The organism is Candidatus Thiodiazotropha sp. AKAK2, assembly GCF_058244685.1.
Map to the genome: position 1 here is coordinate 1 of NZ_JBSYOP010000007.1, position 57,671 is coordinate 57,671.

At 51.0% G+C, this 57,671-nt stretch carries 41 protein-coding genes, 2 pseudogenes and 1 riboswitch (1 of these 44 running past the window's edge); of the genes and pseudogenes, 29 read left to right on the forward strand and 14 right to left on the reverse strand.

Annotated elements, in window-relative coordinates; genetic code table 11:
* Nucleotides 1-2: 2 nt before the first annotated feature.
* Entirely contained in the window at nucleotides 3-110 is a 108-nt protein-coding gene (locus AC4IE8_RS01870; protein ID WP_490790165.1) for an integrase core domain-containing protein, read from the forward strand.
* A gap of 188 nt (nucleotides 111-298) precedes the next feature.
* Here the strand turns inward: AC4IE8_RS01870 and sthA are convergent, their stop codons facing one another.
* The 3 genes from sthA to AC4IE8_RS01885 form a co-directional block, all read right to left on the reverse strand.
* Complete coding sequence (sthA, locus tag AC4IE8_RS01875; RefSeq protein ID WP_490790169.1) at nucleotides 299-1,696, reverse strand: Si-specific NAD(P)(+) transhydrogenase; 1,398 nt, start codon at nucleotides 1,694-1,696, stop codon at nucleotides 299-301.
* Nucleotides 1,697-1,801: 105 nt separating this feature from the next.
* On the reverse strand, nucleotides 1,802-3,778 hold the full coding sequence (locus tag AC4IE8_RS01880; protein ID WP_490790170.1) for a putative bifunctional diguanylate cyclase/phosphodiesterase: 1,977 nt from the start codon (nucleotides 3,776-3,778) through the stop codon (nucleotides 1,802-1,804).
* Nucleotides 3,779-4,148: 370 nt separating this feature from the next.
* Nucleotides 4,149-5,114: a zinc metalloprotease HtpX gene (locus tag AC4IE8_RS01885; protein WP_083226082.1), complete on the reverse strand. Its 966-nt coding sequence runs from the start codon at nucleotides 5,112-5,114 to the stop codon at nucleotides 4,149-4,151.
* An 809-nt stretch (nucleotides 5,115-5,923) separates the two neighbouring features.
* Nucleotides 5,924-6,059: riboswitch (guanidine-I (ykkC/yxkD leader) on the forward strand.
* A gap of 59 nt (nucleotides 6,060-6,118) precedes the next feature.
* Between AC4IE8_RS01885 and AC4IE8_RS01890 the strand changes: the two genes are divergently transcribed.
* From AC4IE8_RS01890 to atzF, 7 genes are all read left to right on the forward strand, one after another.
* The gene (locus AC4IE8_RS01890; protein WP_068992027.1) at nucleotides 6,119-7,159 is read left to right on the forward strand and encodes a putative urea ABC transporter substrate-binding protein; all 1,041 of its coding nucleotides are present in this window, start codon (nucleotides 6,119-6,121) and stop codon (nucleotides 7,157-7,159) included.
* Nucleotides 7,160-7,378: 219 nt separating this feature from the next.
* Nucleotides 7,379-8,200 (forward strand): ABC transporter permease, encoded by an 822-nt coding sequence (locus tag AC4IE8_RS01895; RefSeq protein ID WP_490790171.1) that lies wholly within the window; start codon nucleotides 7,379-7,381, stop codon nucleotides 8,198-8,200.
* Complete coding sequence (locus AC4IE8_RS01900; RefSeq protein WP_490790172.1) at nucleotides 8,197-9,003, forward strand: ABC transporter ATP-binding protein; 807 nt, start codon at nucleotides 8,197-8,199, stop codon at nucleotides 9,001-9,003. The genes AC4IE8_RS01895 and AC4IE8_RS01900 overlap by 4 nt, the downstream gene beginning before the upstream one ends.
* A gap of 13 nt (nucleotides 9,004-9,016) precedes the next feature.
* Nucleotides 9,017-9,751 (forward strand): urea amidolyase associated protein UAAP1, encoded by a 735-nt coding sequence (locus tag AC4IE8_RS01905; protein WP_069006758.1) that lies wholly within the window; start codon nucleotides 9,017-9,019, stop codon nucleotides 9,749-9,751.
* Entirely contained in the window at nucleotides 9,752-10,399 is a 648-nt protein-coding gene (locus tag AC4IE8_RS01910; RefSeq protein ID WP_490790173.1) for an urea amidolyase associated protein UAAP2, read from the forward strand.
* A gap of 86 nt (nucleotides 10,400-10,485) precedes the next feature.
* On the forward strand, nucleotides 10,486-14,082 hold the full coding sequence (gene uca / locus AC4IE8_RS01915) for an urea carboxylase (RefSeq protein WP_490790174.1): 3,597 nt from the start codon (nucleotides 10,486-10,488) through the stop codon (nucleotides 14,080-14,082).
* Nucleotides 14,083-14,085: 3 nt separating this feature from the next.
* Entirely contained in the window at nucleotides 14,086-15,897 is a 1,812-nt protein-coding gene (gene atzF, locus AC4IE8_RS01920) for an allophanate hydrolase (protein ID WP_490790175.1), read from the forward strand.
* 32 nt (nucleotides 15,898-15,929) lie between these two features.
* On the opposite strand, the gene AC4IE8_RS01925 is transcribed toward atzF, so the two are convergent.
* Complete coding sequence (locus AC4IE8_RS01925) at nucleotides 15,930-16,811, reverse strand: LysR family transcriptional regulator (protein WP_490790176.1); 882 nt, start codon at nucleotides 16,809-16,811, stop codon at nucleotides 15,930-15,932.
* A 281-nt stretch (nucleotides 16,812-17,092) separates the two neighbouring features.
* Between AC4IE8_RS01925 and acnB the strand changes: the two genes are divergently transcribed.
* Nucleotides 17,093-19,696 carry a bifunctional aconitate hydratase 2/2-methylisocitrate dehydratase gene (acnB, locus tag AC4IE8_RS01930; protein WP_490790177.1) on the forward strand — a complete coding sequence of 868 codons (2,604 nt, stop codon included), beginning with the start codon at nucleotides 17,093-17,095 and terminating at the stop codon, nucleotides 19,694-19,696.
* Between the two features lie 139 nt (nucleotides 19,697-19,835).
* Nucleotides 19,836-20,682, forward strand: a pseudogene (locus AC4IE8_RS01935) (transposase zinc-binding domain-containing protein); the annotation flags it as partial.
* Nucleotides 20,683-20,699: 17 nt separating this feature from the next.
* Here AC4IE8_RS01935 and AC4IE8_RS01940 read toward each other — a convergent pair.
* Both AC4IE8_RS01940 and AC4IE8_RS01945 read right to left on the reverse strand, forming a co-directional pair.
* A complete protein-coding gene (locus AC4IE8_RS01940) occupies nucleotides 20,700-21,620 on the reverse strand; it encodes a GGDEF domain-containing protein (RefSeq protein WP_490790178.1) in 921 nt (306 codons plus the stop codon).
* 260 nt (nucleotides 21,621-21,880) lie between these two features.
* Nucleotides 21,881-22,090, reverse strand: a complete 210-nt coding sequence (locus AC4IE8_RS01945) for an EAL domain-containing protein (RefSeq protein WP_071891849.1) — start codon at nucleotides 22,088-22,090, stop codon at nucleotides 21,881-21,883.
* Nucleotides 22,091-22,093: 3 nt separating this feature from the next.
* Between AC4IE8_RS01945 and AC4IE8_RS01950 the strand changes: the two are divergent.
* From AC4IE8_RS01950 to AC4IE8_RS01960, 3 genes and pseudogenes are all read left to right on the forward strand, one after another.
* Nucleotides 22,094-22,555: pseudogene (locus AC4IE8_RS01950) on the forward strand (hypothetical protein); the annotation flags it as partial.
* A gap of 271 nt (nucleotides 22,556-22,826) precedes the next feature.
* Nucleotides 22,827-24,719: a sensor domain-containing diguanylate cyclase gene (locus AC4IE8_RS01955; protein ID WP_490790179.1), complete on the forward strand. Its 1,893-nt coding sequence runs from the start codon at nucleotides 22,827-22,829 to the stop codon at nucleotides 24,717-24,719.
* Between the two features lie 215 nt (nucleotides 24,720-24,934).
* Nucleotides 24,935-29,389: a PAS domain S-box protein gene (locus tag AC4IE8_RS01960; RefSeq protein WP_490790180.1), complete on the forward strand. Its 4,455-nt coding sequence runs from the start codon at nucleotides 24,935-24,937 to the stop codon at nucleotides 29,387-29,389.
* 56 nt (nucleotides 29,390-29,445) lie between these two features.
* Here the strand turns inward: AC4IE8_RS01960 and AC4IE8_RS01965 are convergent, their stop codons facing one another.
* Nucleotides 29,446-29,628 carry a thioredoxin domain-containing protein gene (locus AC4IE8_RS01965; RefSeq protein WP_490790181.1) on the reverse strand — a complete coding sequence of 61 codons (183 nt, stop codon included), beginning with the start codon at nucleotides 29,626-29,628 and terminating at the stop codon, nucleotides 29,446-29,448.
* 50 nt (nucleotides 29,629-29,678) lie between these two features.
* Between AC4IE8_RS01965 and AC4IE8_RS01970 the strand changes: the two genes are divergently transcribed.
* The 5 genes from AC4IE8_RS01970 to AC4IE8_RS01990 all read left to right on the forward strand — a co-directional run bounded on the left by AC4IE8_RS01970 (nucleotide 29,679) and on the right by AC4IE8_RS01990 (nucleotide 34,884).
* A complete protein-coding gene (locus AC4IE8_RS01970) occupies nucleotides 29,679-30,011 on the forward strand; it encodes a hypothetical protein (protein WP_490790182.1) in 333 nt (110 codons plus the stop codon).
* 329 nt (nucleotides 30,012-30,340) lie between these two features.
* On the forward strand, nucleotides 30,341-31,135 hold the full coding sequence (locus AC4IE8_RS01975) for a helicase-related protein (protein ID WP_490790183.1): 795 nt from the start codon (nucleotides 30,341-30,343) through the stop codon (nucleotides 31,133-31,135).
* A gap of 360 nt (nucleotides 31,136-31,495) precedes the next feature.
* Nucleotides 31,496-32,320, forward strand: coding sequence for a GGDEF domain-containing protein (locus AC4IE8_RS01980; RefSeq protein WP_490790184.1), 825 nt, complete (start codon nucleotides 31,496-31,498; stop codon nucleotides 32,318-32,320).
* Complete coding sequence (locus AC4IE8_RS01985; protein ID WP_490790185.1) at nucleotides 32,304-32,531, forward strand: diguanylate cyclase; 228 nt, start codon at nucleotides 32,304-32,306, stop codon at nucleotides 32,529-32,531. The genes AC4IE8_RS01980 and AC4IE8_RS01985 overlap by 17 nt, the downstream gene beginning before the upstream one ends.
* Before the next feature lie 58 nt (nucleotides 32,532-32,589).
* Nucleotides 32,590-34,884, forward strand: a complete 2,295-nt coding sequence (locus AC4IE8_RS01990) for a putative bifunctional diguanylate cyclase/phosphodiesterase (RefSeq protein WP_490790186.1) — start codon at nucleotides 32,590-32,592, stop codon at nucleotides 34,882-34,884.
* 552 nt (nucleotides 34,885-35,436) lie between these two features.
* On the opposite strand, the gene AC4IE8_RS01995 is transcribed toward AC4IE8_RS01990, so the two are convergent.
* Nucleotides 35,437-35,736 carry a transposase gene (locus AC4IE8_RS01995; protein WP_083226080.1) on the reverse strand — a complete coding sequence of 100 codons (300 nt, stop codon included), beginning with the start codon at nucleotides 35,734-35,736 and terminating at the stop codon, nucleotides 35,437-35,439.
* A 401-nt stretch (nucleotides 35,737-36,137) separates the two neighbouring features.
* Here AC4IE8_RS01995 and AC4IE8_RS02000 point away from each other — a divergent pair, with 401 nt between their 5' ends.
* On the forward strand, nucleotides 36,138-36,890 hold the full coding sequence (locus AC4IE8_RS02000; protein WP_068991983.1) for a hypothetical protein: 753 nt from the start codon (nucleotides 36,138-36,140) through the stop codon (nucleotides 36,888-36,890).
* Between the two features lie 1,166 nt (nucleotides 36,891-38,056).
* On the forward strand, nucleotides 38,057-38,527 hold the full coding sequence (locus AC4IE8_RS02005; RefSeq protein WP_490790187.1) for an aminoacyl-tRNA deacylase: 471 nt from the start codon (nucleotides 38,057-38,059) through the stop codon (nucleotides 38,525-38,527).
* A gap of 393 nt (nucleotides 38,528-38,920) precedes the next feature.
* Here AC4IE8_RS02005 and AC4IE8_RS02010 read toward each other — a convergent pair whose 3' ends face one another.
* The 4 genes from AC4IE8_RS02010 to bufA2 all read right to left on the reverse strand — a co-directional run bounded on the left by AC4IE8_RS02010 (nucleotide 38,921) and on the right by bufA2 (nucleotide 42,008).
* Nucleotides 38,921-39,256, reverse strand: a complete 336-nt coding sequence (locus AC4IE8_RS02010) for an EF-hand domain-containing protein (protein WP_068991972.1) — start codon at nucleotides 39,254-39,256, stop codon at nucleotides 38,921-38,923.
* A gap of 845 nt (nucleotides 39,257-40,101) precedes the next feature.
* Nucleotides 40,102-40,872, reverse strand: coding sequence for an HvfC/BufC family peptide modification chaperone (locus tag AC4IE8_RS02015; RefSeq protein WP_490790188.1), 771 nt, complete (start codon nucleotides 40,870-40,872; stop codon nucleotides 40,102-40,104).
* Nucleotides 40,869-41,696, reverse strand: coding sequence for an MNIO family bufferin maturase (gene bufB, locus AC4IE8_RS02020; protein WP_490790189.1), 828 nt, complete (start codon nucleotides 41,694-41,696; stop codon nucleotides 40,869-40,871). The genes AC4IE8_RS02015 and bufB overlap by 4 nt, the downstream gene beginning before the upstream one ends.
* Before the next feature lie 27 nt (nucleotides 41,697-41,723).
* The gene (bufA2, locus tag AC4IE8_RS02025) at nucleotides 41,724-42,008 is read right to left on the reverse strand and encodes a BufA2 family periplasmic bufferin-type metallophore (protein ID WP_490790190.1); all 285 of its coding nucleotides are present in this window, start codon (nucleotides 42,006-42,008) and stop codon (nucleotides 41,724-41,726) included.
* Nucleotides 42,009-42,233: 225 nt separating this feature from the next.
* Here bufA2 and AC4IE8_RS02030 point away from each other — a divergent pair, with 225 nt between their 5' ends.
* Nucleotides 42,234-42,542 (forward strand): hypothetical protein, encoded by a 309-nt coding sequence (locus tag AC4IE8_RS02030; protein ID WP_490790191.1) that lies wholly within the window; start codon nucleotides 42,234-42,236, stop codon nucleotides 42,540-42,542.
* 26 nt (nucleotides 42,543-42,568) lie between these two features.
* Nucleotides 42,569-45,490, forward strand: a complete 2,922-nt coding sequence (locus tag AC4IE8_RS02035; RefSeq protein WP_490790192.1) for a transporter substrate-binding domain-containing protein — start codon at nucleotides 42,569-42,571, stop codon at nucleotides 45,488-45,490.
* Nucleotides 45,491-46,435: 945 nt separating this feature from the next.
* Here AC4IE8_RS02035 and AC4IE8_RS02040 read toward each other — a convergent pair.
* Nucleotides 46,436-48,274, reverse strand: coding sequence for a putative bifunctional diguanylate cyclase/phosphodiesterase (locus AC4IE8_RS02040; RefSeq protein ID WP_490790193.1), 1,839 nt, complete (start codon nucleotides 48,272-48,274; stop codon nucleotides 46,436-46,438).
* A complete protein-coding gene (locus AC4IE8_RS02045; protein ID WP_068991943.1) occupies nucleotides 48,274-49,419 on the reverse strand; it encodes an FIST C-terminal domain-containing protein in 1,146 nt (381 codons plus the stop codon). Before AC4IE8_RS02045 ends, AC4IE8_RS02040 begins: the two co-directional genes overlap by 1 nt.
* A 448-nt stretch (nucleotides 49,420-49,867) precedes the next feature.
* Between AC4IE8_RS02045 and AC4IE8_RS02050 the strand changes: the two genes are divergently transcribed.
* The 7 genes from AC4IE8_RS02050 to AC4IE8_RS02080 all read left to right on the forward strand — a co-directional run.
* Nucleotides 49,868-50,776, forward strand: coding sequence for a diguanylate cyclase (locus AC4IE8_RS02050; RefSeq protein WP_068991940.1), 909 nt, complete (start codon nucleotides 49,868-49,870; stop codon nucleotides 50,774-50,776).
* 972 nt (nucleotides 50,777-51,748) lie between these two features.
* The gene (locus AC4IE8_RS02055) at nucleotides 51,749-52,657 is read left to right on the forward strand and encodes a multiheme c-type cytochrome (protein ID WP_071891845.1); all 909 of its coding nucleotides are present in this window, start codon (nucleotides 51,749-51,751) and stop codon (nucleotides 52,655-52,657) included.
* Nucleotides 52,641-53,576, forward strand: a complete 936-nt coding sequence (gene phnD, locus AC4IE8_RS02060; protein WP_490790194.1) for a phosphate/phosphite/phosphonate ABC transporter substrate-binding protein — start codon at nucleotides 52,641-52,643, stop codon at nucleotides 53,574-53,576. Before AC4IE8_RS02055 ends, phnD begins: the two co-directional genes overlap by 17 nt.
* Nucleotides 53,570-54,973 carry a sensor histidine kinase gene (locus AC4IE8_RS02065; protein WP_490790195.1) on the forward strand — a complete coding sequence of 468 codons (1,404 nt, stop codon included), beginning with the start codon at nucleotides 53,570-53,572 and terminating at the stop codon, nucleotides 54,971-54,973. Before phnD ends, AC4IE8_RS02065 begins: the two co-directional genes overlap by 7 nt.
* Nucleotides 54,970-56,328, forward strand: a complete 1,359-nt coding sequence (locus tag AC4IE8_RS02070; protein ID WP_068991926.1) for a sigma-54-dependent transcriptional regulator — start codon at nucleotides 54,970-54,972, stop codon at nucleotides 56,326-56,328. Before AC4IE8_RS02065 ends, AC4IE8_RS02070 begins: the two co-directional genes overlap by 4 nt.
* Nucleotides 56,329-56,512: 184 nt before the next feature.
* Nucleotides 56,513-57,502: a sulfurtransferase gene (locus tag AC4IE8_RS02075; protein ID WP_068991923.1), complete on the forward strand. Its 990-nt coding sequence runs from the start codon at nucleotides 56,513-56,515 to the stop codon at nucleotides 57,500-57,502.
* A gap of 81 nt (nucleotides 57,503-57,583) precedes the next feature.
* On the forward strand, nucleotides 57,584-57,671 hold the beginning of the coding sequence (locus AC4IE8_RS02080) for a YeeE/YedE thiosulfate transporter family protein (protein WP_490790196.1). It continues 1,280 nt past the right edge of the window; the window shows 88 of its 1,368 coding nt (coding positions 1-88); it begins with the start codon at nucleotides 57,584-57,586; the stop codon falls past the right edge of the window.

Consider the following 57,671-nt stretch of genomic DNA (forward strand, 5'->3'; position numbering starts at 1 on the left):
GGATCAGAAAATACAACGAAGAGCGGCCGCATCAGTCACTCGGTAAATTAACACCTGTCGAATACCGAAAGAAATATGAGCAGGAGAACTCTAATTTAGGCTGGCACTAAAATAGGTGGGTTTACAATAGGATTGAAGCTGGCCTGAATCCTGTTGCTTGTTGGTCAGGATTTGTAGGGTAGGGCAAGCACATCTTCAACAAACCATCGATTTGAAGTGCGGTTCCCGCCTTATAACTAAATTCCCAGAATAGGCTTGAACTTCTATGAATCTGTCACTTCAGAGAGATGGATAAAGCTCAGAAGATGCGATTGAGGCCGTTCAATGCCGCAACACGATAGGCTTCAGCCATCGTTGGATAGTTGAAGGTGGTCTCTGCGAAATAGAGCAGGCTGTTGGCCTCGCCCTGTTGGGCCATGATGGCCTGGCCAATGTGGACGATCTCGGAGGCCTGCTCGCCGAAACAGTGGATACCGAGGATCTCCAGGGTCTCCCGGTGAAACAACAGTTTCAGCATGCCGACTTCATGGTCGGTTATCTGGGCACGGGCGATGGTTCTGAAGCTTGCCTGCCCCACTTCGTAGGGGACTTTGCTGGCGGTCAGCTCCCGTTCAGTGCGACCGATCGAGCTGATTTCAGGCAGCGTGTAGATGCCGGTGGGAAAGTCATCGATCAACTGCCAGTCCGCACTGCCGGTGGCGATCTGGGCACCGACAAAGCGTCCCTGGTCGTAACTGGCACTGGCCAGGGCAGGTGGGCCGACCACATCGCCGACCGCATAGATGTGGGGCAGTGAGGTGGCATAGGTTTTGTCGATCTCGATCTGACCCCGGTGATTGACCGCTACCCCGATCTCATCCAGTCCCATGTTTTCCGTATTACCGCTGCGCCCATTGGCCCACAGCAGGTAGTCTGTCTTGAATTTCTTGCCAGACTTGCAGTGAAGCACCACACCGTCATCGACGGCCTCCACCTGTTCATAAACCTCATCATGGCGGATTAGAGTACCCTGATTGCGCAGGTGATAACTGAGCGCATCGGTGATCTCATCATCAAGAAATGAGAGCAGGCGGTCCCGGGTGTTGACCAGGTTCACTTTGACATCAAGATTGCAAAAGATCGAGGCATACTCACAGCCGATAACGCCTGCACCATAGATGGTAATCGAGTCCGGTGTGGTATCGAGACGCAGTACTGAGTCACTATCGAGAATCCTGGGGTGGTTGAAGTCGATATCTGCTGGTTGGTATGGACGGGATCCTGTAGCGATCACAAAGTGTTCCGCCGTAATCTCTTCGCTGACGCCACTCGGCTGAACAATTTCGATCCGGTGCGTATCGATGAATCCGGCCCGGCCATGGATCACGTCAATCCGATTTCTGGCATAGTGGCGCAGACGACTGCGCACCTGCTGGTTGATCACCTTGCCCGCGGCCTTCAGCAGATCGGAATACTCAACCTGAACCTGGTCGTGGGTGTGTTGAAAGAGGGGGTTGCGCCGATAATCCCTTAACAGCTGAATATTGTGTCTGAGTGCTTTGGATGGAATGGTTCCCCAGTGGGTGCACCCCCCGCCTACCATATCGTGCGCTTCAATCACGGCAACCCGTTTACCGCTCTTGACCAGCTTCATGGCAGCCCCTTCACCACCGGGGCCACTACCAATTACAACCACATCAAAATGCTTTGCACTCATCGTTTCTCCGCTTCGCTACCGTGCTGACCGGCCACAGTCTAACACTTTTTCGCAGTGCAATATGGCTGATTACTGGATTTTAACTCTCCGTCTCTGCCTGCAGTCTCAGCTTGGGGTATCAGCAACGTTTATGTCTGGTTGCTGGCAAAAGTCGATAAATCTGTCGAGATCCATCGGTTTGGCAATCATATCGCCTTGTACGATATTGCAGGCATAGCGCTTCAGCAGCTCAAAGGTCGACTGCTCTTCAACACCCTCTGCAACCACTTTCAGGCCGAGTTTTCTAGCCATATCGATGGTGCCTTCAACAATCACGGCATCGGTCTTTTCCCGGGTGATGTCCTTGACCAGTATCCGATCGATCTTGATCAGATCGATCGGCAGTTTTTTGATATAGGCGAGTGAGGATTGACCGCTGCCGAAATCATCGATTGCCAGGGTGAAATTCGCCTCGCGCAGTTGTTGCAGTTTACTGATTGTCTCTCCCCAGTCAGGCAGCAACGCGTTTTCTGTGATTTCAAGTAACAGATGTTTCGCTTCAATACCGTAACGGCGTATGGTGGCCTGGATATCCGTGACAAAACTATGATCGGCAAACTGCAGTGGACTGACATTGATTGAGATTTTAAATTGGTCCGTCAACAGGCCTGAATCGGCCAGTCTGTTGAGGTGTTGGCAGACCTGTTCCAGCACCTGTCTGCCCAGTTCGATGATCAGGCCGCTCTGCTCGGCATGCTCGATAAAGTTGTCAGGTGCCACCAGGCCATCCTGCGGGTGGTGCCAGCGGACCAGGGCTTCAGCGCCGATCACCTCTCCATCGATACTGATCAAAGGCTGATAATGGATAACCAGATCATCGTTTTTCAGGGCATTGCGTAGACCCTGCTCCAGGGTCATCAGCAGATGTGCCTGCTCCTGCATTTCGGGATTGTAGAGGCTCATTGTATTGCGGCCGATGGCTTTGGCCCGGTACATGGCGAAATCCGCCCGTTTCAGCAGGTCATCGGCGTTATCCCCATGCAGTGGAAACAGAGCAATCCCGATACTTACCGACATGTGGATCTCCCTGTCGCCAAGCATAAAAGGGCGTGCGAGGGTGACCTGAACCTTCTTGATCGTCAGTTTGGCCAGCCTGAGAGCTTCACTCTCCTGGTCTGCCAGTTCCGGCATCAGCAACACGAATTCATCTCCGCCAAGACGGGTGGCTGTAATCTCATCACTCAGACAGCCGTTCAATCGGAGTGCCAACTGCTTGAGCAGTTCATCGCCTTGCTGGTGACCCATGGAATCATTGAGGGTTTTGAAATTATCCAGATCCAGATAGATCAAAGCGCCGATATGGGAATGGTGGATCGAGCGTGCAATATCCTTGCTCAGGCGTTCGGTAAGCAGACGTCGATTGGGCAGATTGGTGAGCTCATCATGGTAGGCGAGGTGTTCGATGATCTTGCGGGAATGGCGTTGCCTGATGTTCATCGCCAGGGATTCGGATAAATTCCGATTGATACTGATCGCACCTGAAGCCATCACGATCACATAGATACAAAGCATGAAGCCCAGGCCGATATTGGCCGGTCCACCAAGCGTGAAGAGTCTGATGATCAATGGGATGATGACCAGTAACATGTAACCCAGAGAGGCGGGTAACAGGGCCGCTTGAGTTATCACCCCGCCTGCGGCCATACCGATCAGGCTGGCTATGATTATGGTCTGATGGAAAGACTGTTCTCCCAGTGGCACCAGTAGAAATGCAGCGGACCCCCAGATGGCGCCTGAAGCCAGCGTGCCGGCAACAGCCCGTTTTCGCCAGATCTTCAGGGAGCCCTCTGTGGATTTTCGGGCTTGATAGACACGGTAGGTGTAATATCGGTAGAGGCTTAAACCGAGCATACCGGAGAACCAGCCAACTAGAATCTGCCACTGAATCACAGACCACTGGGCAACCACGATTACGCTGGTGTTGATCATGATCGCACTCAGCGAGGCGGGCAATCCGGTAAAAGACAGCTCTACCTGGTTCTCCCTGAGACGGGCTGCAAAATCGGGTGGTTCGCTGAGTGACGGGTCGGTGTATTCGGTCATCTTTAGAGTTGCTTTGTTTTTATACTCAGTAACTGTTCGCTGAGTGTTGGCGATTTGTTTCCTACCGGGCAGATGAACCGCTCACTTCTGGTCTACCACCCCAATGGATTCTGTACCATAAAGATTTCCAGCTTGCTGAGTAGCTGGATGGTACCCAATCTGTGGCATGGTGAAACAGTGCCCTGATCCTGTATCAATTAATAATCCCTGTTCCGGACCTTGTCTGGCTCAAACAGCCGGTTCGTCCATTTTCAGCAGTAATCCAAGCTTCTTGATGCGATCGGTCTAGTGCCTGATAACAGGGCATATGGACCGAACTGCCAAGATAATGTCAGAAATTTCACGATGATGATAGGGTGGCTGGCCGATTTTAGCGCCAGATACGGAATATGGTTCGGTGTCTTGGCGAAAGCCTGGTTGTGTAGCCGGTCGGCAGGTCCACAGACTGATCTGGGAGATCTTTCATTGGGCTGGTGTAGCGGTCTGATCTGTCTCCTAAATCGAGCAGTCGATCGATGCGTTCTTCAGGCTCAGGGTGTGTGCGCAATAGAGAAGGCTCCGGCCTCCGATATCCCGGAATGAGCAGCTTTTGCCAGAACCTGCCATGGGGGTAGGCAATTTTGTTCAAGGCATTGGCCAATCCTGCCGGGTCACCTGTCAATTCAGCGGCCAACAGGTCGGCATTGAATTCCCTAATTCTGGAGAGACCGAGTTGCATCACGGCACTCAGAGAGGGGGAGACAATCAGCAGCAGTATGCCCCACAGGGAGAAGGGGGTGTAACCAAGGAACAGCAACGGGAATGTGATCAATAGTAAGATGATTCCCAAGCTGGACATCAGATGAGTCAGCCGGCTGATCAGATCGGCGATACTCATCAGTCGGATGTCATCGTTTGCAAGGTGGGCGGTTTCATGGGCCAGTACCGCAGCTAGCTCGCGCATTGAGAGCAGTTCCAAAATCCCATCAGTCAGCGCAATCGCTGTATCATTTGTACGACCCACGCTGAAAGCATTGGTGGTTTTACTGGGTATCCAGTAAAGGGCCGGGATCGATTTGAGTCTGGCACGACGGCTTAACTCTTCAATCATCATCCAGAGTTGTGGCGCCTGATCAGGACTGATCGGTTTGGCCTGATAGAGATGCAACAACCAACGTGGAGACATATCCGGCAGGACAAAGATGATCACAGTAGTGCCGATGAATACCCACAGCCATAACTCCTGCCCAAACAGCAGTTCCACACAGAGCGCCAACAACAGAGACATGCCGCCAAGCAACAGTAATGTCTGCAGGAAGTTTCTAAATTTATGCTGTGAGATTCGAGTAAAATTCATGATGGGTGATCAATTACCACAGGTTTGGTAGTTTGATAAGGCGTAAACCCTGTTGTTCCCACATTCGGCCAGACCTGTCTGACAGATATTTCTCCTCTCGCTATAGTGGCGCGAAAGTCGTGGTGATTCGTGTTTATATGCGGCAAATCACTGCTTGATCCACTAAATTTCGATCTCCTTATTGAACAACAATCGCCCGGCAACTTTGAGGGCTACGATTTTAGGACCTGCTAATACGAATCTAATGCGCCTTGCTGGATCTGTTTCTGTGCCCAGCAAAAAAGCGGTATGGATGATCATTGATCAAACTGAACCAGGCAGGGTCTGCAATACTATCCGGCCTCCAGACTCTCGATTGTCGCTCACCGCTGCCGGGGTAGACCGATTCGTCATCGCCAAAGGCAAGATCTTAATGGTTACCAGGATAGTGCTCGATCAGGTAACGGATAGAGTCAGCCTGATCGTGAGTGGACCTATTTGAATTGACGGGGTGACATAAGGTTACAGATATCCTCATGAGCCGTCATTGCTCCTTGGATGTCCGGTAACAGATTCCGATGTCTGCCATCTGTCATTTTAACGTAAATCAATGAGAACGCTGTGACGCTCGACTGTTTCGGCTGCGTGTTTTTGGTGCGAAGCGGTTGCCAGCGTGCACCATTCTGCTTCGTGTTCCAAGGATGAAGCGATCGGGGATTAGATGTTGTTTTGGTTAAAGTATTGAATATTGGTCAATTAATTTCATTGGCCTGGGTTTTGCAAAGTAGTTTGCGTCCGTGCCCTTGTTATCAGGACAATACAATTTAACCGAAATAGAAAGCTAGGGTTCCGATCCGGCTCAATACCAGACAAGGTGGTGAGCTGCGATGACTGGTCCAAGAGCGTTCGACCTCTCCCTCTCAGTGCAGGGTATGGGTTACACGGCGGGATAAAAGCCCGGGAGACTTGCTTGGTCTGACTGCCAAGGGTGCTCCGTGTAGACAGATGTAACTGAGAGGTTCTTCATGAAACGTTTTGCCGCATTAATTCTCGCACTTTCTCTTAGCTCTGTGGCTCAGGCCGCCGACAGTTTCAAAATATGCTGGTCGATCTATGTCGGTTGGATGCCCTGGGCCTATGGGGCAGAGCAGGGCATTGTCAATAAATGGGCTGATAAATACGGTATCGATATCGAAGTGGTGCAGATCAACGACTATATCGAATCGATCAATCAATACACAGCGGGTGAGTTCGACGCCTGTACCATGACCAACATGGATGCCCTGACCATTCCAGCTGCCGGTGGTGTGGACAGTACCGCACTGGTGGTGGGTGACTTCTCCAACGGTAACGACGGGGTGGTGCTGAAAGGCAAGGACAAGCTGGCCGATATCAAAGGGCAGCAGGTTAACCTGGTGGAGTTGAGTGTCTCGCACTATCTGCTGGCCCGTGGTCTGGAGAGTGTTGGTTTGAGTGAAAAGGATCTCACTGTGGTGAATACCTCCGATGCGGATATGGTTGCCGTCTACGGCACCGATGATGTCACTGCCGTTGCTACCTGGAATCCTCTGCTGAGTGAGATCACATCCATGCCAAAGAGCACCAAGGTGTTCGATTCCTCGATGATTCCGGGCGAAATTATCGATCTGCTGGTAATCAATACCGAAACACTCAAGGCCAACCCGAAACTGGGTAAGGCGCTGGTGGGTGCCTGGTATGAAATCATGTCTGTCATGAGTGGCTCCGATAAGGCTGGCGTCGATGCGAAAACCCATATGGCAACCGCATCCGGTACCGACCTGGCAGGCTATGAAGCACAACTGGCCAGTACCGAGATGTTCTATACTCCGGCGGCGGCTCTGGAGCTCACCAACAGTAAAGAACTGCTGGCCACCATGGAGCATGTCGCCAACTTCTCCTTCGATCATGGCCTGTTGGGTGACGGTGCGCCGGATGCGGGTTTTATCGGTATCGAGATGCCTGCCGGCACCTTCGGTGATAAAGGCAATATCAAGTTCCGCTTTGACCCCAGCTACATGACCATGGCTGCGGAAGGCAAGCTCTAACTGGATATTGTTAGATTTAGCAAACCATCAGTTGACTCGGGCAATGCAATTTTGATTCGACATCCCGGCAAAGGCCGGGATGTCGATGAGTGAATTAATCATTGCGGCCTGAAGCTGATCGATTGTTGCGGAGATTTCATCCTCCTTAATTACCATTGGATGCTCAATGCCATAGCTTTGCATGCAGGCTGGCCGGTGGAGTTTGTTTCGAGAAACCCTATGAAGAAATTCATCAATCAACACCCGGGCAGGGCATTCAAGCTGTTATTGGGTATCGCACCCTTTGTGCTTTTGATCCTGCTCTATGTGATGGGTTCGGATGCCCGTCTGGAAGTGAATCCGAATGACAAACTGTTACCCAGCATGAGTCAGATTGCCGATGGTCTGGAACGGATGGCCTTCGAGCCCAGCAAACGATCCGGCGAGTATCTGTTCTGGCAGGATACCGCCAGCAGTCTGACCCGTCTCGGTTTGGGAATCCTGATTGCGGCAATGCTTGGGTTGCTGATCGGTCTGGTGACCGGCGCACTGCCGATGATCGCTGCTTCCCTTTCGCCATTGCTGACTGTGGTCTCGCTGATACCACCGCTGGCGATTCTGCCGATTCTGTTCATTGTTTTCGGTCTCGGCGAACTCTCTAAAGTGGTTTTGATCGCCCTCGGCATCACACCCTTCATCGCCCGGGACATTCAACGACGCACTCAGGAGATTCCCTTCGAGCAGTTGGTAAAAGCCCAGTCACTGGGCGCCAATACCTCGCAGATCATGATTCGGGTGCTGCTGCCCCAGATCATGCCAAAACTGTTCGATGCGGTGCGCTTGTCGCTCGGTGCAGGCTGGCTGTTTCTGATCGCGGCGGAAGCGGTCGCTGCAACAGACGGTCTGGGGTATCGGATCTTCCTGGTAAGGCGTTACATGGCGATGGATGTGATTCTTCCCTATGTGGCCTGGATAACCATCCTCGCATTTCTCATTGATGTGACTCTGCGGAAGCTGACGAAAAAACTCTTTCCTTGGTATGTGCAGGGAGGTAAGTCATGAGTGAAACCGATCAAGATTCCACACCGATGATTCAGGTGAACCAGGTATGGAAGCAGTATGACGACAACATCGTATTGGAACGTCTCAACAAAACTGTCGATGAGGGAGAATTCGTCACCCTGGTTGGCGCCTCGGGTTGCGGTAAGAGTACCTTCTTGAACATGTTGCTGGGCACCGAACAGCCCTCCAAAGGCGAGATACTGCTCGACGGTAAACCGATCCCGAATGAAGCGGGATCGGATCGGGGTATTGTGTTTCAGCAATACTCGGTATTTCCCCATATGACCGTGTTGGAGAATGTGATGGCGACCTGTGGCTTTCAACGTCCAGGCATTACCGGTTATCTGTTCGGTTCGGGGCGAAGTGCAGCCCGTGAGGCGGCTGAGTCGATACTCGAACAGGTCGGTCTCAGTCAGGCGTTGAAGAAGTATCCCCATGAACTCTCCGGTGGTATGAGGCAGCGTCTGGCGCTTGCCCAGGCCCTGCTGGGTAAGCCTCGGATACTGTTGCTGGATGAGTCTTTCGGTGCCCTCGATCCAGGTATCCGATCGGATATGCACGACCTGGTGTTAAACCTCTGGAGTGAACACAAACTGACCGTCTTCATGGTCACCCATGACCTGAAAGAGGGTTTCTATCTGGGCACCCGGTTGTGGGTGTTCGACAAGCTGAGACATGATCCCCAGGCGCCACAAAGGTACGGTGCCGTGATTACCTATGATCTGCCGGTAGGGCATATGGATCAAACAACCTATCAACAGATCGACGACCACTTGAGACCGATACCGGCTCAAGCAGGTTAGTGGAGAGATCAATATGAGCGATATGATCAAGTCGATTGACTATACAACGGAACTACCTGGCGGGGCCCATTGGTCGCTACGTGTACGCCGAGGCAGCATCATGCGGCTGACCGATATAAAAGGCGCAGCCAATCTGGGAATGCTCTTCTACAATCCGGAGAATCTTCTGGAGCGATACAACGCACCGGACACCCTGAAATGCCAACATACCTTTAAGTTGACCAGAGGCAACTGTCTCTATTCGGATATGGGGAGAATCTTTGCTTCTATCGTGGAAGACAGCCTGGGTTGGCATGAGACAGTTGCCGGAAACTCCCATGCCTCACATGTTGAGAGCCTGTGGGGTACAAGGGATTATCAACACGACCGCAACGATTGGAAACAGAACGGCCATGATGCCTTTCTGGTGGAGCTGGCCAAGTATGGCCTCAGTGCGGCAGACCTTGCCGCCAACATCAACTGGTTCAGCAAAGTAATGGTCAACGATGAGGGTAATCTGCAACTGGCCGCTGATCACAGCCAGGCGGGTGATCAGGTGACTCTGCGCTTCGAGATGGACACACTTGTCATGATGCACACCTGTCCACACCCGATGAACCGTTCGACAGACTATCCGCAAAGCAGGGTGCAGATCGAACTGGGGGTTGCCGAAGCAGTGCAACCGGATGACTACTGCATGCACTTCAGGGCGGAAAATACCCGGGGATTTCAGAATAACGCCCTCTATCATATCGGCATTGGAGAGTAGATGATGATCAAAGAGTCAGAGCTGTTGGCGCAGCAGGCAAGCCGAAGAACCCGGGTTGATGCAGGTGACTATTTCATCGGCATCGTCAAAGCGGGTGAGACGATTCGCATCCTCGATCTGGAAGGTAACCAGGCGGCGGATACCCTGTTCTATTCAGCCGATAATCCGGCAGAGCGCTACAGTGCGATGGATACCATCAGGGAGCAGGGTAACGTCTATCTGACTGCCGGTTCGAAACTCCGCTCGAATGAGAATAACGTGATGCTGGAAGTGGTGGCCGATACCTGTGGCCGTCACGACACCCTTGGTGGTGCCTGTGCCACGGAAAGCAATACTGTGCGCTACGATCTGGAGAAGCGTTGCATGCACGCTTGTCGTGACAGCTGGATGCTGGCAGTGGCGGAACACCCCGAGTATGGCATCAGCAAACGAGATATCACTCATAACATCAATTTCTTTATGAATGTGCCGGTCACCGCAGTGGGGGGATTGACCTTTGAAGACGGTATTTCCGCTCCGGGAAAGTATGTGGAGCTCAGGGCCGAGATGGATGTGATTGTGTTGCTTTCAAATTGTCCTCAATTGAACAACCCCTGTAACGGTTACAACCCGACCCCGATCGAGTGTCTGATCTGGGGTAGTGCCTGAACAGATTGCCGCATTGATTAACGAAGGATCAGTGGACGACCACTGATGACGCTTTTTTTAACCGGGACGACCCGGTCAAGGTAAGCATGTTTTCCAAAGTAATGATCGCCAACCGTGGTGCCATCGCAACACGGATCATCCGCACCCTGCAAAGACTCCATATCCCATCCCTGGCCGTTTACGCAGAGAGTGATGCGGATAGTCTGCATGTTCGCCATGCAGACCAGGCTTACTCCCTCGGAGATGGGGTGGCCGCCGAAACCTATCTGGATATGGATAAGATCATTGCCATTGCCAAAGCGAATGGTGTCGATGCGATACACCCCGGTTACGGCTTTCTCAGTGAGAATGCCTATTTTGTCAGACGCTGCGAAGCAGAAGGTATCGTCTTCATCGGACCGACTCCGGAGCAGATGGAGCTGTTCGGTTTGAAACACAAAGCCAGGGAGCTGGCACAACAGGCGGATGTACCACTGACTCTGGGCACCGAACTGCTGCAGGATCTCCAGTCCGCGCTGGCATCAGCGGAGAGTATCGGCTATCCGGTGATGCTGAAGAGTACCGCCGGGGGTGGTGGCATCGGTATGCAGTTGTGTCACTCATCTGCAGAGGTGACTGGGGCCTTCGATTCGGTCAAGCGCCTTGGGGCCAACAATTTCGCCAATGACGGGGTATTCATAGAAAAGTTTATCGCCAGGGCCAGACATATCGAAGTTCAGGTTTTTGGTGATGGTGAAGGTGGCGCATTGGCGATCGGCGAACGGGACTGTTCCAGTCAGCGACGTAATCAGAAAGTCGTTGAGGAGTGTCCGGCGCCCAATCTCACCGATGAGATACGCCAACAACTCTATCGCACCGCCGAATCCCTGCTCTCCAGTGTCCACTATCGGAATGCAGGCACGGTTGAGTTTATCTATGATGCGGATACGGATGCGTTCTACTTTCTTGAGGTCAACACCCGTCTGCAGGTGGAACACGGGGTGACGGAGGAGGTCTACGGGGTCGATCTGGTGGCGTGGATGATCAGACAGGCTGCAGGCGATCGTGTCGATCTGCAGCGTGAGCGTTCCACCCTGTCACCACAAGGCCATGCGGTCCAGGTCAGACTCTATGCGGAAGATCCCTATCGGGGTTTTCAACCCTCACCTGGACTGTTGACCGAGGTAGTGTTTCCCGATGACAAGGATGTGAGGATAGACCACTGGATCGAGTCGGGTGTCGAAGTGCCCGCCTATTTTGACCCCATGCTGGCGAAGGTGATTGTCCATGCTGCTGAGCGGAAGGCAGCATTTGCAAAACTCCAGGCCACACTCGCGGCAATCCGACTCTATGGCAGTGAGACCAATCTGGACTACCTGTCGGTGTTGAGTCGGGATCCTTTGCTGCTGGCGGGCGAAGTGACGACCCGCTATCTCAATGATTTTGTCTATACCCCGAGCCGTATCGATGTGATGCAGGGAGGAACCCAGACCACCATTCAGGACTATCCCGCAAGAACGGGTTACTGGGATGTGGGTGTGCCTCCATCGGGTCCTTTCGACAACTACTCCTTTCAGCTGGCCAACCGGCTGCTGGGCAATCCAGCCGGGGCGGCCGGCATGGAGATCACCATCCAGGGGCCTAGCCTGAAGTTCAGCTGTGATAGCCGGATTGCACTCACCGGTGCGGAGATCGAAGCGCGCCTCGATGGTGAACCTTTGGCGATGTGGAGCGCGGTGGAGATTCATGCCGGGCAGACACTCACCCTGGGCAGAATCAAACAGCAGGGGGCGAGAAGTTATCTGGCGGTTAGCGGCGGCATTCACTGCCCGGACTATCTGGGTTCCAAATCGACCTTCACCCTGGGACAGTTCGGCGGCCACAACGGCCGGGCTCTGCGAGCTGGTGATGTGTTGAGGATCGCCTCATCCGACAACCTGACCGACCAGAAAACGATCGCTGAAAATGCCAGGCCACAGATAACCCATGAGTGGCAGTTGCGGGTGATCTATGGTCCCCACGGCGCCCCGGTTTTTTTTACTCAGCCGGATATCGACCGGTTCATTTCACACCAGTGGGAAGTCCACTACAACTCCAGCCGTACCGGAATCCGTCTGATCGGACCCAAGCCCGAGTGGGCGCGTAAGGATGGCGGGGAAGCGGGACTCCATCCCTCGAATATTCATGATAACGCCTATGCCTTCGGTACAGTGGATTTTACCGGTGACATGCCGGTGATACTCGGACCGGATGGTCCCTCACTGGGCGGTTTTGTCTGTCCGGCAACCGTGATCCAGGCCGATCTGTGGAAGCTGGGGCAACTGCGTGCCGGAGATAAAGTCAGCTTTGTGCCGGTGGATCTGGAAACGGCCGTCAGGCTGGAACAGGATCAGATCGAAGCTGTTGCCCAGTTGAGACCGCTGACCGATCAATACCAGCCCACTGAGATCACCACCCCTGTCGTGGGACAGCTTGGAAGCAGTGAATATGGTGTCGATGTGGTCTATCGTCTTGCCGGCGATCACTTCATGTTGGTGGAGTATGGCGAACAGGCACTGGATATTTCACTGCGATTTCGTGCCCATGCATTGATGCAGTGGTTACAGCAACATCCTCTCATTGGGCTGCAGGAAATGACCCCGGGGATTCGCTCACTACAGATTCACTACGATGCTCAACGACTCAGTCAGCGCAAACTGCTGCTCCATCTGAAGACTGCGGAGCACGCACTGGCGAGTCAGATCGATCAGCTCCATGTGCCCTCGAGGATTGTGCATATACCCCTCTCATGGGATGACGAAGCCTGTCATAAAGCAATTGAAAAGTATGATCAGTCGGTGCGCAAGAATGCACCCTGGTGCCCCAGTAACCTGGAGTTCATACGTCGCATCAATGGGCTTCAAAGCATCGATGATGTGAAACGGATTGTGTTTGAGGCCTCCTACCTGGTGATGGGATTGGGTGATGTCTATCTTGGTGCACCGGTCGCTACGCCGGTGGATCCCCGTCATCGGTTGGTGACCACCAAATACAATCCAGCCAGAACCTGGACCGCAGAAAATTCAGTGGGTATCGGCGGCTCCTATCTCTGTGTCTATGGCATGGAAGGGCCGGGAGGATATCAGTTCGTCGGACGCACTCTGCAGATGTGGAACCGTTACAAACAGACAACGGCCTTTGAAAAACCCTGGCTGTTGAGATTCTTTGATCAGATACGTTTTTATGAAGTCACTCAGGATGAGCTGGTCACCATTCGCAAAGACTTTCCCCAGGGTCGCTATCCGATAAAGATTGAGGAGAGTCGTTTCAGTCTGACTGAATACCAGGCGTTCATCCATTCACAGCAAGCTGAGATCGAAGCATTCCGTCAACACCGGCAGCAGGCCTTCGAAGCCGAGCTCGCCCAATGGCATGCGGATGGACAATTCAACTTTGAAGTGAACGAACAGACCGAAGAGCAGACAGATAGCAGTTGGCCGGAAGAGAGTCTGGTGATCGACAGTCCGATCAGCGGCAGTGTCTGGCAGACGGAGGTCAGTGTCGGCCAACAGGTGAAAGCGGGTGAGTGTCTGATGATTCTGGAGTCGATGAAAATGGAGATTCCGGTCTATGCCTCGGCCGACAGTACGGTTACCCATGTGTTGCTGGAAAATGGACAGCGAGTCGGAGCAGGGCAGGCCTTGGTCGTCCTGCAGGAGGGTTAGCTCATGACAACAGACTTTCCCTATGAGATGACCATCTCTGCACTACGCAGAGCCTATCTTAGCGGCAGTCTGACACCTGAGCAGGTGATGCAGACGATCCGTAAGCGTGCCTCGGAGTATGAGGATTACAACATCTGGATCCATCTGCTCAGTGAAGCAGAGCAGGCACACTATCTCGATCGATTGCAACAGCTCGATCTGGCGCGCTTCCCCTTATGGGGCATTCCCTTTGCCATCAAAGATAATATCGATCTCAATGAGATCCCGACCACAGCGGCCTGTATCGAGTTTGCCTATACCCCGACGGCATCCGCGACCGTGGTTGAGCGATTGATTGCCGCCGGTGCCATCCCGGTGGGTAAAGCCAATCTGGATCAGTTTGCCACCGGCCTGAACGGTACCCGGTCCCCCTGGGGTGCCTGCAGTAATGCTTTCAAGCCGGACTATATCAGCGGTGGATCCAGTTCCGGTTCCGCTGTGTCGGTTGCTCTTGGATTGGCCTGCTTCAGTCTGGGTACCGATACCGCCGGATCGGGCCGGGTGCCAGCCTGTTTCAACAACCTGGTCGGATTGAAACCAAGCCGGGGTCTGTTATCCACCAAAGGCCTGGTGCCAGCCTGCCGAAGTCTGGATTGCATCACCGTCTTCGCCTGCGACACCGACGATGCCAATCTGGTGCTGTCGGTGGCTGAAGCCTATGATGCGGATGACGAATACAGCCGCAACAATCCGTTTCAGAATCAGCAGCGGCACTATGGTGAGCGGCAAGGACCGCTGAAGATCGGTGTCATCCCCGGGAAGCAGTTGAACTTCTTCGGTGATCAGGCCTATCAACAAGCTTACCGTGATACCCTCAAGCAACTTGAAACAGACGGGATCGAATTTGTCGAGATTGAGTATCAACCCTTTGCCGAAGCAGCCAGACTACTCTATGAAGGGCCCTGGGTGGCAGAGCGTTATCTGGCAACCCAGCCTTTGATCGATGACAACCCGGAAGCACTGTTTCCGGTCGTGCGGGAGATTATCGAACCCGGTAAGGCATTACAGGCCAGCAGCCTGTTCGAAGCTCAATACAGATTGAGCGGGTTGAAGGCAATCTGTGATCGACAACTGGCAGCGGTCGACTGTCTGCTGACACCCACCGCAGGCACCTGTTTTACCATCGAGCAGATGTTGCAAGAGCCTATTCTGCGTAACAGTCAGTTGGGTTACTACACCAACTTTATGAATCTGCTGGATCTGGCTTCAGTGGCCGTGCCGACGCAGATGACCGCTTCCGGTCTGCCTTTCGGCATTACCCTGGTCGGCGATGCCTTTACAGACCGGGCCCTGCTCTCCATTGCGAAACGGATTCACCGACAGTTTGAGTTGAAAATCGGTGCCTCCCAGTATGAACTTCAATCAACTGCTCAACCATCAGTGGGTGACTACAATAAGATCGACGTTGTGGTGTGTGGCGCCCATCTGCAGGGCCTGCCGCTTAACTGGCAGTTAACGGAACGTGGCGCCACACTTAAAGCTAAAACCGAAACAGCCCCGATCTACAGAATGTATGCCTTGCCAGGTGGACCACCCGCAAGACCCGGATTGATACTGGATGAAGCAGCGGGTGAGGCGATCGAAGTCGAAGTCTGGTCGATGCCACAGAGTCAGTTCGGTAGTTTCGTTGCAGCCATTCCATCGCCACTCGGTATTGGTAAGTTGCAACTTGCCGATGGTACCGAGGCGAGCGGTTTCATCTGTGAACCTTATGCGATTTCCAACGCAGAAGAGATTACCGGTTATGGTGGTTGGAAGACTTATCTGAACAGGTAGTCCTGTTCGATTGGGTGAAGCAAGTTATCCAGTTACCCCTCAACCACCGCCTCCCGCAACAGATCGGCAAACGCCTGAGCTGCCGGTGAGAGGGTGCTGCCGCGACGGGCAATCACCGCCAGCTCTCTCTCGACCTTGAAATCCTTGACCTCGATCTCCGCCACATCCTCCAGGCTGTCCACTCCGAGCTGACTGACGAAGGCCAGATTGCCCGTGGTGGCCACCATCCTAAGGATGGCGGGGATCGAACGAAGCTCCATCACCACATTCATTTCTACACCCGCATCCCGCAGTGTGGCATCGATGATCTGGCGAACCGCAGTATCCGCTTCAAAGCCGACAAAGGAGATGCCATCCAATGCGCTGGCACTGATGCGGCGTTTTTTCGCCAGAGGGTGCTGTTTCGGCCCGACCAGCACGATCCGGTCGGTGAGCAGAGGCCAGACTTTGAGATCCCGGTTTTTTACCGGCATGGTCACCAATCCCAGTTCCAGGCGGCCATTGATCACGTCCTCGGCCACCTCATTACTACCGGCCTCTTTCAACTGAAACTTCACGGCCGGATGGCTGCCCTGAAAGGAGGCGATTGCTTTCGGCAGAAGAAATGAGACTGCGGTGGCACCACCGCCGATTCTCACCGTGCCTCCTTCGAGACCCTGGTGTGCTCTGACCTGGTCCCTAAGGTGGTCGTATCGGGCAATCAGGATGCGGGCCTCGCTCTCCACCAGGCGACCGATTTCAGTCAACTGCACCCCCTTGCGACCGCGGGAGAACAGCTCAGCACCAAAATAATCCTCCAGTTGCTGCAAGCGGCGGGAGAGGGCAGGTTGCGTGAGACCGATCCGATCCGCCGCTTCGGTGATCGAGCCGGTATCGGCAATCGCTACCAGAGAGCGCATCAACAACAGATCCATGGCGGTTATCTCCAGTCGGGATAATGATCGGATGAGAAAGCTTGCATGGGTTCACTCCTATGGGAGAGGGCAGGGATTTCGAGCCACAAAAACCTAGGATGAAGAGGGCCTGGCGGAATTATAGCATGCAAAATATTTATACAATACATGCGAACAATCAATTATACGTATGATAAACGGTCTGATATCGTGCCCCCATTATCCGGTTGGTTAACCGGAACGATCACCATCGGACAACCGGCATGACTGGCCGTTGGTCCCCTGAACCGAGGAGAGAGATTATGCTCGAAGCCTATCGTCAACATGTTGCAGAACGTGCCGAACAAGGTATCCCCCCACTGCCCCTGAATGCGCAGCAGGTCGCCGATCTGGTTGAGCTGTTGAAGAGCCCGCCAGCGGGAGAGGAGGAGACCCTGCTCGATCTTCTGACCAACCGGGTGCCACCTGGTGTTGACGATGCGGCTTACGTCAAAGCGGGGTTTCTGGCCGCCGTGGCCAAGGGTGAGGCGGCGAGTCCTCTGGTGGACAAGGCCAAGGCAGTGGAGCTGCTGGGCACCATGCTGGGTGGCTACAACATCCAGCCACTGATCGAACTGATGGATGACGCCGAGCTGGGAGAGCTGGCTGCCGAGCAGCTAAAATTCACCCTGCTGATGTTCGATGCCTTCCACGATGTGAAGGAGAAGGCGGATGCAGGAAATGCCAACGCCAAGGCAGTGATGAACTCATGGGCCGAGGCCGAGTGGTTCAAGCGCAAGTCCGATGTGCCGGAAGAGATCAAGCTCAGGGTATTCAAGGTGACCGGTGAGACCAACACCGACGACCTGTCACCGGCCCAGGATGCCTGGTCCCGTCCCGATATTCCCCTGCATGCCCTGGCGATGCTGAAGAATGAGCGTGAAGGCATCAAGCCGGATGAGCAGGGTAAGATCGGCCCGATCACCGAACTCAATTCACTCAAGGAGAAGGGGCTACCCCTGGTCTATGTGGGCGACGTTGTGGGTACCGGCTCCTCGCGTAAGTCAGCCACCAATTCCGTGCTTTGGCACATGGGTGACGACATCCCCTTTGTTCCCAACAAACGCCAGGGTGGTGTGGTACTGGGTGGCAAGATCGCACCGATCTTCTTCAATACCGTAGAGGATTCCGGCGCTCTGCCAATCGAGTGCCCGGTGGAGAAGCTCGCCATGGGTGACGTGATCGTGGTCAAGCCCTATGAGGGTAAGATCGAAACGGAATCCGGTGAACTGCTTTCCGAGTTCAGCCTGAAGACCGAGGTGCTGCTCGACGAGGCGAAGGCGGGCGGTCGTATTCCCCTGATCATCGGCCGCTCGCTCACCGAACGGGCACGTGAAGCGCTCGGCCTGGGTGCCACGGATCTGTTTCGTCGTCCGGTCGATCCGCAGGATTCCGGCAAGGGCTTTACCCTGGCGCAGAAGATGGTGGGCAAAGCCTGTGGGGTAGAGGGTATCCGTCCCGGCACCTACTGTGAGCCACGCATGAGTACGGTCGGTTCCCAGGACACCACCGGCCCGATGACCCGTGACGAGTTGAAAGAGTTGGCCTGTCTTGGTTTCAGTGCAGATCTGGTGATGCAGTCCTTCTGTCATACCGCGGCTTATCCCAAGCCGGTGGACATCAACACCCAGCACACCCTGCCCGATTTCATTCAGAATCGCGGCGGTGTCTCCCTGCGTCCCGGTGACGGCATCATCCACTCCTGGCTCAACCGTATGCTGCTGCCCGATCAGGTGGGTACCGGCGGTGACTCCCACACCCGTTTCCCGCTGGGCATCTCTTTCCCGGCCGGTTCCGGTCTGGTCGCCTTCGGCGCGGCCCTGGGGGTAATCCCGCTGGATATGCCCGAGTCGGTACTGGTGAAATTCAGCGGTGAGATGCAGCCCGGCATCACCCTGCGTGATCTGGTCAACGCCATTCCCTACGCCGCTCTGCAGCGGGGTCTGCTGACCGTGGAGAAGAAGGGCAAAAAGAACATCTATAACGGTCGCATCCTGGAGATCCAGGGGCTGCCCGATCTGACTGTTGAGCAGGCCTTCGAACTCTCTGACGCCTCGGCCGAGCGCTCCGCCGGTGGCTGCTCCATCGAGCTCTCCGAAGAGTCGGTGGCGGAATACCTGCGCTCCAACATCACCATGCTGCGCTGGATGATCGACAACGGCTACGAGGATGCCCGCACCCTGGAGCGTCGCGCCCGGGCGATGGAAGCGTGGCTGGAGAATCCAAGCCTGATGCGTGCCGATGCGGATGCGGAGTATGCCGAAGTCATCGAGATCAACATGTCCGAGATCAAAGAGCCTCTGCTGGCATGCCCCAACGATCCGGATGATGTGAAACCTCTGTCGGAGATCGCCGGCACCAAGATCGACGAAGTCTTCATCGGCTCCTGTATGACCAACATCGGTCACTTCCGTGCCACCGCCAAGATGCTGGAGGCCTCCGGCGAGTCTATCCCGACCCGCCTCTGGCTGGCGCCGCCCACCAAGATGGATGAGCAGCAGCTGATGGAGGAGGGTGTCTATAACGTCTACGCCAGTGCCGGTGCCCGCACCGAGATGCCCGGCTGTTCACTCTGTATGGGTAACCAGGCGCGTATTGCGGCGGGTTCAACAGCGGTCTCCACTTCCACACGTAACTTCCCCAACCGCTTGGGGCAGGGCTCCGATGTCTTCCTCTCATCAGCCGAGCTGGCCGCAGTGGCCGCCGTCATGGGTAAGCTACCGACCGTGGAAGAGTACATGGCCTACGCTACCAAGATCGACTCCATGGCACCGGAGATCTACAAGTATCTCAACTTCGACAAGATGGATGAGTATGTGGCATCGGCGAAGCGGGGGCAGGAGATTGCGGTTAAGCTGATCGCTTGATGATCTAGACAGACCGGAGGGATTTGCCTCCGGTCTGTATGAGGCTTGTTGGGTGTCGATAAGTACCTGACATCCATGTAGTCGAGAATAGCATATAGCTACATTGAGAACATTGTGAGAATATTGAAAGCTCCATGGAATGGAGTATGCTATGTCTCAAGCAGCGATCACGGACCGATCGCCACTCAGCCCACCTTATAAACGTCACCGGCCGGAACAGACGCTGCTCTATCAAATCATCGAGCAGTATTACCCGGAATTTAGGGATGTGATGGCCATGCAGGGCAAGCCCTTGCCCTTGCATGTGGCACAGGAATTTGCGGATTACCTCAAATGTGGCCGCCTGGAACACGGCTTCCTGCGGGTGCAATGCAGCGAATGTCATCATGAACACCTGGTAGCATTCAGCTGTAAGCGGCGCGGATTTTGCCCCAGCTGTGGCGCAAGACGTATGGCGGAAAGTGCTGCACTGTTGGTGGATGAGGTTTTACCAGAACAACCGATCCGACAATGGGTGCTGAGCTTCCCATTTCAATTGCGGTTCCTGTTTGCCAGCTGCCCGCAACTGATGAGGCGGGTGCTGGGGATCGTTTACAGGGCCATCTCGTCCCATCTTATTAAGAAGTCGGGATTCACTCGAAAAACCGCGCAGACTGGTGCGGTGACGCTGCTCCAAAGATTCGGCAGTGCGCTCAATTTGAACGTGCATTTCACATGCTGTTTCTGGACGGTGTTTACACCACCACGCCCTGGGGTACAGCCGATTTCATTGTGCCCATGTACCCACTCAGCAGGAATTGACGGAGTTGGTGCATAGGATCAGCCATCGGGTTGCCGGGTTTCTTGAGCGCGAGGGAATCCTGGAACGCGATGTGGAAAACAGCTACCTGAATCTGGAAGATCAAGACGAAGATCCGATGCAACAGGTATTGGGCTGCTCGGTGAGTTACCGCGTTGCCATCGGACTCCAACAGGGACGCAAAGTCAGCCCAAACGGGCGCCGTCACCCGGCCCATAATCGCCGGCTGGGCGGTAGAGTCAGGTGAAGCAAAAATGAAACCATGCGCAAAGCGGTTAATCCGTCGTTGAATTTCTTAAAGTAATCAACATCGATCATGACGGCGGACAGGGGCGTATGTTCCCGACGAGCACGTTTTATTTCTAGTTTCAGGACTCGCATAAAATGCCGTCGATTAGGTATCTGGGTTAACTCATCAGAAAGAGATATCCTGCTTAGCTCCTTCTGGGTTTTCTCTAACTCATGATTCAGGGAGTTCAAGTCATCATTTTTCTTTACTAATTCTTTCACAAGATCTTCGTGCTCGAAGCGATACTCAAATCCATCAGCAAAGGTCTTAGCTGCAAGCTTATGAGAGACTGTAAGCATGAGGGTAAAAAGTATGAGCATGATCGTCATGACCAGACTTAGAAGATTTCCTTGCGATGCACTAATGGATATGGCAGGAATCAGCATCGGTAAGATGTAGAGTAGATAGGTGAATCTGTCACTGGCCATGGATGAAAATGCGCCAGCGCTCATGCCTGCGAGGGTAAACAGGAAGAGCAAGGTGTAGGTGTCGTTCAACTCGGGGCTGAAAATAGCAAATCCTGTCCCCCAAACTACTCCTGTTACAAAGACTCCAAGGCGAAATTCAAGCAATTTGCTTTTATCCGAGGAGAACTCCCAGCTTTTTTCCAGAGACAGGCTGGTGTGTGTCATACGTGCTATTGAGACCAGGGTCATCAATATCAGCCAAGTCACTAAATAGGATGGCTGTAGCGTAAACCAATAAACAGAACAAAGCAGAACTGCATTGATGATGTTAAAACTGATAGCGCGCACGCCTCCCTGGTAGAGAAAACGAACGCGTTGGTGATAAACACGCTGTATTGTTGTTGCAGAGGGTGTCGTTAAATTAGCCACTATTGATTTCTCTTATGAGTGGTTTTTTATTATAGTTTTACATAGCCTTTTTATCGGAAAATTTACCGATATCTTTAGTTGGCTTTTTCTCACGTGATGCTTTGCAGTTAAATACCAGATTTTTAAAGATATTTTCAGCTTGAAATGTCAAGAATCGAAAGGCTTCCTGTATCACAGCAACCTGGTCAGTAGTTCGATGGATAGGCAAGCCTGAGCTGGTTTGCTTGCCGATTTCGGCATTACTCGACTTTTAAGGTACGCTACGACATGAATGCTTCTAACTCAGGGGCCGGCATCGGTCGCGCAAAGTAGAATCCCTGCCCACATTTGCAACCCTGCTGAAGCAGAAACTTAAGCTGATCTTCAGTCTCGATACCCTCCGCCAATACATCCAGTGACAAGTTTGTAGCCATACTGATTATGGCTTTGGCAATGGCTACATCATTTTCATCCTGTAGGATATCAGACACAAATTTATCGCCAAGCTGGCGGCGCTGGTACCCAAGCCTACGGTGAACCTGACCCGGTTTCATGGCGTGTTTGCGCCCAACAGCAAATACCGAGTCGATGTAATGTCCGCCAAACGTGGCAAAGGATCAAAGCCTCATGAGAGTGATGATAAGACTCCGCAACAGCGGTACAAGGCGATGACCTGGGCGCAACGCCTGAAGCGTGTGTTCAATATTGACGTCTCTATCTGCGAGAAGTGCGGAGGTGAAGCCAAGATAATCGCCAGTATCGAGGATCAGGCGGTCATCGACAAGAGCCTTTATCACTTACAGGCCAAGGGTATTTTAGAACACCCCTCCGAGTTGCTGCCGGCAGCACGGATCTCACCCGATTCAGACTGGTTAGCATATGCCCAGCTCCAGAAAAAAATCTGGCACAGAGGACAGCGATCAGCACTGAATAATTACCGACTTATTACTACTTAATAGTGATTAAAGGGAATATTTGAGATTAACTCTTTGAAATATCGGAAATATTTAATGGGTGTCCCAGAGACTGGTGAATCTCGTGGAGTGTTGATCAGAGGGTTTCATATACAGTGTTGCAGAAGTGTATTCTTGTATGGACATAGTAAAAATCCTGATACAGGCACATAATATGCCTGTGTACACTAATTTGTAGTGGCTTGGCTTAGGGAAGGGAGGCAATTTAGAGAGACAGGAATTCTATTTACACAGATTTACCCTGGGGTGGGTGATGTTCAGTTACTGGTTACCGCGAGTTTTTCCAGCGATCTTCCTGCTTTTGATTATTCTAAGCCCTCCAGTATTTGGACAAACACACCCTGACTCGACCGATGTCGGTGATGATTTCCGTTTTGCCACATTGACTGGGGTGATGCAGGTTCTGCTCGACCCTGAGCGCCAGCTGGATATCGATAGCGCCAGTGCAGCAACACTACATTCACAATATCAGGATGTGTCTAACGGCGGAAAAATCGGTTTTACCGACGCTGCTGTATGGACGCGCTTCACACTGGCTTCCCATCTGTCTTCCGCACAGACCTTTTTACTCGAGCTTGACTATCCACTCATGGATCGAATCGAGCTCTACGAGCCCGATGGTCAGGCAAGTTTCAGAAAGCGCCTTGGGGGAGATGCATTTTTATTCTCTGCACGTGACGTACAGGTTCGCACGAATGTCTTCACCATTGATCTTGTGCCGGGTGAGATCAAGACTCTCTATATGCGGTTGACGACGAATGGTTCAATTCAATTGCCAGTTCGACTCTGGAATCAGATTGCGTTTGCCGAATATGTTGCACAGTCACAGCTTTGGTTTGGGCTCTATTTTGGTGCTATCGTGTTATTGGTGGCATCAGCAATAGGTGGTTTGTTATTTCTTAAATCACCGCTTTTTTTCTGGTATGCCCTGTACTTAACCTTCTATGGATTACTCAATTTCACATTGACAGGGTTGGGTTTTCAGTTCATCTGGCCGGGGTTTCCCTTGTGGCAGGACATGGCACCCAGTTTCTTTGTTGGTGTTGTGGTGATAACCGCCATGATTTTCTCGAGCAAGCTGCTCGATATTGCACAATATAGTCGCACTTTCTATCATCTTTTTTGGTTAACCGCTGTGTTGGCGGCTATTGGTATTTTCTTATCTCTCACAGGTTACACTGGATTTGCGAAGCGGGTCAGCTCATTCTCAGGTCTGGTGCTTGTTCCTATTGTCATGTTGGCAGCTGTCATCGCCTATCGTGGTGGTAATCTCGCTGCGCGCTACTTTCTGATTGCCTGGGGCGTATTCCTGATTTTTGTTTTTATCTCCGGCCTCTACTATTGGGGAGTTTTACCGCATAATTTTGTGACTGCCTACGCATTACAATTAGGCTCAGTTTTCGAAGTTACGATGTTGGGTATGGCACTGGCTGAGCGGGTGGCGTCATTAAACAGAGAGAAAGAGCAAGCCGATCAGCAGGCAAGGGGCTATTTGACCCTGTTGAACGAAAAGCTTGAATCTTTGGTGAAAGAACGTACATCAGAGCTAGAGGCGAGTAATCAACGTCTAGAGGAGCTAGCCACCCATGACAGTTTGACGCTTTTGCTGAATCATCATGCAGTGCTGCGTGCGTTGGAGGGTGTTATCAATGCATCTGAGAGGCATGGGCAATCGTTCTGCATTGCCATTGTTGATGTGGATAACTTCAAGCAGATTAATGATCAGTTTGGCCATCAGGTAGGGGATGAGGTGTTGGTTGCGATCGCCAATACCCTGAGTAGTAGTCTAAGAACATATGATATTGCTGGACGATATGGCGGGGAAGAGTTTTTACTGATTTTGCCACAGACATCTACTGATGATGCCTCTGATCTCATTGATAGATTGAGACTATCTGTTTCAGATTTGGTGCTTAACAACACCGGGGGTGAGCGAATCACAGTCAGTGCTGGAATGATGGCATACGAACATGGTGTTTCTATGGATGTGGAGGCTCTATTTAGATGTGCCGATGATGCACTTTACTTGGCAAAGGATAGGGGTAAAGACAGGATTGAATGGGGTAGTTTAAAAAGTCTTGATCGCAGTTTGAAGGGCTTTGCTGATGAGAAGGGTGGGCATAAGTTTCATTGCATAAAGGAATGAAGATGCGGATATTGATAGATGACTGAGAGCAGGGAGTGTAGTGGCATAGTTGTTTTGGCCACCTGAATATGGGTGATATTATCACCCCATATGATCTAAATTCTTGCTGCCTGTCAGCCATATTGTCAGCGCCGCCCGATGCTACACTTAACGGAATAGCTTTCAGATATGTCACTTACGCATCAACCTGAATTCTAATAACAGATATCATCTCAATGATTAAGCTAGAACTTGCCGACATACTTACCGCCCCGGTAACCACGGTGCCACCCAATTGTACTGTGGATAATGCGTTGGCACTCATGCGCAAACAGCGCATCAGCTCCATTGTGATCACCGAAGGACAGGTACCGGTTGGGATTTTTACCGAGCGCGACGCTGTCATTATCAGCTATCGACATCAAGACTCCGAACATCTCGCAGTACAGGACGTAATGGGTACGCCACCTCTGACTGCTCCATTGGATATGGATTATCGCGAGGCCTATCGATTGATCGCTGATCATCACGTTCGCCATCTGATCATTGTCAACGATCAGGGGCATTTAGCGGGTATCGCATCCGAGAGCAGCTTCATGCAGCATCTGGGGACCGAATTTCTGGTGCGGTTCAAGGAAGTCGGTGCGCTGATGACCCGTAGCGTCATCACCCTTCCATACGATGCACTTGTTGATGACGCAATCAGGCTCATGGCGCGTGACCGCATCTCGTGCGTAGTCGTGGAAGATGCGGGCGCTGCCGTTGGCATCTTCACCGAACGAGACCTGGTTAGGCTCTCCTCTTCCATTAACAAAGGGGAATCTATTAGCCTCTCCAGCGTAATGGCCCACCCTGTTCGATCCATACCTATCGACATGCCCGTATCGGACGCCATCAAAATCATGGATCAGGCACATATTCGACGCCTGGTTGTGATTGGAGAGAGTGGCTCCATCGTAGGATTGGTGACCCGGAACAATATCGTTCGACAACTCTATGACACTCACATAGAACACCTGCGTCAGGCACTGAATGACCGGGAACAGGAGCTTGAAAGTTTAAAAAGCCAGCTTCAGCTTGAGAAACGGCTTCGCAACACGGAAGAGGCGCTGAAAGACAGCGAGCGTCGACTCAAGCTGGCCCTCTCTGCCGGGGGTATTGGAACATGGTCCTGGGATATCGGCAGTGACATGATTGTAGCGGACAGTCACTTTGCGAAACTTAGCGGGATACCAGAAGATCTGGCCGTTAAGGGGCTTTCATTTGAGCAGGTTTTTGATTCCATCTACGAAGAAGACCGCGACTCGGTCCACGGGATTATCCAAGAGTGTCTATCAGCAGGAGGATCTGATCAATACAGTTTTGATTTTCGTGTTATTTGGCCTGATGAAAGCATGCATTGGTTATCAGCACTTGGCGAGGTCAATGATCGGGACTCTACCGACAGGGCAACATTTATTCACGGCTGCCTGATAGACGTATCTGATCGCAAGGAAGCAGAACACGCCTTACGCGAGAGCGAAAAGCAATATAAAAATCTTATTACGCACAGCCCGGACATGATGTACCAGGTCGGTCTAGACGAAAAAGTTATATTTGTATCACCATCCATCGAACACATGACCGGCTTTACACCAGACGAGATAATCGGAATCGATGCAGCCGAATTACTCTATGTCCGGCCTGAAGAGCGCAATATTCTTTTACAATTATTGAATGAAAATGGATCCGTGAAGGGGTTTGAAGCCGAGTTAAAGCGAAAAGATGGCACTACCTGGTGGGCATCGGCAAACGTCCATTACGTGAAAGATGAGAATGGAACTGTGCAGGCCGTAGAAGGAATAGTCAGGGACATCACAGAACAGAAACGCATAGAGAGTCTGCTTCATGAAAGTGAACAACGGCTGAGGTTTGCCCTGGATCGCAGTCATACTGGCGGCTGGGACCTTAATCTTGTGGATCACACGGTACACCGAACGTTGAAGCATGATCAAATATTCGGTTATGACTCACTGCTGCCTGAGTGGACCTATGAAATGTTTCTTGATCACGTCATTCCTGTAGACAGGTCAGACGTTGACAACAATTTCAACAACTCTGTAGACACTAAATCCGACTGGAATTTCGAATGCCGTATTCGTCGGAGAGATAATGAAATACGGTGGATCCGGGGAGCGGGCGGTCATGAACTCGTCAAGACGGGAGAGATTAAACGCATGTCCGGTATCGTGCAGGACATTACTGAGCGGAAACTGGCTGAAGCCAAACTCATTGAGAGTGAAAAGAGCCTGAGAACCCTGCTCGATACCATACCCGACCTGATCTGGCTGAAAGATCCGGAAGGGGTATATCTATCATGTAACTCCCATTTCCAACAGTTCCTCGATCTATCCGAAGAGAGGATCATTGGAAAAACAGATCATGACCTCTTCGATCCTTCCATAGCCGATGCTTATCACAAGAACGACAAGATAGTGCTAGACAGCGGTAAAGTCCACATGAATGAAGAGGATGCGATTTATGCGGACGGTCATATCACTCAAATGGAGACCACCAAGACACCAGTGCATGCCCCCGATGGATCGCTTGTCGGCGTGCTGGGTATAGGTCGCGACATTACAGAACGTAAGAGAGCAGAGAGCGACCTTACCGAAAGTGAACGCCGCTTTCGCGCCACCTTCGACCAGGCTGCTGTTGGTATTGCCCGCGTCGCTCCAGATGGCCATTGGCTTGAAGTCAACGAGAAGCTCTCAGAGATCGTCGGCTATTCACGTGAGGAACTGCTTGAAAAGACCTTTCAGGACATCACCTACCCAGACGACCTGGATGCGGATCTTGCCCTTGTCAAAGAGGTATTGTCAGGCAAACGCAAAACCTACTCGATGGACAAACGTTACATCAAGTCATCGGGAGCGTTAGTCTGGATCCGGCTTACCGTTTCTCTGGTTCGTGATGATGATGGAGAACCGCTCTACTTTATCTCCGTAATCGAGGACATCGACCAACGGAAAAAGAACGCTGAAAAGCTCATAGAGGCAGCAGCGGTTTTCCGCAGTACCGGAGAAGGGGTCACCATTACCGATCATGAAGGTAACATTCTCGATGTCAACGACGCTTTTACCCGAATAACGGGTTACTCGCGGGATGAAGTGATAGGCCGGAACCCCCGTGTTCTCCAATCCGGTCGACACGACAAGCATTTCTATGAAGACATGTGGCATCAGTTACTGGAGAATGGCCAATGGCACGGTGAAATTTGGAATCGCTCAAAAAACGGCACCGTCTATCCTGAAATACTCACCATCAGCTCAGTAGACCCGGATGACGGCGGACCAAAGAAATATGTCGGCGTGTTCGCTGATATCTCTTCACTCAAGGCCACCGAAGCCCGCCTCGATCATCTGGCACACCATGACTCTCTCACCGGCCTGCCCAACAGGTTACTGTTCAGGGACCGACTCATTCACAGCCTGGCCAGTTCCGAGCGAAAAGGCACCAAAGTAGCAGTCGTGTTTCTTGATCTGGACCGCTTCAAAAACATCAACGATACACTTGGCCATGGTGTTGGTGACCAACTGCTGGTTGAGGTTTCAGAACGTATTACCCGAATCACCCGTGCTGGCGACACCGTTGGCCGCATCAGTGGCGACGAATTCTGCCTGGTGCTGGAAGATCTTCATCTCTCAATCGAAGTCATTCCTGTGGTGGAAAAGGTACTACAGATTTTCGCTGATCCGTTCGATGTGGAAAGCCATATCCTGCGGGTCTCATCCAGCATCGGCATCGCCTTGTATCCGGATAACAGCAAGGATGCCGACGCCCTGCTGAGCTTTGCCGACGCAGCCATGTACGAGGCCAAGGAGGCGGGCAGGAACACTTACTGCTTTTATACCCGAGAGATGACCGAACAGGCGCAAGAGCACAGCTTCGTGCAGAGCGCCCTGCGCGAGGCCCAGGATCAGTCCCAGTTCTATCTGGTCTACCAACCGCAGATAGACCTCAATACCAATAACCTGGTTGGCCTCGAGGTATTGTCCCGCTGGCAACACCCGACACGCGGGCTTATCCCACCCAACATGTTTATCCCTGTTGCCGAACAGAGCGGCTTGATCAGACAGCTTGGTGCCTGGATACTGCGTACAGCCACAACCCAGGCAAGAGCCTGGCTCGACGAAGGTCATGAATTTGGCCGCGTTTACGTTAATGTGGCAGGCCCGCAGCTTCACGATGCGGGGTTTCCCGAGTTAGTGAAAAGCTGCCTAACCGAAAGTGGCCTTCCGCCTGAACGACTGGGCCTGGAGGTCACTGAGAGTTTCGCCATGCGCGCCTCCGAGCACGCCTTCGAGGTGCTCTCGAGTCTGCGGGATATGGGCGTAGAGCTGGCGATTGACGACTTTGGTACTGGCTACTCCTCGCTGAGCTATCTGAAGCAATTGCCTGTGCACAAGTTGAAGATTGACCAGTCTTTTGTCCGCGATATACCTGTCGATCCCAACGACATGGCCATCGCTGAAGCCGTCATCAGTATGGGCCGGGCGCTGAATCTGAAGGTGATAGCTGAAGGGGTGGAAAAGCAGGAGCAGGCCGCTTTCCTCTACGGCAAGGGCTGTCAGGAAGCTCAAGGCTATCTCTACAGCCGGCCATTAAAACCTGAACAGTTTGAAGAGTGGATGGCTCAGACCATGAAGTAGCAGAAGAGAATTGATCCGCCTGTCTCAGATACCGGGCTCTTCCAGCAATCTATCGATCAGCTTTTCACCCAGTGCAGGGTCAAATCCCCGAATCTTTGCAAGCGCACCATACCGCTACGATTGATGATGGCCATCTCCGGAGTGCCTCGGGTTTGATACGCCCGCATGGTCTCAGGGATCTCCTCCCCCGGCAGATGCAGATCTATCCCCACCGGATGCGTATTGCCCTTCTTCTTCACATACTCGCGCAGTCGATCGGGATTCTGATACTCATACCGTGTGTTTCCACATGCTGTTTCTGGACGGTGTTTACACCACCACGCCCTGGGGTAAAAGCCGATTTCATCGTGCCCATACACCCGCTCAGCAGGAATTGACGGAGTTGGTGCATAGGATCAGCCATCGGGTTGCCGGATTTCTGGAGCGCGAGGGAATCCTGGAACGCGATGTGGAAAACAGCTACCTGAATCTGGAAGATCAAGACGAGGATCCGATGCAACAGGTATTGGGTTGCTCGATGAGTTACCGCGTTGCCATCGGACCCCAACAGGGACGCAAGGCAGAAAAGGGGCAGAAGAGGGCAGGGCAGAAGAGGGGGCAGTACCCTTATTTCGCTCTCTGAGCTATAAAAAGCCGTCCGGAGTTGGACTTTGGGCGGCTTTTTTCTGACCCCTTTTTTCTTATCTGAGTCCGGGATCTCAGTATTGGATTAAAGGGGGCAACAGGGGTCAAAGCCCTTTTCTACCAGTCGTACGCTCATCACCAGTGTCGTATATTGGCTAGGTCATCTCCTGAGTGTTATGAATTCTACAGAGTGCATCAATTACCGAAGCAAGCTGTTATTATTACTGCCTAGTTCGATCCTCATCGGTTTATTCATCGGTCTGAAATGCACTCTACGACAACCCAGTTTCCTCATTAAAACTCGCCTCAGCATTGTTGGCTAACCTTATGGGCTTTCATGACGATATGGCAGAGATCCTTTCAGCCACCCCATCTCAACGACAAACCCTGCTCTTCTCAGCCACCTATCCCGAGACCATTCGAGAAATGAGTGCCGCTTTTCAAAGCGATCCGATTGAAGTGACCGTCGACTCACATCACAGCGATTTGAAGATCAGGCAGCACTTCTATGAAGTCCAAAAAGGCAAGCGAAATCAAGCCCTGGCACTGTACGGCGACCTGGAGCAAAAGGATCGTGATCTGGTACTGGTGTGCTTCGCAAATGGTAGTGTTCCGGTACTGGTGGCTACAGATGTGGCAGTTCGCGGCCTCGACATCAAGGAACTTGGCGCGGTGATTAACTACGAGCTGCCCCGGGTTCCAGAGATCTATGTCCACCGAATCGGTCGTACAGGACAGGCAGGGAGAAATGGTCTGGCGCTTAATCTGTTTATCGCCTCAGAGGCCAATCACGTCAACGCCATTGAGGCCTATCTCAAGAACGAAGTGCGCCTGGAGCAACCGGCAGGGCTAGACATACCTGAGGGTTTCAGTCTCACCGCACCGAATGTCACGCTCTGTATCGATGGCGGCCGCAAAGAAAAAGTTCGTCCCGGCGACATTCTCGGCGCACTCAGTGCAGATAAAGCAATACAAGGTGGACTGGTTGGAAAGATCGATATTTTCGACCATGTTGCCTATGTCGCCGTTGATCGCAGTGTGCGGAAAATAGCAATCCGTGTTTTGTCCGATAACAAGATAAAGGGACGTCGCTTTAAAGTGCGAATACTACATCGACTCTGACTCCATGTAGTCAGTATGAACGCCATCGTTTTCACTTGTTGCTTCAGTTTACCTGTGAACATTTGACCAGAATAGATCAAACCGTCCGGTTTTTTAATGCCCTATCTAGGCCGCTATAAAGGTTTCAACGCTACATAGACATTTTGATGCATTTATCTTCAATTTGACAGATGTGTGATTGGCGGCGTTTTTCCTGATATCACAAACAGGTCTTTATCAGATAAGAGAAACCGGATATCGAACGGAAGTGAAATTCCCATCAAGACTGCCGGAACTGATGTATAATCCTAACTAAATCCCATCGTAACCCGCCAGAATGAATTCAACGGTTTTTGATTTGCTGTTAGCTATGAATCGGGTATGAGTATCAAAGATACAGACTTTAGACGTGGTTACCAGCTCAGCATGTTGGTTGGGGCTTCTGGGTCGACGTTCTTGATCGTCTTTGGGATCATTGCGATTGTTAATGACAGACAAATCCTAGGGCTGACGCTTCTTGCCATTACCCTACTGGTATTGGTGTCAATGTTCCTGATGTGGCTGACGACAAATCCGTCGTTCGGAATCAATGGAATCTCAATTGCGGTTGTTATTGCTTTTACCTATATCATCTCAACAGGGGGAATCGATAATACCGGCCCCCTGTGGTGTTATCCATTGACTCTGATAATAATGTTGCTCCAGGGGTTGCGAAGAGGAGTCATCGCATTATTTGTGCTACTGATAATCGTAATCGTTGTGATGTATATCCCGTCTGTGTTTTTTGTCTCTGCAGACTATCCACAAAGTTTTAAAGTCAGGTTTATTGCCTCCTTTTTTGCTTTGTCCATTATGGTGACAATTTACGAGTTCCTGAGGGAAAGGACGCACAAAAGATACATCGAGATCAGCAACGAATTGGAACACGCTTCCCACACTGACATGTTGACAGGATTGGCAAATCGACGGGAAATGTTGGCGCGACTGGATGCAGCCTACGGTACCTATAACCGCCATGGCGCACCTTTTTCGATCATCATGGCCGATTTGGATAATTTTAAACGAATAAATGACACATATGGGCACGTCGTTGGTGATCAGCTTCTAATCGGGCTTGGCAAGCTTCTATCCTCTGTTGTAAGGCGACAGGATCTGGTTTCCAGGTGGGGGGGGAGAGGAGTTCCTGATTATGCTTTCCCAGACTGATAGGCGCGAGGCTATGGAGGTTGCGGAAAAGTTGCGATTGTCTGTGGAATCAGCGGTTTTCTCTGATGAAAATAAATATCAGATAACCCTGAGTCTGGGTGTACAATCGATTACGGAAGCCGTCAACACAGATACAATGATCAGAGATGCCGATCGATTTCTCTACGAAGCAAAACGGAGAGGGCGCAATCGAGTGGCAGGACCGCTATAGTTTGCTTGAATATCTCCCGTTACTTATTCAATATTAAACCAATTCAAAAACACCACCAATGACCGATAGGATTGCCTCACAGCAGATTGATTACTCCCCGGTAGCCTTGGGTAAGCGTATCTTTGTCAGTCTTACATTACTCGTCCTCATCATTTCATCGGCCATGACCGGGGTCTACTATTGGCAGTACCAGGATCGGCTGCGCCAGGAAATGCGGGAGAAACTACACGATATCGTGACGGTTGCGGCTCTGCAGATCGACGCCGAAGCCCACAATACCCTAAGGTTACCCGAACAAGAGTCTGGTCCGACCTACCTCAGGCTACGCCGTGATCTGCAGCGCATCCGCGACTCTGCCACCGGAATCCGCTACGTATACACAATGGTGCCGAGCGCGGATGGACAGATCATGTTTGTGCTCGACGCAGAAACGAATCCTGAGGAGATTGCCCACCTCGGTGATCTATACGACGATGCCAGCGAAACACTTAAAACAAACTTTGCTTCGCTAGACAAACCTCTTGTGGAACAAGACTTCTACACAGATAAATGGGGCACCTGGCTCACGGCATACGCCCCTTTCTACAGCAGCGACGGCAAGCGGGCCGGCGTGCTGGGTATCGACATCGAGAACAGTAATATCCAGACTCGGGAACGCTATCTACTACTCACCTCCCTGCCGATATCATTCGCGGTCATTCTCGCAGTCCTGATCTTCAGTTGGCTTGTCGCCTATCGGTTGTCAGCCACTACGCGCTCAGCCCTGCAGTCGCTACGTGCCAGCGAAGAGAAGCTACGCAATATCGTGGAGTACAGCAGCAACTTACATTACTTTCACACAGATCAACATGTGCTCACATATCTCAGCCCCCAGACCCATCGATTTCTAGACTGCGGACCGGAAGAGGCGAAACGGCGCTGGATGGAGTTTGTAAGCGACCATCCGGTTAACAAAAAGGGATTTGAGATTACCCAGCGCGCCATTGATACCGGTGAACAACAGCCATCTTATGAATTAGAGCTTGTCGGCACAAAAGGTCGCAAAATTTGGGTGCAGGTCAATGAAGCTCCGGTAGTACAAGAAGGCAGGACTATTGGCATTGTCGGCGCTTTGACAGATATCTCCGAAAGCAAACACTACGCCGATTTCATACAGCACCAAGCTACTTATGATGCGCTTACGGATCTTCCAAACCGTCGACTGTTAATGGATCGGCTGAGTCAAACCCTGACCCGTTGTCGACGCCATGGGAAAAAGGGTGCCCTGCTGTTCCTCGATCTTGACCAATTCAAGCACATCAACGATTCACTGGGCCATCCTGTCGGTGATGCTGTGTTGAAAGCTGTCGCAGAACGGCTCAAGAAAAATCTTCGCGATGAGGACTCTCCCGCCCGCCTGGGTGGTGATGAATTTGTACTGCTGTTCAGCGAAGTTGGGGATGATACCGAGAAGGTCGCGGAATATACTCAGATGTATGCGGAAAAAATTCGTGATTTGTTGTCAAAACCCTATAAGATCCAGGACCACGAATTACATGTAACCCCAAGTATCGGTATTGCACTGTTCCCAATGGAAGATGAGAATGCAGACGACATTCTACGTCATGCAGATACCGCCATGTACAGGGCTAAAGAGGCAGGGCGCAATACAGTGCGTTTCTTTCTGCCAAGTATGCAGCATGCGGCAGAAGAACTGCTGCACCTGAAGAATAATATACAGCAGGCGCTGGAGAGACGGGAGTTCCAATTGCACTATCAGCCCCTGGTCGATCATGCTAATAATCTACTGGGATTGGAGTCATTGATACGTTGGCGACACCCGAAACGGGGGCTGATTCAACCCGATCAATTCATTCCTGTGGCCGAGGACACAGGACAGATTCTGAAGATTGGCGAGTGGGTTCTGGCAAACGCGCTCCAACAATACAAAACCTGGACACATTTCCCAGGATTCCCGCTGCCTAGCCGAATGTCGGTCAACATCAGTCCACGGCAATTCCTCAATCCGGATTTCGTCATAAAGGTTGAGCGCCTCCTCGCAGAAAGTGATGTTGATCCTGCCTGCCTGACCCTTGAAATCACCGAAGGCGTACTTCTGAATAAGCTGGATATGGCACGGGACAAGATGCTGACATTGAAGAAGTTGGGCGTTCGTTTCAGTATTGACGATTTCGGCACCGGATATTCATCTCTGGCATACCTGCGCAGATTACCTGTGGACGAAATCAAGATCGATCGTTCCTTCATTCGTGATATCAGCAACGATCCCGAGGATGCCAGCCTGGTCGAGACCATTATCACGCTCGCAGATAAACTGTGTCTCCAAGTGGTTGCTGAAGGAGTGGAGCACTGAAGAACAGTGCTGTTTCCTGAGAGAATGCGGCTGCAGTTGTTTCCAAGGCTATTATTTTCACCGGCCTCAATCGGCTGATACATTGGAGGCATTGTTCAAGTAGTGTGAGCTGATCCAATCTCGATCGGGGAAAAGGTGTCAGTACCCTTATTTCACTTATTTAATTACTGTTTTATTTTTATTTGGGCGTCCTCTTCTTGCCTGACCTACTTTACACTCTAGTTGCTTTTCAATCTGCTCGCAAAAGCGAGCACTGCCAAGGCGTGCCGGTTTAAACAGTCGTACGGATATCGTGAACCCGATCAGCTGCTAGTGCATTGCAGAATCATTTAAGATAAAAAAATGCCTTCTTGGTAACCTTGGGCAAATTGTCGATATACAGCATGAGGAGTAGTCAATTTGTCAGTGTACTGGGTGGCGTTGACCGATAACTGGACCAACGATAATTGATTGGTTTTTTACCATACCCGCCCGAACTGGATTGAGTTCTCTGTAACGCATACAAGACAATAGATACGTGTCATTGTCAATCACGTATCCTTTGTGGCGTCCTTACCGCAATGTACCAGACCTACTGTAGGCATTATTGATATGGGGGACATAATGGCGGCCTATGAACTGCATGATTTTACTGATCGCCTCAGACGATTCGGGTGTTAGAAGTAAATGGAGATGATTAGTCATTAAGCTATAGGCGTGGATGGCGCAACCGTGTTTGTTCGCACCCTCTTTCAAGCATCCCAAATAGGCCTGATAGTCATCAGATTCAAAGAATACGGGTTGGCGACTATTGCCACGCTGTATCACGTGGACAGGGATACCTGGTAAATAGAAACGGCGTTTTCTTGGCATTTTAACATCCTTGTTCAGATGGCTATTGAAGAATGATTGAACTAACTATATGGGCTTAAGGGTACTGATCCCTTTTCTGCTGAAGGGACGTCGCTTTAAAGTGCGAATGATACATCGACTCTGACTCCACGTGATCAGTATCAACGCCATCATTCACTGCTACACTCAACAGTAAAGGGGAACTCATTTAACCATTCATGAAGAGTGCTCGTCGGCCAGCCCTTATTGCCTGGCATACGGATTTACAGAGTGCCTTCACTGAATCCAAGTGTACTTACGGATAGAGCATCGGTGAAAAACACCTATAAGCCAAGGGCCGACAAGGCGCATTGAGATTCACGATTCACACTCAAACGAGCACGGGATCTAGCGGATAAACAATTAACATGGAGTGAAGTGACATGACTAGAGTATTTCGAGGTGTTACCACCACACCAGAAAAGTTGATCAAACGTCATGGGTTCAAGGCATGGCAGTCTTTGGATAGAAATGCAGCACTGAATGTGATTGCCTCATATTGTTTGAAAGGCAGATACAATCCTCCAAATGTGAACAATGCATTAGTTTCCAACATGCTGAAAAGGCAATTAGATCTTGCACTCATTCGACGATCGACAGAGGGCGAGCAAGATTACCAGCGGCGAAGAGAGGCGTTCTGCCCCAACCTCAATGATCTCAGAGTACTTGTGAAGAAGGAAAAGCGGAATGACACATTTTGGATCTCCACAGATCCAACACCTGCCTGCGGCGGATATGCCGGCAACTACGTATACTGGATTGAACTGCCTGAATTGAGAGTTGTCAGCCCAGGCTTTAAGCACAAAGGCATTTCCATAGGTAACAGGCAGGGGAGATTTGCCAAGCTTATGACCGATGGCTCCGGACAGGTCGTCGCCCTCGATCTTTACGGAAATGCGGGTGCAGAATACGCATTCCTAACCGGGATTAAATTGGACTGGATTAAGTATGTAAAGCATAAGCAAAGGAGCGCAATTCCGGAATCGTATGAACTTGTAACGGGCCTGGAATTTGAAGGGCCCTGGTATAAAATGCCAACAGGCTGGAAACGCGATAAGGTGCAACCCACACCGCCAACAACAAGAACAAAGCCCCCAAGGCCGGACAAGAGAAACCGGCCGAGAATTAACAAGTGAAATAGCACCTAATCCCATAATCCTCTTCCTGCTGATGGAAATAGGATTAACAATAAAAGAACGATCCAGCTGGAGCGTCGTGCCCGGATATAAGGGGGCAAAGCCCTATCGGTATAACCGTCAATCCGTGGGTGAGGGGAGGTAACTTACTCTACGCGCTAGAGGGGAGGATACAAAACAATGAGAGTATCAAGATGCTACTGATTTTCGTGGGCACAGCGAACATTGACTAGTTCTCCTTCAAAAGCACTGTCGTCAACAGTCCAGCGTGCAATTAATTTGAACCTCTCTCCAGCATTCAAAGCTATGGACAACATTCCCTGGTTCCAGTCACCTCCGGGCTGATAGGCGTGCTGAGTAGGAAACTGCGCCCAGCGAAAAGCAATCATCGCCACCTTGCCTTGATTGGCCGGTTTCAGACGCTCAATTCAGCCGCTTGTTGACAGGGGGGCACTCTTCAGATTCCGTAATGATGCGCCAATCCGCCACTTGAAAATGGGAATACCCTTGGCGGCATCATTGCGTAGAACAGTCATATATATGCATGAGCTTGCATAGGGTTCAATCGAGTCAATGGAAAAGCCACGATTCACATAGAAGGCGTGAACTTGAACCGGCAGGATTTGCGTCAGAGAAACGGTGGCGCCATCTGTTGTTGTCTGCCAGGTTTCTATCCCTGTCTCTGTATCGATTCTATGGAATTAGGCGCTCATGGCCGAACTGGTGATGAGGAGGCAGAGCAGACTGAGTGACTTTTTCATGCTGTTAATCTTCAACCAGAGTCAGTTACGTTAATAGCCGTTTAGGCTGCCATGGTACCAGTGCTCTCGATATAACTTCATAATAACAGCTTAAAGATAGTGTAATCTCAGGGAAAACCACACATGCCATAGTGTCTTCCTTCTCTTTCTACCCATATAGATTGACTAGACTTTAAATCAGCCCCTGATCAATTCTTACCAGGTAGTCCAACGTGCCCTGGTCTGTCCCGATATATTTTATATAATCGATTGATCCTTGGGCATTCAAATGTCCGGAATGGGAGTGACCTGGAAGCTGAGGTCATGTAGGCACCTGGAGTTGCCGTTAATCATAGGTAATCTCTATACAGAGCAGCATCCTGTACAGAATGGCCAATCACCTGAAAATCCATTGGGAGGCGAGCCATGAGTATTTCCAATACCGTCCGATCCTATATAGAGGGTCAATCCATACCCTTTGAAGTCATTACTCACCGACACACTCAATCAAGTATGGAGAGCGCTGGCGCAGCACATGTTGAGAGTGACCACCTGGCCAAAGCGGTTATCGTCAAGGAGGGTGATGAGTTCATGATGGTAGTCGTCCCTTCGGACTACCATATTCACTTGGGCAAGCTACACAAACTGCTGGGCAGAGATGTTGGCCTGGCGACCGAGAACGAGCTGATGCAGCTTTTTCCCGACTGTGAACGTGGCGCCATACCACCACTCGGCACGGCCTATCGACTGATCACCCTGGTCGATAGCAATCTGCTGAATCAAAACGAAGTCTATTTCGAGTCGGGGGACCATGAGCATCTGATCAAGGTCTCCGGTGAGGAGTTCGCCCATCTATTGGGTGAAGCAGAACTGGTTGATGTGACTCGACACCACTGAGCGACGATAAAGAGGGAAGTTGTTGAAGCCGGGTCAGTGAGCGGTGGCAAGGATGAAAGGGACTCCTTCTGCTGTCCCGGTATTTTCAGGAAGGGTGGGGCCATGCCCCACCGATTAAAGGGGTCAAAGCCCTTTTTCTAAGGGTGTTTGCCTAGCGGCCTGCCCGGATTCAGTCAGAAGGCCATGAAGGCAGTAGGAGAGGTCAATTTTACTAGGGATTCTTGGAGGTTTAGCAAAAGGTTGACCGGGCAAAAGCTATTTATAGAGTGTTACTGCTGTCAGCTTTCCGACCTGATATGAGGGGGTGCTTTTATATTACCGATACTTCTCGTTGCGAATGGATCGAATTGGAACCTGATACCGGGGGCAGTTCAGCCCCCGATACAAGGACTCTTACAAGAATCCACCGTAGATAAACCTGTCGCCACCATATAGATCAGGGTTGCTGAACATGAACTCGTCTTTGGAAATCATTCCATCATCATTCATGTCGGTCATCATGAAACCCTTGCTAGCAGACTTCTCAGCATAGTCCATGTACTCATCCTTGCTGATCATTCCATCCTTATTCTTGTCCATCATACCTTGTGTCATCTTCATTTTTTCCATTGCAAGAAAATGACCGTAAAGGTCGGGATTTCCGGCGAACGGATTGTCTTGTGCGTGAACAGCAACACTAGGTAATGCTAATGTCAAAACGAGTGCAGTAGTTGCAGCAATTTTCTTCATCTGTTTTCTCCTAACTGACTATTGGTGTCTGAGCAGGGGCCGCTAAGACGGCGATCCCCGGCACAGGTGTGAGTAAATAATTCTGCTGAAAAAGGCTCACATATTTATCACGGCGGAATAACAATTCATTACATTAGGAGCGATATATCAGGGGTCGGAGTCAAGCCACAATACGCAGTGAGAAACTGGCGATATCATCGATTGGCTTGCCTCCGATCCCTCGATCGAAAAAAGGGTGCGGGGCCGAATTTTTGATTCAGATGGTAAAGAAGGGGGAGGGGTTGTATAGAGGATCAGGTGGTGATCGACATGATTCTTCAATACAACCAGTCAATGAGCATTTTGCTGCAACCACCTCAGTTGTTACGGGTAGTATTGACGTCGCCGGAATGTGACTGGCTTGCTAAGCAGCGGGCTTTTTCACCCATATCTCTTGCTTCGTTCTCAAGCTGAGAGACCGTTACAGTCGAACGATGCTTCGAGATACTGGTTACTTGTGGTGAGAGTGAACCAAGCCTTAGCGATCCTTTTAGATGTGATATCACGTATGGTTTATTTTAAATCGGCTGATTATCTCTGGTCGAATTATCAATGTCATGCATTGGACACGGTTGTCAATGGGTATACTCCACACGCGGAAGTTCTAAAAATTAGCAAATAGCGATTCAGTGAGGCGGAGAAAATACCGTAACTTGTAGATCGTTTCTAATTGATCCCGGAAGAAACCGGCGTCACCGAGACTGCCGGTTTTTTTGCGTCGATGTTGGCGGGGGCGGAGTCAAGCCGCGACTCGCCGGGAGAAATTGGCGATAGCGTCGATTGGCATGACTCCGGTTCGTCGGTATTTACCCTTTTGACAGCAGCTCATCGTCAAGCCAGCGCTGCAACATCAATCCGAACTCAGTCACGACATCGACATCGGGGAAATCCTGCGCCAGATATGCGCCAACGGCCTCCAGCGTGTCTCCGGTGCAGACACGGGCCAAAGCCGCGGATTCAAACTTTGAGATACTCCGAAAATGGGGTGAATGACCCTTGCGCCAAATCAATACTTCGATGGGTTGCGCCGACTGCTCAACGACCGGCGGCTGCCCGTCCTGGTCGATGGCATGCCAGATATCGAGGGTATTGTGGTGTTGTGTGGTGGTGCTCAGCGTAGGTACAGGCTGCAAACGGATGTCGCTGATTTCCGTGGCGGCGGCAAGGCGTTGCAGGTCGTCGTGGGTCAACAGGTCGCTGTCGGCGCCATCGAACGCCCTGCGCAGCTTCCAGTCCATCAGCGCCAGTTCCGATATCTCCCTGTCACCGGGAAATTGCTCAGCCAGGAAACGGGGGAAATCCTGACCGTAAAACCCGATGTTGGTGTTCGTCGACAGGTGTGCCTGAACGTAAGTCGAAGCGAGCTGTTGGAACCACTCATCCCCCAGGTAGATGGCGGTATGTTCAAAGGTGTCCAGCAATACGTCGATCAGTCGAATACGGTAGGCGTTGTGATAAATACCCAGGCGCTCTTGGCTGGGCAATCCAGCGGCGGATTCTCTAATCCAGTCTGCTTCGGAGCACTCTGCAGCGAGTAGGTTGCGTTGAAACCGGGTTTGCAATTCTTCTAGGTTCATACGGCGATTTCCTGATTTAGAACGTCATTGGCAATTGATCGGGCAATATCCAGTTCAGACAGGAGCTCTGCCAGTGGTGGGATATTGGCGTCGCGCTCAATCATTGTGGGTATGTAACCGAAATGCATCAGCGCTTGCCGGTACAGATCCCAAACATCGTCACAGACCGGGTGGTCATGGGTATCGATCAAATGGTCGCCATTGTTCAGGTGGCCGGCCAGATGGAACTGGACGACACGGTCGGCCGGCACGCCTTCGATGAACCGCAAGGGATCAAAGCCATGATTAAAGGCACTAACGTAGATGTTGTTGATGTCGAGCAATATCTGGCAGCCAGTCGTCTGGCTGACCTCTGTCAGAAATTCCCATTCGGTCATTTCGGATGCTTTGTATTCTACGTAGCTGGATACATTCTCCAAAACCAGAGGACGTTGCAGCACTTCCTGTGCCTCATTGACGTTGCGCTTGATGATTTGCAGCGCTTCATTGGTATAGGGAAGCGGTAGCAAATCGTGAAGGATACGTCCATGAACGCCGGCCCAGCACAAATGATCCGATACCCACATGGGCTCGATGCGTTGCTCGAGAACCTTGAGTTTGCGTAAATAGTTTTTATCCAAGCCGTCGATTGCACCGATCGACATGGAAACGCCGTGCATCACCATCGGGTAATCGGCGCGAATTTTGTCAAGCATGGCCAGCGGCTTTCCGCCATCGACCATGTAGTTATCAGAAATGACTTCCAGCCATTCCACCGGTTGGGGGCCGGCTAGAAAATCATTGTAGTGTTGGGTGCGTAGCCCGAGTCCAAAACCAGAAGTCATCTCTGCATCCTTATTAGTTATGGTTTACTATTTGATGTCGGCGATGACGCCATCGGCTGCCAGGCAGTCTTTTGCTTTCATGCCCTTGAAGCCATGGCCGCCGCATTTATTCTGACCTTTACAGGCATGCTCGGCGGTCTTACAGTCTGAGTTTCCTTTGCAAGAGTGCACTCCGTAGCAATGCACCTTGTCGCCAGCGCCGATAGCAGCGCCGTGGCTGCCTGCGGGTGATTCTGCGGCACCGACAGGCGCGCTCAGTGCCACTGCGAGGGCTGCGGTGGCAAAGCTGGAAGGGATAGTGAATTTTTTCATCTGTTTTCTCCTAAATGACTATTGGTGTCTAAGCAGGGGGTGCTACGACGGCGAGCCCTGGCTCAGGTGTGAGTAAAGAATTCTGGTGAAAAAGTCTCACATATTTATCACGGCGAGATAACAATTCATTACATCAGGGGCTACCCTTCGATCAGAAAAGGTGCCGGACCGAATTTCCGTTTCAGACGGTAAAGAAAGGGGAAGGGCTGGTTAGAGGGTCAGGCGGTGATCGATAATATTCTTAAGTGCTTACAGTCGAAGGGCATTTTACCGCAACCCCCTGAGTGGTTCCCGGCAGTACGGGCTTCGCCGCAATCGGACTGGTTTGCTTGGCAGCGGACTTTTTTTACCCATCTCTACATGGCACAGCGTCAGAAGGAGAGGTTGCCTGGTGGCCTGTTGCCCAAATTAAGCCGTAAAGCCGCCGGATGTGGGCATTGTCATCAACTGAATGGTTTTCGGCAGCATGGCTTGAGATTGAAAGACAGGATTTTTCACTCTGTTATGATGGTTTCAAGATTTAATCCAGAATAAATAGATAAGGCATCCAGGCCGTTTCAATGAGTAAGATTCAGTGTGTTTTTAGTGGTATCACTTTGAAAGCGATAATTACAGTATTTTTACTGCTTGGTCTCGCTCTGACAGCAACTGCAGAGCCACTTGAGTTAACTCAAGATGAACGGGCCTTCATAGAGTCCAGTCCCGTTATCCGTGTACATAACGAAACTAACTGGCCGCCCTTTAATTACGTACGAAATGGAAAACCCCAGGGCTTTTCCGTCGATTTCATAAATCTAGTCGCTGAGCGGGCTGGTTTGGAAATTGAGTATGTAACTGGCCCTTCATGGAGTGAGTTCCTCGAGATGATGAAAACGGGTACGCTCGATGTGATGCTGAATATCGTCAAGACCCCGGAACGTCAACAATACCTATTGTTTACCCAGCCCTATGCAGACAATCCGAATGCCATCCTAAGTAAGAAAGAGAAACCTTATGAAAAGATAGAGTCGCTTTTCGGAAAAACGGTGGCGATACCAAAAGGCTTTTTTACGGAAGAGATTCTTATTAGGGACTATCCTGAGATCAGACTGCTTTCAGTGAAAAATATGCTGGAAACGATGAAGGCGGTCTCTTTTGGGAAGGCCGACGCGGCACTGGGAGAGTTGGCGGTTTTCAACCATCTTTTGAATGAGCACATGATGTCCGGTCTGACGATCAGCGGTGAAGCTTTGATGGGAAATCCCGAGTACTCTCTGTTAAATATTGCTACACGTCAAGATCTTCCTCTTCTCGCCTCCATTCTGAGAAAAAGCATAGCGTCAATAAGTCCAGAGGATAAAAAGAGGCTTCAACAAAAATGGTTGTCCAACATCGTAAAAAAGCGACTCGTATCCCCCCTGACGGACGAAGAACGTGATTTCATTCAGTCGCATCCTGCCATTCGTGTGCATAACGAGTTGAACTGGCCACCCTTTAATTATACGCAAGATGGAGATCCTCAGGGATTCTCAATCGATTTCATGAATTTGGTCGCTGAAAGAGTAGGGTTTGATGTTGAATATGTATCCGGGCCTTCGTGGAACGAGTTTCTCCAGATGATGAAAATGGGCACCCTGGACGTGATGCTGAACATCGTCAAGACCCCGGAGCGGAAAAAATACCTTCTGTTTACCCAGCCATATGCAGACAATCCAAACGCCATTCTCAGCAAGAAAGATAAACCCTATGAAAGTATAAAGTCGCTTTTTGGGAAAACGGTGGCAGTACCGAAAGGCTTTTTTACGGAAGAGATTCTGAGCAAGAATTATCCGGAGATCAGACTGTTACCGCTGAACAATATGTTGGAAACGATGAAAGCCGTGACTTTCGGGAAGGCTGATGCTGCGCTGGGAGAGCTAGCGGTCTTTAACCATCTTTTGAATGATCACATGATGTCCGATCTGGCGATCAGCGGCGAAGCCCTGATGGGTGATCCCGAATACTCATTGCTGAATATTGCCACGCGTAAAGATCTTCCGGTTCTTGCTACCATCTTGCGAAAGGGAATGAAGTCGATCTCGCCTGCGGAGAAAAAAGAGCTTCAACTGAAATGGCTCGGCGCATCCGAGGTAAAGAAAGATCCTAATGCGCTTACACAAGATGAAAGTGTTTTTTTGGAGGAGAAACCTACTATTCGGTTTAGGGTCAATCGAGACAGGGCTCCCTATGAGTTCAGTCTTGATGGCATCGCAGCCGGGATTGCAGTGGATTACGTCAAAGCGGTGGCCAATAAAACCGGTTTCAATGCTGAATTTGTTATCGATGACCGCCCGATCTCTGAAGCGCTTAAGTCGGTAAAAAGTGACCGGAGAGACTATGATACCTTGCTGTACGCCGTAGAAACGGCAGAACGAAGAGATGAGTTCTCGTTTGGTGATCCCTATTTGGCGAACCCGATCATGATCGTGACTCACAATTCGTCAGGATACGTTGGTCAAATGTCAGATCTATCTGGAAAAGTACTTGCTATCGAAAAGGGATTTATTACACACCAATGGGTGTCGAGGGACTATCCAAGTATCAGAGTCATATCAGCCAACACCACACTCGATGCACTCCAGATGCTACGGAATCAAGAGGTCGATGCGTACTTGGGCAACCTAGCGATTGTTAACTATATGATTAATCGAAAGGGGATGAGCGATCTTCAAGTGGCAGCTCCCTCCGGATACGATGACATAAAATTTAGCTTTGTGGGTCCAAAGGAGTGGCCGGAATTAACGTCTATTTTGAGCAAAGGGCTACGGAAAATTTCGGCAGAAGAACACACTGAGATTCAACAGAAGTGGTTTTCGCTACAGGTTCTTGAAAAGGTCGATTATAAAAAGCTCATCTATATCAGTTTGTTTTTCGTAACCATTATTCTTGTCGTTACTTACAAAAATCGGTCTATCAGGACAATTAACGAAAAGTTGGAAACTTCACACCGGCTGATCGAGGAAAAAAACAGACTTCTTAGAGAGTTGGTCATTACGGATAATTTGACGAAGATCTATAATAGGCACAAGCTGGATGAGGTTCTTCTCTATGAGTCCAACAGGGCCAACCGATCTAAATCCAATTTTGGTGTCATTTTGATGGATATTGACTATTTCAAAAGGACCAACGATACCTATGGTCATCAAAAGGGTGATAAGGTGCTGAAGGAGTTTGCAGATATATTGCGGCGCAGCTCAAGGCGAAGCGATGTTGTAGGCCGATGGGGAGGTGAAGAGTTTATGGTCATTTGCACGGAAACAACGTTGAATGGCTTGGTCGCATTTTCAGAGAATCTCCGAAGCAGCATATCCAAACACGCTTTTTCAACAGGTGAGAACAAAACAGCCAGTCTGGGTGTATCTGTGTATCAGGCGGATGAGAGTGTTAACGAATTGATAAAAAGAGCGGATGAGGCACTTTATCTGGCTAAGGAGAAGGGCAGAAACAGAGTTGAATATCGATGAGTCGCCTTCTGCTGGACTGCCTCATAGAGAATAATCAATAACGGGACAAATTCGAGATGTATATGAAGCTTGGTTTATTCTGATGGTGATAACTATGCATTCAAGGCTACGCCGATGGTGCCTGGGGATTTTGATATTCTCAATGACTTCCGTTAATTTAAGTGTTGCTGACAAGAAAAAATACCAATCCTGAACTTGGTTGAGACACCAATTCCAGTGGAATAAACGGGGCAGCAGTGGCATTGACCCCATTAATTGCCACATAAATCATTACTATACAGGCTTGGGATTACCACCAGAATGTGAGTCCTAGCTCCGCTTCAGCGGAGTTAAGATTAAACACCATGCCGAATGTAAAGTTCCTGGCGAACAGGACATGCGCATATATGCCAACCCGCAAAGGGTTGACCGTATCCACACAGTCTACATCGGTCGCTGTTTGAAAGAATTACCGAGGCATCTTCGATATGGAATTCAACTCTACATATTTCGAACTCTGGATCTTCAAGGCAGGCATGGCAATCATAGCATTCAACTGCCTGATTTCGAGCGGTTTCACTAATTTCGAAAAGCGGATAACTTTCCATGCTCCCTCCTCTATACCGCAATACCTGTATTTATAGTCTTTTCGGCTCTTATACAGAAGTTTATACATGATTTCGCATTCATGAGCATTAAAAAACGTCAATCAAACTGACTAATTCGAACTTGGTCATTGGATATCTGACCGTTGTAGAGGGCAGGGATTCTGAATAACGATTAAAGGGAGCAAATCCCTTCTTCTACTTCGACGTGGTCTGGTTTGAAGGCAAGTGATCCGATTATGAAGTCGATTGAAAACGCCGTCTGGGTGTTGAAGCAGGCCAACCTCATCGAATTAATTACCAAAAATTGTGCAGCTGATCAGGGTCGCCAAGTCAACACATTTACGTGTGCTGATAAACCCTAGCTCAATGCCAGAAACGACACCGGAGGCATTGGTCGATGGAATAGGTAACCCTGAAACTGATGGCAACCCATCGCAACCAAGGTCTGCAGAGCCTCCGGCCGATCGATTCCTTCGGCAATTACCTGCATGTTGAAATGTTGCGCGATTGAGATAATCACTTCGACTATGGCCTGATCATCCGTACTGGAATCGATATTGGCGACAAAAGCGCGATCAATCTTGACTCGATTGATGGGCAATCTGCGCAGATAAGCAAGTGAAGAGTAACCGGTACCGAAATCATCGATGGATATCTGTAAACCCGCCTCTCTCAGTCGTTGCATTTTTTCGATCGCCTCCTCAACATTATCAAGTAAGGTTCGCTCTGTCAGTTCCAGTTCAATCTGTTCTGCGGAGACATTCCGTTCTCTGATCGTAGTTAGGACACGATTGACAAAATCGGGTTGATGAAACTGTTTTGCGCTGAGATTGACCCCGAGTTTCGCCCCGGCAGGCCAGGCACCTTGTGTATTCAGCAACTTGACCAGTCGACAGGCTTCAATCAAAACCCATTCGCTCAGCGGCACAATGAAACCGGATTTCTCGGCCATAGGTATGAAACTGTTGGGTAACAGCAGTCCTTTGTCCGGATGGTTCCAACGAATCAGGGTTTCAGCCCCGATTATCCGGCCTTGTTGATCAACCTGGGGTTGTAACCAGAGTTGAAATTCACCGGATTTGAGTGCCGAGCGCATATCGTAATCCAGACTCAGACGGTGGCTGGTCTCCTCATCCAACGAGGTATCATGCAGATGAATGGTGTTCCGGCCCAGCGATTTGGCACGGCGAAGTGCCGAACGGCCATGACTAAGCACCGCCTGAGGCCGATCGTCATCAGCCTTGAAAATGGCGATACCTGCACTGGCCGCAACACTGACCGTACGCTCATCGAGTTCACAGGGTTGCTCAATCTGCAGTAGAAGCCAGCGGGTTAATGCCACGACGCGTTCATTTGCGGCTGATTCTTCTGCGGACAAGTCGGTGATCAGAAGACCAAACTCATCCCCATCCAGGCGAGCGATTGCCGCCAGTTTCTCATCGGCAAAAACAAACCGCTTCGAGATGGCGCCCAACACGGCATCCCCAATCTGATAACCGAGAGACTCATTGATGTCACTGAAGTTATCCAAGCCTAAATAGATGAGTGCACAAAAACCCTGACCCGCTCCATGCCCTTTGCAAAGTTGATTCAGCTGTTTGAGCAAGTGTCTTCGATTTGGCAATCCGGTCAGATCATCATGAAAGGCAAGGTGCTCGATCCGCCTTTCAGCGACCCTCCTGCGCTCCATCTCATGGATGATCTGCTCGTGTTTGATGGCAGCTTCACAACCCTGACGCAAGCGCTCGAAAACCGGAGTCAGTGCACCCACCAGAATATCCGGCAGTGGGGTATTTCTACGGTCGAGTAGCAGCACACCGTTGTCAGCAAGTGGATAGGCATAGACAAACTGTCGTCCAAACTGAAACACAGTCACTTCCGCTGAAGTCAAAGCTCCGCGGAAGAAGTCTACAATCCACTCACCCACTTGCGGTGTTTCGAGAATTTCAGCCTGATGGTCAGCCGGCAAGGCAAAAAAGACACTCTTCTCAGGCCCAGGATAAGCATCGACAGGTAGCAATTCATCTTCGTCTATGCGCAGAAACAGATAAGCACGGCGCACGGAAAGACGACGCAAACAGACCTTCATCAGATGTCGTACCATCGGTACCAGTTGAGGATCAAGGCCGATATTCATCGCCAGCTCATGCTGAATGGAGATCAGATTCAGCGTATCGATCTGGCGTGAATCGCTCATCAGGCCAAGCCACCAATCACAGTCGTTTTATTCAACCACTGAATCCCCCCCTGGTGGGAGTTGGCTATCTCCCCGATGGAGAGAATGCCCAGTACCGAGACGTTGTTCGGCAGGCACTGACGTATGATTGCCAATTCATCACCGTAGTGTTCACCCAGTACCATGCGCCGGGAGATACAGTCGATCAAAAATACATTCAAGCCTGTCTCCTGGCCATAGCGAGAGGAGAAACGATCACGAAGATTGGCGACAGCACTGCCTGCGGCTTGCACCAGCTCATGAGGACTGGCGTGCAACAGATAGACCATGGCATTGGTTGGGACCGCCCCAGCAAAAACAATAGCGTTTCTCACACGATTGACCGGATCACGCACCAGAAACTCACTGTCTAATTGGGCCATGCCAAAAGGGTAGTGATTCGCCAGCGCCGCAAACTCCTCAACCGCCACCGTACGCCCTAGGTGTTGGGAGAGAATGTTCAGGTAAAACGGAAAGGCTGGTTGGTAGTTGATCTGCTGAATCTGGTTGTCCAAGGCGTCCGTGATGAGAAACGGCCCTTCTACTGGCTCCCAACCATGACTAACACTGGTCACCAGTTCCAGGGTGGTGAATAGCAATAGCGCCGCATTCAACAATAAACCATCGGCGGTGATCACATTCGGCTGGATAGAGAAATCCCTATAGCCGCAACCGGCACCTATGACCTGCACATCAGGCCCGATACAGTCGTGCAGCGTGGTGACAAAATTATCCACACCCCGGGAGAGACCATCAATGACGATCAACACCCCCGAGGGATTGGGGTTCATGTTCAGTATCTGCTGTATATCATGGTTGAGCTCATGCTCCGATCTGTTGATGTTGGGCACCACAGTGGCTGCTGAAGTGGATGTAAGGCCACACACCGCGATACCATCCTCATAAACTTGATCCTGAAGCAACACACCTGGAACAACCACGCCCACAGCGGGAATAGAAAGTTCACGCAACAGACTTGGGAGTTGTTTGAGATCGATCTCGTTGGCACTGCCTATCAGCAGTAAAAGCCCCTTCGCGCCTTGATCGATTGCTGCCTGCAAGCTGTCTCGAAGCGCTGAAACAGTACTGCTTTCTTCGAGCTGAACACTGGAAAAGACTCTGTTCATGAGTGTCTTTGGATTCGTGATTGGGAAGATACGGTCTATATAACCATGTAAGGCAATGATCGCCAAGTCTTTTAGTGACTGGCCATGGTGATCTACAGTCACCTGCTACGCTCAAAAGCGGTTGTTGATCACAGATCAATATGAAGCGGGGTTCCTGTCTGTTACCTCAACAGATAAACAATCACCTGGCTCGCATGAATTCAATCATGTGTTCTCATATCTTGCCTTGTACGGTGCTAGCATTCGCTTTGGACCAGTCACTGAGTTTTATATTACGGCTGTGTCCGGCTTAGTAATCCGCCATCATGACGGTGAATGCCAGAATCGGTCTATGTGTATCATTCATAAAGATTATTTGTATCTATTTTTTTTGTTTATAATACTAAATGATATATAACAATTGAATCTACTGATTGGAGTGAAGTTTTTTCGTATTGGAGATGGGTCTATGTTTAGACTGGGTCACGAAAAGATAAAATACATCATTGAGCAGTTGGATCGTGCTATAGAAAACCACCAAATATGGTTTCAAAACGTAAATCGCTCTCTTGCCTGTCGCGTACCTTGCAAACCGGAGGATCTTTTACCGGATGCGCATCGGAACTGTGATTTTGGCAAGTGGTATTATCGATTGGATGATGAAATTCTTCTGCGTCACGATGGCTTCAATGCCATTGAGAAAGAGCACCATCATATGCATAATCTTGCTACGGAGTTGTTGATAGAGTGTCAGGATGCCACTGTTTCAAAGATTGATAAGTACGATCAATTTTCCAAGTCCGTTGAGCGTCTTCGCATGCAGATAATGAGCTTACAACGTGAGTTGCAGGATTCCCTGTTTAATGTGGATTCCCTGACAAGCGCACGTACACGGTCAGGCATGCTGACAGAGTTACGAAGGCAACATGAGCTGGTTAAAAGGAGTGCGTTTACATGCAGTATCGCCATGATGGACTTTGATCACTTTAAGCAAATCAACGACAATCATGGTCATCAGGAAGGTGACATGGTGTTGAAGACTGTCATCAGATACATCTTAGACAGTATCCGTCCTTTCGATATGGTGTTTCGCTATGGTGGAGAAGAGTTTCTGCTTTGTTTGCCCGGTACAGACCTGAGTACAGCAAATTGTGCGGTCGAGAGATTGAGGAGCGGTATTGAAAATCTGATTATCTCAGGCATCACCAAAGCAGAAATGCGAATTACGGCATCATTTGGCATGACAGCTTTATCAAACGAAATATTTATCGAAGAGTCAATTCATCGTGCTGACCAGGCGCTGTATCATGCCAAAACAACCGGTAGAAATCGCTTGATAGCTTGGGAGAACATGAACGCTGATCTTATCGAATCATGAAGTGATGTGCTGACTACTTGCTCAAAAACCGCTGCCAATGGAAGTTCCTAGACCTCCACTCCAATACGCCTGTTATCTTGCTGATAAATAAATGAATTACGGATGACCTAAATAACATTTATCTTCGCCGTACAGCTCCACGGTTCCCGCTGAGGTGTTTGAACAGATACTGATGAAAGGCAGCAAACCTTTTCACCTTCACTTCTCCATATACGGGCCTTGATCAAATAACCCCAGATTATTGTACACACCTTAAGCCCAGCATTGGGAATAAACAAAATACCCATCTCTGAAGCACTTTCCTGTTGATGGAAACAGGGTAACAATAATCAACGATCCATTTAGATCCAGCGGTGAAATAGGGTGTAAATAAGAAAATAATCGTCAACTTATTGAGATTGACACGGCTTGTAGTGATGAATTTGCCAGGATTAAGCGAAGTACACGCTCAGTACGCACTGATACCGCTATCCGTTTTTCTGCTTGATAGAAATAATGGATGGGTATCGAGCTAAATCAGGTTTCTAGCTAATTCAAGTATCTCGGCTTCGTCAAGATGGAGGATGTGGTATCCGTCAAGCGGGGGCAGGAGATTGTGGCTCATTTGGTTGCTTGATTCTTAAAGCCGTAAAAACGTCCGGAGTTGAACTTTGGACGGTTTTTACATGGCATAACTTTGAAGATCAGAAAGGCATTGGAACAGGGTAGAATCGGACTGAAGTAAAGGGCCTTGAATTGACTGAGGTTGAATAACCGGTAATTCGTTTATATCTGTCCTGTTTCCGTCTGTTGAGTTGATAACTAGGGGGTGTTGCGTTTATTCTACTGAAACTTCAGTCTCATATTTATGATAATTTCAACATGCTGAACTTGCTCGCGGTAACAACATCTGCGCTAGTGATCCTGCTCGTATCTGCACATGATTCAGAGGCTTCCTCAAATAGTACGAATAACCCTGCTAACCGTCAATGCATGGATTGCCATGAAAAGGTCATTGATCAATGGCGTCATTCCCTGCATGCAAAAGCCCTTAGTCCAGGTGTGCTGGGGCAATTTGCCCTGTTCGATGGGGAGACAATTGCCGACTGCCTGAGTTGCCATTTCCCTAACACTGAAACCGGAGAGGCCTTGGGTAATTGGAGCGGTTCGGTTAGCTGTTTTTCCTGTCATGGTCATTTAACAAGTCCTCATCCATCTGAAGTCCCAGTCACCAGAAGTCCTGTCACTTATGAGTCTTGTGTCTACTGCCATCAGTTTGTTGACAATGGTATTCTGGTTAACGGCAAGCCCTTGGAAAACACAGTTGAAGAGTGGAGGCAGAGCCTCTACCCCAGGCAGGGCATCACCTGCATCAGCTGCCACCTGCAGGAGGGTAATCATTACATCCGTGGTATACATGATCCGGAAATGACACGGTCCGGCCTTATCGTTTCCGGGTTGCGTAACCAAAAGCAGATTGAGATCACCCTGCAAAACCAGGGCGCAGGCCACGCCTTGCCAACCTACATCACACCACGAATTCGTGTGCAGTGGAAAAATGCCAGGGGTCAGTCAATTCCGATCACTACCGTCCAGCGTAAGATGGATTGGAACGAAACTCGCGGATGGACTGAGATTCATGATTCCCGTCTGCAACCACACGAGCAGCGCACCATCCATTTCAACACAGACAACACTGCTGTTGGCTACATTGAAATTTGGGTGGATCCGGATGCAGACTACTACGAGCGGGTCTATCCTGCTATTCTCAAAGCTATGAATGAATCCGATGTTTCTCAGGAATCAAAGGATATGATCCGCTCGGCAATGCAGGTGGCAGGACAATCAAGTTACCTGCTTTACTCCCTTCGCTGTGGACCGGATGATGGCGCCTGCCAGTAAAACAGTGCTGCGCCGGCTCATCCTGCTTGTGCTCACGCTGTTACTCTTGGCCTGCCAGAAACACACCGCTCAGTCACCCGACCCGTCGAAACCGCAGCAGCCGCCTCGTCCAGCACTGTCACTTATCATCCATCCCTATGACAATCCCAGTAGATTGCTGGCAAAATTCTCCCCGCTGGCAAGCTACCTCGGTGAACAGCTGAATCTGCCGGTGGAACTGGTGATTGCGCGTTCCTACATCGATCAGATTCAGCGCATCTCAAGCGGGCAGGCTGATCTGGCTTACATGGGGCCAACCCCTTTTCTGCGGGCTCAGGACCACTATCTGAAACATTCGCAAAACAAGCTGATTCCGCTTGCCGCCGAGGTCAAGCAGGGCAGAGCCAGTTACCACAGCGTGATTGTCGTGCGTGAGGACGCCCCGATCGCTGAACTAGCCGATTTGAGCAACCGCACACTGGCATTTGGTGCTCCACACTCCTTCAGCAGTCATTACGTACCACGTGTGATGCTCGGCAACGCCGGCCTATCAATTGAAGATTTAAGGGACTACGCGTTCCTCGGACGACATGAACGCGTGGCGCTATCGGTATTGCATGGTGACTTTGATGCTGGTGGAATCAACGAAGATGTCGCACGGCAATACAACGAACGCAGCCCCGGTCTGCGAGTTCTCTCCACCTCCCCACCATTGCCACCACATCTGATCGTCGCCCGCCCTGGACTTGAGCAAAAGCATGTCATCGCGTTGCGCAGTGCACTGATATCCCCCACGGAAGACCCAGCTGGTTTTGCCCAAGCCATGCAGGCGCTGGGCGGGGCTACACGATTCACCAAACCCGAGATGTCGCGCTTTCAGCGCGCCCGTCGTGTGATTGCCACAGTGGAATCCACCCCCGCTGAACTACCACAATGGTAAAGCACAACTGGTCATTGACAGAGCGTCTGACCGCAGGTGTCGGGCTGGCCATGGTCATGCTGAGTCTGGTGCTCGCTGGTGGTGGGTATATTGCGCTCTCTAAGCTATTCGAGACCCACCTAACCGAGCGCGCCGTATCGCAGGCCCGGCAGCTGGCACTGTTCTCGGTGGATGCCATTCTGGTATATGACTATGCGACACTGGAGCGTTACACCACCGAGTTGGCCCGTGAACCCGGCATCGTCTCGGTTCTCATTCGACGCAACGATGGCGAACTACTGGCCGAGGCGGGTGTCTCGCCCGAACTCGACAATCCCTCGCTGATTCATGTCGAACAAGGCCTTTCGATCGGTAATTCTGAGATCGGCCGCGTCTTTTTATCTGTCGACCGAGCGGGCATGGTGGAGGCCCTTTTTCGCGTCGGGCTAAGCGGCCTCGGCCTGCTGTTGCTTGTATTGGCAATTCTGTTCCTTGCGCTGCGTAAGTTTATCAACAGCGAACTCATCCTGCCGGTGCAACAACTGGCCCAGTCCATCAACCCGCTGCATGCCGAGCAATGCCCTGAGCCCACCGGACTGCCGGAGGAGTTACAACGCCTGGCACAGACCTTCCAACGATTGTGCGGCGAGATCAAGGATCATCTCGCCAAACGCGACCAGGCTGAGCACATGGTGCGTAGCGTTACCGAACGCCTGAACCGTGACCAGCGCTTGGCCGTCGTCGGTCAGATGGCCGCCGGGCTGGCACACAACCTCAATACACCGCTGGGGTCGATTAAGGGTTATGCGCAATTGCTGGAAGAGAGTGGCGATGATAGCCAACAGCATCAGGCCCGGCTGATTATCGAACAAGCGGAATCCTGCGCAGCCAAGGTGACCAACCTGTTGACTGCCGTACGCCTGCCAGAGATCGAGCAGCAGGCCTTCGATCTCCATCAACAAGTAAATGGTGCGGTAGAATTGATTGCGCCGATACTCAAGGGATACGACGTGAAAATCAATCCCCCTGTCGAACCTGAAGGGGAACGTTGTATTGTGACTGGTGATCCCGGCGCCCTGGAACAAATACTGTTCAACCTGCTGGCCAATGCTGCGCAGGCCGGCGCAATCCATGTCAACCTATCGGTTATTCGCACCAGTGAATCCGGGCTCGTCCATCTGCGCGTCGAAGATGATGGGCCAGGAATTCCGAGCAACCTGCAATCGACACTGTTCGATCCCTTTGTCACCAGCAAGCCACCGGGAGAGGGCACCGGCCTAGGACTGTATATGAGCCGTCAGATTGCCATTCAGATGGGTGCCGAGTTGAGTATGGTTACACAAGACCTCAATAACGGTGCATGTTTTAATCTGATTCTGCCGGACCATTACGCAAGCCAAGGCGAAGAGACTACATGACCACACCCAGCCCTCACCACCTATATATCGCTGAAGACGATGCAGCAATGGCTGGTCTGTTAGCTGAACTGGCAAGAAAATGTGGTTTTGTGGTTGATCATTTCGCCGATGGTCACACCGCACTGTCTGCGCTGACCCGGGAACCACCAGATGCACTGCTTGCTGATATCCAGATGCCAGGCATGAATGGACTGGAGTTGATTGAAAAGAGCGCGGAAATATGTCCTGGGTTGCCGGTTGTCATCATTACCGGTTTCGCCACCGTGCCTGATGTGCAACGCGCATTTCGTGCCGGCGCCATGGATCTGATTACCAAACCTTTCGACAACGAAGATGTCCGCCTGGCGTTGAAGCGTATTGTGCGTCAGCTTGCCAGAGAGCGGCGCATGGAGTCCCTCAGTCAACGTCTTGCCATGCTCGAACATGGTAAGGCTACTCCTGTGGTCAACAGCCGCGCCATGCAGGATGTGATGTCGCTGATCGACAAGATCGCTGATCTGGATACACCGGTACTTCTCAGCGGCGAAACCGGTACCGGCAAAGGTGTCTTGGCACAGGCCATCCATAGCACCAGCGCCAGAAGAAACGGCCCCTGGTTCAGTGTCAACTGCGGCGCACTGGCGGAATCAGTGATCGAAAGCGAACTGTTCGGCCATGAACGAGGCGCCTTCACCGGTGCCGATTCGCGTAAGCGCGGCATACTCGAATTGGCCCACACCGGCACTCTGTTCCTTGACGAAATCAACAGTGCCAGTGCCGCGGTACAGACTCGTCTGTTGGAGTTCGTACAGGAGCGCAGCTTGAGGCGTGTGGGCGGCAGCCAGTCGATTCAGGTTGATGTGCGCTTGGTCATTGCCAGCAATCAGGAGCTGGGTGACTTGGTCAAGCAGGGACGTTTCCGTGAAGATCTTTGGTATCGGCTCAATGTATTTCCACTGCAACTGCCTCCATTGCGGGAGCGGCGTGACGACATCATCCCGCTCGCCGAGCGATTTGTACTGACAACCGCACGTCAACTTGGCTGCGCAGCGCCAAGCTTCAGCGATGAATGCGAAGCACTGTTGCAACGCTATAGCTGGCCGGGCAACGTACGACAACTGGAAAATGTCATGCATCGTGCCGTGGTGCTCGCCGATGACAGTCTGATCGAAAAACAGCATTTACCACCGGAATGCCTGGAGGGTACAAACCCGGCATCCGCCCCAAGCCATAACTGGGATGCCGATGCCAGCCTACAACAGGTGGAGGCTCGCTGGATACAGCACATGATTGAACGTTGCAACGGCAACAAAAGCGAGGCTGCGCGGCGGCTTGGGATCGATGTTTCGACCCTGCACCGCAAGTTACGTAGCTGAACAGAGTCCGGTGGTCAGAAGCACCATGGCAAAATGCCCCACCGTTGCAATTCGCCACGACCTGACCTCGCCACAACCACCCTAAGTCATTGATACTTCACGTTGGCACTCTGCTTGCACTGTGGATTTCCAGTGCATGCAAGTTGCACATAACAAATCACTACACCAATGTTGGAGGATCATTATGAAGCCAATTCAATGGCTGACCTGCGCGGGCCTCGCCCTGTCACTGCTTGCCTTGCCGGTACAAGCGTTGCAAGTACCCGGCCCGTTGGTCGATGTCGACTGGCTGGTCAAGCACAAGAGCGAAGTGGTCATACTCGATGTGCGCAAAGACAAAAAGAGTTTTACCGCCAAGGCCAAAAAGAAAGCAAGTATCGCCGGCATGCAAGGCTGCGGCGCCAAGAAAGGCGCTGGCATTAAGGTCTCCGGCCATATACCGGGCGCGGCACTGGTACCCTGGAAAGAAGTGCGTGCCAAACGCACCGTGGATGGGATACCGCTAATCAAACTGGTGCCGACTCAATCAGAAATGGAGTCACTGATGCAAAAGCACGGCGTTAACAAAAACTCCGCTGTAGTCATCACCATGAAAGGTGCACAGTCCAAGGATGTCACCTTCGCCACTCGTCTGTACTGGCAGATGAAATATTGGGGGCATGAGAATGTCGCGGTACTGGATGGTGGCACAGCAGCCTGGGATGCTGCCGGTCATGCGTTGAGTCGGGATAAATCTAAGCCCTCAATGGGTAACTGGACTGCCGGCTCGCCCAACACTTCAATTATGGCCACTACTGCAGAAGTCGAACACGCTATTGGTAATGGTACTCAAATCATGGATGGCCGTACCGAGGACTTCTTTCTCGGCACTACCTACAAGAAGAAGTACGTCTATGCCCCGGGCCACATTCCTAGCTCAAAGGTTTTTCCACATGAACTGTTGGTGAACGGTGAAAAAGCCGCGACTTTCCTGCCGGCGAAGAAAATCGCTGCATTGATGAAAGCCAAGGGCATGGATGCCAATGCCCAGACCATCACTTACTGTGATTCCGGTCATCTCAGTACCGGCCACTGGTTCATCATGCACGAACTGTTGGGTAACAAGAACGTCAAGCAATATGACGGCTCGATGCATGAGTGGACCAAGCTGAAGAAGAACGTCGACACGATTTAATCCAATCAAAGCTACGGGCCACCTTGTGTGGCCCACAGGTTTGCGTACAAGCCCAGATAACCCGCGAAACAAGAGGCATTCATGCAGTTACTAAAAACACTCTGGCAAAAACAGTGGCCGTTCTGGCTCGGTGGCCTGTTCGTCGGCCTGGCCGAGATTATCTTCTACT

Excerpts from the sequence above, each read along its gene's own strand:
- AC4IE8_RS01960 (WP_490790180.1), top strand. The coding sequence starts at position 24,935 with ATGATTAAGCTAGAACTTGCCGACATACTTACCGCCCCGGTAACCACG.
- AC4IE8_RS01925 (WP_490790176.1), bottom strand. The coding sequence starts at position 16,811 with ATGGATCTGTTGTTGATGCGCTCTCTGGTAGCGATTGCCGATACCGGC.
- AC4IE8_RS02000 (WP_068991983.1), top strand. The coding sequence starts at position 36,138 with ATGACTAGAGTATTTCGAGGTGTTACCACCACACCAGAAAAGTTGATC.
- AC4IE8_RS01880 (WP_490790170.1), bottom strand. The coding sequence starts at position 3,778 with ATGACCGAATACACCGACCCGTCACTCAGCGAACCACCCGATTTTGCA.
- bufA2 (WP_490790190.1), bottom strand. The coding sequence starts at position 42,008 with ATGAAAAAATTCACTATCCCTTCCAGCTTTGCCACCGCAGCCCTCGCA.
- AC4IE8_RS02005 (WP_490790187.1), top strand. The coding sequence starts at position 38,057 with ATGAGTATTTCCAATACCGTCCGATCCTATATAGAGGGTCAATCCATA.
- AC4IE8_RS01995 (WP_083226080.1), bottom strand. The coding sequence starts at position 35,736 with ATGCCAAGAAAACGCCGTTTCTATTTACCAGGTATCCCTGTCCACGTG.
- AC4IE8_RS01955 (WP_490790179.1), top strand. The coding sequence starts at position 22,827 with ATGTTCAGTTACTGGTTACCGCGAGTTTTTCCAGCGATCTTCCTGCTT.
- AC4IE8_RS02010 (WP_068991972.1), bottom strand. The coding sequence starts at position 39,256 with ATGAAGAAAATTGCTGCAACTACTGCACTCGTTTTGACATTAGCATTA.
- AC4IE8_RS02050 (WP_068991940.1), top strand. The coding sequence starts at position 49,868 with ATGTTTAGACTGGGTCACGAAAAGATAAAATACATCATTGAGCAGTTG.
- AC4IE8_RS02075 (WP_068991923.1), top strand. The coding sequence starts at position 56,513 with ATGAAGCCAATTCAATGGCTGACCTGCGCGGGCCTCGCCCTGTCACTG.
- AC4IE8_RS02065 (WP_490790195.1), top strand. The coding sequence starts at position 53,570 with ATGGTAAAGCACAACTGGTCATTGACAGAGCGTCTGACCGCAGGTGTC.
- AC4IE8_RS01985 (WP_490790185.1), top strand. The coding sequence starts at position 32,304 with ATGCTTTCCCAGACTGATAGGCGCGAGGCTATGGAGGTTGCGGAAAAG.
- acnB (WP_490790177.1), top strand. The coding sequence starts at position 17,093 with ATGCTCGAAGCCTATCGTCAACATGTTGCAGAACGTGCCGAACAAGGT.
- uca (WP_490790174.1), top strand. The coding sequence starts at position 10,486 with ATGTTTTCCAAAGTAATGATCGCCAACCGTGGTGCCATCGCAACACGG.
- AC4IE8_RS02070 (WP_068991926.1), top strand. The coding sequence starts at position 54,970 with ATGACCACACCCAGCCCTCACCACCTATATATCGCTGAAGACGATGCA.
- AC4IE8_RS01885 (WP_083226082.1), bottom strand. The coding sequence starts at position 5,114 with ATGAATTTTACTCGAATCTCACAGCATAAATTTAGAAACTTCCTGCAG.
- AC4IE8_RS01975 (WP_490790183.1), top strand. The coding sequence starts at position 30,341 with ATGGGCTTTCATGACGATATGGCAGAGATCCTTTCAGCCACCCCATCT.
- AC4IE8_RS01910 (WP_490790173.1), top strand. The coding sequence starts at position 9,752 with ATGATGATCAAAGAGTCAGAGCTGTTGGCGCAGCAGGCAAGCCGAAGA.
- sthA (WP_490790169.1), bottom strand. The coding sequence starts at position 1,696 with ATGAGTGCAAAGCATTTTGATGTGGTTGTAATTGGTAGTGGCCCCGGT.
- AC4IE8_RS01990 (WP_490790186.1), top strand. The coding sequence starts at position 32,590 with ATGACCGATAGGATTGCCTCACAGCAGATTGATTACTCCCCGGTAGCC.
- AC4IE8_RS01900 (WP_490790172.1), top strand. The coding sequence starts at position 8,197 with ATGAGTGAAACCGATCAAGATTCCACACCGATGATTCAGGTGAACCAG.
- bufB (WP_490790189.1), bottom strand. The coding sequence starts at position 41,696 with ATGACTTCTGGTTTTGGACTCGGGCTACGCACCCAACACTACAATGAT.
- atzF (WP_490790175.1), top strand. The coding sequence starts at position 14,086 with ATGACAACAGACTTTCCCTATGAGATGACCATCTCTGCACTACGCAGA.
- AC4IE8_RS02035 (WP_490790192.1), top strand. The coding sequence starts at position 42,569 with ATGAGTAAGATTCAGTGTGTTTTTAGTGGTATCACTTTGAAAGCGATA.
- AC4IE8_RS02040 (WP_490790193.1), bottom strand. The coding sequence starts at position 48,274 with ATGAGCGATTCACGCCAGATCGATACGCTGAATCTGATCTCCATTCAG.
- AC4IE8_RS01890 (WP_068992027.1), top strand. The coding sequence starts at position 6,119 with ATGAAACGTTTTGCCGCATTAATTCTCGCACTTTCTCTTAGCTCTGTG.
- AC4IE8_RS02015 (WP_490790188.1), bottom strand. The coding sequence starts at position 40,872 with ATGAACCTAGAAGAATTGCAAACCCGGTTTCAACGCAACCTACTCGCT.
- AC4IE8_RS02045 (WP_068991943.1), bottom strand. The coding sequence starts at position 49,419 with ATGAACAGAGTCTTTTCCAGTGTTCAGCTCGAAGAAAGCAGTACTGTT.
- AC4IE8_RS02055 (WP_071891845.1), top strand. The coding sequence starts at position 51,749 with ATGGATTGCCATGAAAAGGTCATTGATCAATGGCGTCATTCCCTGCAT.
- phnD (WP_490790194.1), top strand. The coding sequence starts at position 52,641 with ATGGCGCCTGCCAGTAAAACAGTGCTGCGCCGGCTCATCCTGCTTGTG.
- AC4IE8_RS01905 (WP_069006758.1), top strand. The coding sequence starts at position 9,017 with ATGAGCGATATGATCAAGTCGATTGACTATACAACGGAACTACCTGGC.
- AC4IE8_RS01970 (WP_490790182.1), top strand. The coding sequence starts at position 29,679 with ATGCTGTTTCTGGACGGTGTTTACACCACCACGCCCTGGGGTAAAAGC.
- AC4IE8_RS01980 (WP_490790184.1), top strand. The coding sequence starts at position 31,496 with ATGAGTATCAAAGATACAGACTTTAGACGTGGTTACCAGCTCAGCATG.
- AC4IE8_RS01895 (WP_490790171.1), top strand. The coding sequence starts at position 7,379 with ATGAAGAAATTCATCAATCAACACCCGGGCAGGGCATTCAAGCTGTTA.